Source organism: Ramlibacter sp. MAHUQ-53 (assembly GCF_052600055.1).
Window position 1 is genome coordinate 1 of sequence record NZ_JBQWTS010000001.1, and the last position, 56,790, is coordinate 56,790.

The 56,790-nt window shown below is 66.4% G+C and carries 48 protein-coding genes, 1 tRNA gene and 2 pseudogenes (1 of these 51 only partly in view); 13 read left to right on the forward strand and 38 right to left on the reverse strand.

Going from position 1 to position 56,790, the window contains the following annotated elements; all coding sequences use genetic code 11:
* Together ACT80S_RS00005 and ACT80S_RS00010 are read right to left on the reverse strand one after the other, a co-directional pair.
* Positions 1-1,101 (reverse strand): caspase family protein (locus ACT80S_RS00005; RefSeq protein ID WP_377411131.1); only part of this gene is annotated, 1,101 nt, incomplete at its 3' end.
* A 145-nt stretch (positions 1,102-1,246) separates the two neighbouring features.
* Positions 1,247-2,434 (reverse strand): acetyl-CoA C-acyltransferase family protein, encoded by a 1,188-nt coding sequence (locus ACT80S_RS00010; RefSeq protein WP_377411134.1) that lies wholly within the window; start codon positions 2,432-2,434, stop codon positions 1,247-1,249.
* A gap of 285 nt (positions 2,435-2,719) precedes the next feature.
* Between ACT80S_RS00010 and ACT80S_RS00015 the strand changes: the two genes are divergently transcribed.
* Genes ACT80S_RS00015 through ACT80S_RS00035 form a run of 5 tightly spaced genes read left to right on the forward strand, consistent with a single transcriptional unit; the run spans position 2,720 to position 7,952 of the window.
* Positions 2,720-3,592: a fumarylacetoacetate hydrolase family protein gene (locus ACT80S_RS00015; protein ID WP_377411137.1), complete on the forward strand. Its 873-nt coding sequence runs from the start codon at positions 2,720-2,722 to the stop codon at positions 3,590-3,592.
* A gap of 11 nt (positions 3,593-3,603) precedes the next feature.
* Positions 3,604-4,563 carry a tripartite tricarboxylate transporter substrate binding protein gene (locus ACT80S_RS00020; RefSeq protein WP_377411140.1) on the forward strand — a complete coding sequence of 320 codons (960 nt, stop codon included), beginning with the start codon at positions 3,604-3,606 and terminating at the stop codon, positions 4,561-4,563.
* Between the two features lie 10 nt (positions 4,564-4,573).
* Complete coding sequence (locus tag ACT80S_RS00025; protein ID WP_377411143.1) at positions 4,574-5,047, forward strand: (2Fe-2S)-binding protein; 474 nt, start codon at positions 4,574-4,576, stop codon at positions 5,045-5,047.
* Complete coding sequence (locus ACT80S_RS00030) at positions 5,044-7,215, forward strand: xanthine dehydrogenase family protein molybdopterin-binding subunit (RefSeq protein WP_377411146.1); 2,172 nt, start codon at positions 5,044-5,046, stop codon at positions 7,213-7,215. The genes ACT80S_RS00025 and ACT80S_RS00030 overlap by 4 nt, the downstream gene beginning before the upstream one ends.
* 38 nt (positions 7,216-7,253) lie before the next feature.
* Positions 7,254-7,952: a molybdate ABC transporter substrate-binding protein gene (locus tag ACT80S_RS00035; protein WP_377411150.1), complete on the forward strand. Its 699-nt coding sequence runs from the start codon at positions 7,254-7,256 to the stop codon at positions 7,950-7,952.
* A 21-nt stretch (positions 7,953-7,973) separates the two neighbouring features.
* Here the strand turns inward: ACT80S_RS00035 and ACT80S_RS00040 are convergent, their stop codons facing one another.
* The 6 genes from ACT80S_RS00040 to ACT80S_RS00065 all read right to left on the reverse strand — a co-directional run bounded on the left by ACT80S_RS00040 (position 7,974) and on the right by ACT80S_RS00065 (position 14,154).
* Positions 7,974-9,341, reverse strand: a complete 1,368-nt coding sequence (locus tag ACT80S_RS00040) for a hypothetical protein (RefSeq protein WP_377411153.1) — start codon at positions 9,339-9,341, stop codon at positions 7,974-7,976.
* A 281-nt stretch (positions 9,342-9,622) separates the two neighbouring features.
* A complete protein-coding gene (locus ACT80S_RS00045; RefSeq protein WP_377411155.1) occupies positions 9,623-10,090 on the reverse strand; it encodes a gamma-glutamylcyclotransferase family protein in 468 nt (155 codons plus the stop codon).
* A 30-nt stretch (positions 10,091-10,120) separates the two neighbouring features.
* Positions 10,121-11,002, reverse strand: coding sequence for an amidohydrolase family protein (locus tag ACT80S_RS00050; protein WP_377411158.1), 882 nt, complete (start codon positions 11,000-11,002; stop codon positions 10,121-10,123).
* Positions 11,003-11,022: 20 nt separating this feature from the next.
* The gene (locus tag ACT80S_RS00055) at positions 11,023-12,084 is read right to left on the reverse strand and encodes an isocitrate/isopropylmalate dehydrogenase family protein (RefSeq protein ID WP_377411161.1); all 1,062 of its coding nucleotides are present in this window, start codon (positions 12,082-12,084) and stop codon (positions 11,023-11,025) included.
* Positions 12,085-12,122: 38 nt separating this feature from the next.
* A complete protein-coding gene (locus tag ACT80S_RS00060; protein WP_377411164.1) occupies positions 12,123-13,121 on the reverse strand; it encodes a Bug family tripartite tricarboxylate transporter substrate binding protein in 999 nt (332 codons plus the stop codon).
* A 55-nt stretch (positions 13,122-13,176) separates the two neighbouring features.
* The gene (locus ACT80S_RS00065; protein WP_377411167.1) at positions 13,177-14,154 is read right to left on the reverse strand and encodes a tripartite tricarboxylate transporter substrate binding protein; all 978 of its coding nucleotides are present in this window, start codon (positions 14,152-14,154) and stop codon (positions 13,177-13,179) included.
* Between the two features lie 86 nt (positions 14,155-14,240).
* Between ACT80S_RS00065 and ACT80S_RS00070 the strand changes: the two are divergent.
* The 3 genes and pseudogenes from ACT80S_RS00070 to ACT80S_RS00080 all read left to right on the forward strand — a co-directional run bounded on the left by ACT80S_RS00070 (position 14,241) and on the right by ACT80S_RS00080 (position 15,810).
* Positions 14,241-15,140: pseudogene (locus ACT80S_RS00070) on the forward strand (LysR family transcriptional regulator).
* A gap of 124 nt (positions 15,141-15,264) precedes the next feature.
* Positions 15,265-15,417, forward strand: a pseudogene (locus tag ACT80S_RS00075) (DUF4124 domain-containing protein); the annotation flags it as partial.
* Between the two features lie 18 nt (positions 15,418-15,435).
* Positions 15,436-15,810 carry a hypothetical protein gene (locus ACT80S_RS00080; RefSeq protein ID WP_377412641.1) on the forward strand — a complete coding sequence of 125 codons (375 nt, stop codon included), beginning with the start codon at positions 15,436-15,438 and terminating at the stop codon, positions 15,808-15,810.
* Between the two features lie 346 nt (positions 15,811-16,156).
* Here ACT80S_RS00080 and ACT80S_RS00085 read toward each other — a convergent pair whose 3' ends face one another.
* Positions 16,157-16,885, reverse strand: a complete 729-nt coding sequence (locus ACT80S_RS00085; RefSeq protein ID WP_377411169.1) for a hypothetical protein — start codon at positions 16,883-16,885, stop codon at positions 16,157-16,159.
* Between the two features lie 347 nt (positions 16,886-17,232).
* Between ACT80S_RS00085 and ACT80S_RS00090 the strand changes: the two genes are divergently transcribed.
* Positions 17,233-18,372, forward strand: coding sequence for a DUF4145 domain-containing protein (locus ACT80S_RS00090; RefSeq protein ID WP_377411172.1), 1,140 nt, complete (start codon positions 17,233-17,235; stop codon positions 18,370-18,372).
* 127 nt (positions 18,373-18,499) lie between these two features.
* Here the strand turns inward: ACT80S_RS00090 and drmC are convergent, their stop codons facing one another.
* The 25 genes from drmC to uvrB all read right to left on the reverse strand — a co-directional run bounded on the left by drmC (position 18,500) and on the right by uvrB (position 49,964).
* Complete coding sequence (gene drmC / locus ACT80S_RS00095; protein WP_377411174.1) at positions 18,500-19,261, reverse strand: DISARM system phospholipase D-like protein DrmC; 762 nt, start codon at positions 19,259-19,261, stop codon at positions 18,500-18,502.
* A complete protein-coding gene (gene drmB, locus ACT80S_RS00100; RefSeq protein WP_445323085.1) occupies positions 19,258-21,162 on the reverse strand; it encodes a DrmB family protein in 1,905 nt (634 codons plus the stop codon). The genes drmC and drmB overlap by 4 nt, the downstream gene beginning before the upstream one ends.
* The gene (gene drmA, locus ACT80S_RS00105; protein ID WP_377411177.1) at positions 21,126-25,109 is read right to left on the reverse strand and encodes a DISARM system helicase DrmA; all 3,984 of its coding nucleotides are present in this window, start codon (positions 25,107-25,109) and stop codon (positions 21,126-21,128) included. The genes drmB and drmA overlap by 37 nt, the downstream gene beginning before the upstream one ends.
* 8 nt (positions 25,110-25,117) lie before the next feature.
* Complete coding sequence (locus ACT80S_RS00110; protein WP_377411180.1) at positions 25,118-26,308, reverse strand: restriction endonuclease; 1,191 nt, start codon at positions 26,306-26,308, stop codon at positions 25,118-25,120.
* 22 nt (positions 26,309-26,330) lie between these two features.
* Positions 26,331-26,609 carry an O-methyltransferase gene (locus ACT80S_RS00115; RefSeq protein ID WP_377411183.1) on the reverse strand — a complete coding sequence of 93 codons (279 nt, stop codon included), beginning with the start codon at positions 26,607-26,609 and terminating at the stop codon, positions 26,331-26,333.
* Positions 26,606-30,904 (reverse strand): Eco57I restriction-modification methylase domain-containing protein, encoded by a 4,299-nt coding sequence (locus tag ACT80S_RS00120; RefSeq protein WP_377411186.1) that lies wholly within the window; start codon positions 30,902-30,904, stop codon positions 26,606-26,608. Before ACT80S_RS00120 ends, ACT80S_RS00115 begins: the two co-directional genes overlap by 4 nt.
* Positions 30,901-34,047 carry a DISARM system SNF2-like helicase DrmD gene (gene drmD / locus ACT80S_RS00125; RefSeq protein ID WP_377411189.1) on the reverse strand — a complete coding sequence of 1,049 codons (3,147 nt, stop codon included), beginning with the start codon at positions 34,045-34,047 and terminating at the stop codon, positions 30,901-30,903. The genes ACT80S_RS00120 and drmD overlap by 4 nt, the downstream gene beginning before the upstream one ends.
* Positions 34,047-34,505 carry a very short patch repair endonuclease gene (locus tag ACT80S_RS00130; RefSeq protein ID WP_377411192.1) on the reverse strand — a complete coding sequence of 153 codons (459 nt, stop codon included), beginning with the start codon at positions 34,503-34,505 and terminating at the stop codon, positions 34,047-34,049. Before ACT80S_RS00130 ends, drmD begins: the two co-directional genes overlap by 1 nt.
* Complete coding sequence (locus ACT80S_RS00135; RefSeq protein ID WP_377412585.1) at positions 34,474-35,589, reverse strand: DNA cytosine methyltransferase; 1,116 nt, start codon at positions 35,587-35,589, stop codon at positions 34,474-34,476. Before ACT80S_RS00135 ends, ACT80S_RS00130 begins: the two co-directional genes overlap by 32 nt.
* Before the next feature lie 277 nt (positions 35,590-35,866).
* A complete protein-coding gene (locus ACT80S_RS00140) occupies positions 35,867-36,391 on the reverse strand; it encodes a hypothetical protein (RefSeq protein ID WP_377411195.1) in 525 nt (174 codons plus the stop codon).
* A gap of 165 nt (positions 36,392-36,556) precedes the next feature.
* Positions 36,557-36,970, reverse strand: a complete 414-nt coding sequence (locus ACT80S_RS00145; RefSeq protein WP_377411198.1) for a hypothetical protein — start codon at positions 36,968-36,970, stop codon at positions 36,557-36,559.
* A gap of 144 nt (positions 36,971-37,114) precedes the next feature.
* Positions 37,115-39,502: a phage/plasmid primase, P4 family gene (locus tag ACT80S_RS00150; RefSeq protein WP_377411200.1), complete on the reverse strand. Its 2,388-nt coding sequence runs from the start codon at positions 39,500-39,502 to the stop codon at positions 37,115-37,117.
* Positions 39,502-39,768 carry a hypothetical protein gene (locus tag ACT80S_RS00155; protein WP_377411203.1) on the reverse strand — a complete coding sequence of 89 codons (267 nt, stop codon included), beginning with the start codon at positions 39,766-39,768 and terminating at the stop codon, positions 39,502-39,504. Before ACT80S_RS00155 ends, ACT80S_RS00150 begins: the two co-directional genes overlap by 1 nt.
* Before the next feature lie 146 nt (positions 39,769-39,914).
* Positions 39,915-40,514 (reverse strand): hypothetical protein, encoded by a 600-nt coding sequence (locus ACT80S_RS00160; RefSeq protein WP_377411206.1) that lies wholly within the window; start codon positions 40,512-40,514, stop codon positions 39,915-39,917.
* Complete coding sequence (locus tag ACT80S_RS00165; RefSeq protein WP_377411209.1) at positions 40,490-41,401, reverse strand: tyrosine-type recombinase/integrase; 912 nt, start codon at positions 41,399-41,401, stop codon at positions 40,490-40,492. The genes ACT80S_RS00160 and ACT80S_RS00165 overlap by 25 nt, the downstream gene beginning before the upstream one ends.
* A gap of 96 nt (positions 41,402-41,497) precedes the next feature.
* Positions 41,498-41,572: transfer RNA gene (locus ACT80S_RS00170), tRNA-Val, on the reverse strand.
* Positions 41,573-41,640: 68 nt separating this feature from the next.
* Positions 41,641-42,369: a DNA polymerase III subunit epsilon gene (gene dnaQ / locus ACT80S_RS00175; RefSeq protein ID WP_377411212.1), complete on the reverse strand. Its 729-nt coding sequence runs from the start codon at positions 42,367-42,369 to the stop codon at positions 41,641-41,643.
* A 19-nt stretch (positions 42,370-42,388) separates the two neighbouring features.
* Positions 42,389-42,727, reverse strand: coding sequence for an ISC system 2Fe-2S type ferredoxin (gene fdx, locus ACT80S_RS00180; RefSeq protein ID WP_377411215.1), 339 nt, complete (start codon positions 42,725-42,727; stop codon positions 42,389-42,391).
* On the reverse strand, positions 42,727-44,586 hold the full coding sequence (gene hscA, locus ACT80S_RS00185; RefSeq protein WP_377411218.1) for a Fe-S protein assembly chaperone HscA: 1,860 nt from the start codon (positions 44,584-44,586) through the stop codon (positions 42,727-42,729). The genes fdx and hscA overlap by 1 nt, the downstream gene beginning before the upstream one ends.
* Positions 44,587-44,628: 42 nt before the next feature.
* Positions 44,629-45,147 (reverse strand): Fe-S protein assembly co-chaperone HscB, encoded by a 519-nt coding sequence (gene hscB, locus ACT80S_RS00190; protein ID WP_377411222.1) that lies wholly within the window; start codon positions 45,145-45,147, stop codon positions 44,629-44,631.
* On the reverse strand, positions 45,144-45,467 hold the full coding sequence (iscA, locus tag ACT80S_RS00195) for an iron-sulfur cluster assembly protein IscA (protein ID WP_377412587.1): 324 nt from the start codon (positions 45,465-45,467) through the stop codon (positions 45,144-45,146). The genes hscB and iscA overlap by 4 nt, the downstream gene beginning before the upstream one ends.
* Before the next feature lie 20 nt (positions 45,468-45,487).
* Positions 45,488-45,874 carry a Fe-S cluster assembly scaffold IscU gene (gene iscU, locus ACT80S_RS00200; RefSeq protein WP_377411224.1) on the reverse strand — a complete coding sequence of 129 codons (387 nt, stop codon included), beginning with the start codon at positions 45,872-45,874 and terminating at the stop codon, positions 45,488-45,490.
* Between the two features lie 36 nt (positions 45,875-45,910).
* The gene (locus ACT80S_RS00205) at positions 45,911-47,125 is read right to left on the reverse strand and encodes an IscS subfamily cysteine desulfurase (RefSeq protein WP_377411227.1); all 1,215 of its coding nucleotides are present in this window, start codon (positions 47,123-47,125) and stop codon (positions 45,911-45,913) included.
* 23 nt (positions 47,126-47,148) lie between these two features.
* Complete coding sequence (gene iscR / locus ACT80S_RS00210) at positions 47,149-47,685, reverse strand: Fe-S cluster assembly transcriptional regulator IscR (RefSeq protein ID WP_377411230.1); 537 nt, start codon at positions 47,683-47,685, stop codon at positions 47,149-47,151.
* 182 nt (positions 47,686-47,867) lie between these two features.
* On the reverse strand, positions 47,868-49,964 hold the full coding sequence (gene uvrB / locus ACT80S_RS00215) for an excinuclease ABC subunit UvrB (RefSeq protein WP_377411233.1): 2,097 nt from the start codon (positions 49,962-49,964) through the stop codon (positions 47,868-47,870).
* A gap of 121 nt (positions 49,965-50,085) precedes the next feature.
* On the opposite strand from uvrB, the gene ACT80S_RS00220 reads away from it, so the two are divergent.
* The 4 genes from ACT80S_RS00220 (at position 50,086) to ACT80S_RS00235 (ending at position 54,665) form a co-directional block, all read left to right on the forward strand.
* A complete protein-coding gene (locus tag ACT80S_RS00220; protein WP_377411235.1) occupies positions 50,086-51,282 on the forward strand; it encodes an amino acid aminotransferase in 1,197 nt (398 codons plus the stop codon).
* Positions 51,283-51,468: 186 nt separating this feature from the next.
* Positions 51,469-52,785: a polyhydroxyalkanoate depolymerase gene (locus ACT80S_RS00225; protein WP_377411238.1), complete on the forward strand. Its 1,317-nt coding sequence runs from the start codon at positions 51,469-51,471 to the stop codon at positions 52,783-52,785.
* Positions 52,782-53,435 carry an electron transport complex subunit RsxB gene (rsxB, locus tag ACT80S_RS00230; protein ID WP_377411241.1) on the forward strand — a complete coding sequence of 218 codons (654 nt, stop codon included), beginning with the start codon at positions 52,782-52,784 and terminating at the stop codon, positions 53,433-53,435. Before ACT80S_RS00225 ends, rsxB begins: the two co-directional genes overlap by 4 nt.
* 93 nt (positions 53,436-53,528) lie before the next feature.
* Positions 53,529-54,665, forward strand: a complete 1,137-nt coding sequence (locus ACT80S_RS00235) for a response regulator (RefSeq protein ID WP_377411244.1) — start codon at positions 53,529-53,531, stop codon at positions 54,663-54,665.
* Positions 54,666-54,707: 42 nt separating this feature from the next.
* Here ACT80S_RS00235 and ACT80S_RS00240 read toward each other — a convergent pair whose 3' ends face one another.
* The 4 genes in view from ACT80S_RS00240 to ACT80S_RS00255 are tightly spaced (at most 39 nt apart) and all read right to left on the reverse strand, a layout consistent with a single transcriptional unit that may run on beyond the window.
* The gene (locus ACT80S_RS00240) at positions 54,708-55,370 is read right to left on the reverse strand and encodes a molybdopterin-dependent oxidoreductase (protein WP_377411246.1); all 663 of its coding nucleotides are present in this window, start codon (positions 55,368-55,370) and stop codon (positions 54,708-54,710) included.
* Between the two features lie 39 nt (positions 55,371-55,409).
* Positions 55,410-55,895, reverse strand: coding sequence for a VOC family protein (locus tag ACT80S_RS00245; protein ID WP_377411249.1), 486 nt, complete (start codon positions 55,893-55,895; stop codon positions 55,410-55,412).
* Positions 55,892-56,173 (reverse strand): cupin domain-containing protein, encoded by a 282-nt coding sequence (locus ACT80S_RS00250; protein WP_377411251.1) that lies wholly within the window; start codon positions 56,171-56,173, stop codon positions 55,892-55,894. The genes ACT80S_RS00245 and ACT80S_RS00250 overlap by 4 nt, the downstream gene beginning before the upstream one ends.
* 7 nt (positions 56,174-56,180) lie before the next feature.
* Positions 56,181-56,790, reverse strand: partial view of an acetyl-CoA carboxylase biotin carboxylase subunit gene (locus tag ACT80S_RS00255; RefSeq protein ID WP_377411254.1) — the 3' end only. The gene runs 1,439 nt beyond the window's last position; the window shows 610 of its 2,049 coding nt (coding positions 1,440-2,049); its start codon lies off the right edge, out of view; it ends in the stop codon at positions 56,181-56,183.

Here is a 56,790-nt window from a genome sequence, read left to right on the forward strand (position 1 = left end):
CGGGGCCGGGGCCGGGGCCGGGGCCGGGGCCGCCGGCGCCTTCGCCGCCGCGGCCTGCGCGTCGGCGGCCGTGCGCCGGGCGCCCTCCTCCAGCGCGGCCAGCCGGGCGCCCGCCTCCTTCGCGAAGGCCCCCGACGGGAAGCGCGAGAGGAAGGCCTTGATTTCCAGCGCCTGCCGGCTCTCCTTCACCAGCGCCCACATGGCCTTTTCCAGGGCCGCGTCACCCGACTCGGGGGCGGCGGCCGGCTTGGGCGTGAGGAAGTAGAAGTCCCCCTCCAGCGAGGTCGACTCCCACGGCACCTGCTTGCCCTGCGAGTCGCGGCGCACATTGGCGCGCACCCGCTTGAAAACATCCTCCACCTTCGCGCCCGGCTCACGCATGGCCTGCAGCAGATGCTGGGTGTACAGGCCGTTGCCGCCCTGCCCGTCGCTGGCCACCGAGCCGGGCGAGGTGGCGAACGCCACCAGCGTGCCGACCGGCGCGTCCATCTGCGCCAGGCCCTGCTGCGCGCTGCGGAAGCTGCGCGCGAACGGGTTGTTGCGGCAGGCATCGAGGATCAGGAGGTTGGTGCCGTTGCCGGCCGCGTCCATCTTGTCGAGGACGGCCTGGGCATCGACCGCCGAATAGGCCACCTCGTCCTCGCGCTCGATCGAACCGCCCACCGGGATCAGGTAGTTGCGGCCCTTGATCTGCATGCCGTGCCCGGCGAAGTAGAAGACGCCGACGCCGCCCTTGCGCAGCTCGTCGCCGAAGCCGCGCACCGCGGCGAGCATCTCCTTCATGTCGGCGTTTTCGCGCAGCGTCACCGCGAAGCCGCTGTCACGCAGCGCCTGCGCGATGGCGCGCGCATCGTTCACCGGGTTGGTGAGCGGCGCATCCTTGTAGCTGGCGTTGCCGATCACCAGGGCGACGCGACGCGCGGCCGAGGGCGCGACCACGGGCGCCGGCGGCGCCGGCAGGGCGATCACCAGGTTGCGATCCGCCCCGGCCCCTGGCGCGTTCTGCGCGGGCACCGGGATGGCGAGGCCGGCGCCGGCCAGCAGGGCCAGCGCGGCGCGGGTGACGGGCCGCAGGCGGGCGGCCGGGACTCGGGCTTGCATGCCTCGGGATTCTAGGGCCGGCCGCCCTCTCCGTGGTCAATTTGACTTTTGTACAACGGAATCCAAAACAAGGCCGTTCCGCTCGGAAGCCGCCAACTTCCGGTGTATGGACGAGCCCGCTTCCCAGCGGATCGCCCCCGGGCCATCAGGCGCGCTCGAAGATCGCCGCGATGCCCTGGCCGCCGCCGATGCACATGGTGACCAGCGCGTAGCGGCCGCCGATGCGCTGCAGCTCGTACAGGGCCTTGGTGGTGATGATCGCGCCGGTCGCGCCCACCGGGTGGCCCAGCGAGATGCCCGAGCCGTTGGGGTTGACCTTGGCCGGGTCCAGGCCCAGCTGCTGCGTCACCGCGCAGGCCTGCGCGGCGAAGGCCTCGTTGGACTCGATCACGTCCAGGTCGTTGATCGACAGGCCGGCCTTCTCCAGCGCCTTGCGGGTCGCCGGGACCGGGCCGATGCCCATCACCTTGGGGTCGACACCGGCGTGCGCGTACGAGACGAGGCGACCCAGCGGCTTGAGGCCGTGCGTCCTGACGGCCTCGCCCGAGGCCAGCACCACGGCGGCGGCGCCGTCGTTGATGCCGGAGGCATTGCCGGCGGTGACCATGCCGCCCTCCTTCTTGAAGGCCGGCTTCATCTTGGCCAGCACCTCCATCGAGGTGTCGGCCTTCACATGCTCGTCGACCTCGAAGTTCACCTCGCCCTTGCGGGTCTTGAGGACCACCGGGACGATCTGCTCCTTGAAGCGGCCGGCGGCGATGGCGGCGGCGGCGCGGGTGTGGCTCACGACCGCGAGCTGGTCCATCTGCTCGCGGGTGATGCCGTAGGCCTCGGCGACGTTCTCCGCGGTCACGCCCATGTGGATGCGGTGGAACGGGTCGTGCAGGATGGTCAGCATGTAGTCCTGCAGCTGCATGTCGCCCATGCGGGCGCCCCAGCGGGCGGCGGAGGACACGTAGACGCCGCGCGACATGGCCTCGGCGCCGGCGCCCACCGCGACCTGGGTGTCGCCGAGCAGGATGGACTGGGCCGCGGACACGATGGCCTGCAGGCCCGAGCCGCACAGGCGGTTCACGTTGAAGGCGGGGACCTCCTGGGCCAGGCCGGCGTTCATCGCGGCCACGCGGGACAGGTAGGCGTCGCGCGGCTCGGTGGGGATCACGTTGCCCATGACCAGGTGGCCGACGGCATCCAGCGGGGCGCCGCTGCGCTCCAGCGCGGCGCGCACGGCGGTGGTGGCGAGGTCCGACAGCGGCGTGTCCTTGAGGGATCCGCCGAAGGTGCCGATGGCGGTGCGCGCGGCGGCGACGACGTAGACGTCGGTCTGGGGCATGGTGTCTCCTGGTGGGTTTGCGGGTGGCGGCGGCCCTGCCCGGACCGGCCGTGCGGACCATTGTGCGGCCAAACCTGACACGCATCCGACACGCCCGGCCGCTGCCTCCCGCTTAATCCAAAGGTCCTCACCAGGGTGGGCCGATGGCCACGCGTCCCGGGGCCTCCTAGGGCCGGCCCCGATGGTGATTACACCGATGGAGGCGGTGCCGCGGGCTTCCTAGGATCGGGCGCTCGGCCACCGGCCATGAATGCATCCACCAGTCCACCAGGGAGCACGTACCGCATGCGCATCGCCACCTTCCAACATGCAGGCCGCCGCCACGTCGGCCTGGTCTCGTCCGACGGCCGCCAGGTCTCGCCCCTCGCCCTCACGGCCGAGGCCGCCGCGCGCGGCGCCCTGCCCCTGGTCGAGGCCAGCGCGCGCGGCGAGCCGATGCCGGCCACCGTGGGGGCGGCCCTGGACATCGCCTCGGTCCGGCTCGAGGCCCCGCTGCCGGTGCCGCGCCGCAACGTCTGGTGCGTGGGCCGCAACTACCACGCCCATGCCAAGGAGCTGGCCACCTCGGTGTTCAAGGACAGCGCGGCCAACGTGATGGAGTGGCCCATCGTCTTCACCAAGGTGCCCGAGTGCGTGGTCGGCCCGCATGACGACGTCCACCTGCCGGGCGCCGCGATCTCCGACCAGATCGACTACGAGGCCGAACTCGCGGTGGTGATCGGGCGCGGCGGCAAGAACATCGCCAAGGCCGACGCCATGGCCCATGTCTGGGGCTACACCATCGTCAACGACGTCACCGCGCGCGACGTGCAGATGCGCCACCAGCAGTGGGACATGGGCAAGTCGTTCGACACCTTCTGCCCGATGGGCCCCTGGCTGGTCACCGCCGACGAGGTGGACGGCCTGAACACCCGGGTGCGCTGCTGGGTCAACGGCGAGCTGCGCCAGGACGGCCCCACGGCCAACATGATCTTCGACATCCCCACGCTGATCGAGACCATCTCGCGGGGCATCACGCTCTACCCCGGCGACGTGATCGCCACCGGCACACCGGCCGGCGTGGGCATGGGGCTCAAGCCGCCGAAGTACATCCAGCCCGGCGACCGCATCCGCGTCGAGATCGACGGGATCGGCGCCATCGAGAACCGCTTCGTCTGAAAGGAACCCGCATGCGCATCGTCCGCCAGGCCATCGTCCTCGCTGCAGCCCTCGCAGCCGCCACCGGCGCCTTCGCCCAGGCCGACTACCCGAACCGGCCGGTACGCATCATCGTCCCCTTCGCCGCCAGCGGGCCGGCGGACAACTACGCGCGCTTCATCGGGCAGCGGCTGTCCGCGGAGCTCAAGCAGTCCTTCGTCGTCGAGAACAAGCCCGGCGCCGGCTCCGTCATCGGCACCGCCGAGGCGGCGAAGGCGCCGGCCGACGGCTACACGCTGCTGATGATGTCCAACACGCACACGGTGAACGAGACGCTGATCCCCAGCAAGCCGTTCAAGCTGATGCAGGACTTCGTCGGCGTGGCGCCGGTGAACTACTCGGACCTGATGCTGGTGGTGCACCCCTCGGTGCCCGCGAAGACGCTGCCGGAGCTGATCGCGCTGGCCAAGTCGCGCCCCGGCAAGCTCAATTACGCCTCCTCGGGCAACGGAACGCCCTACCACATGGCCGGCGAGCTGTTCAAGCACCTGGCCGGGGTGCAGATCACCCACGTGCCGTACAAGGGCAGCTCCGGCGCGCGCACCGACGTGGTCGGCGGCCAGGTGGAGATGATGTTCGACGCGGTCACCACCATGACCCAGATGGCCAAGGACGGCCGCGTGCGCGGCCTGGCCACCACCGGCCTCACCCGCTCCGCGCCGGACATGCCCACCGTGGCCGAGACCGTGCCGAAGTACGAGGCGACGATCTGGCTCGGCCTGATGGCGCCCAAGGGCACGCCGCCGGCGGTGGTGAGCAAGCTGAACGAGGCCGTGCGGCGCATCGTCAACGCGCCCGACGTCAAGGCCGCCTGGGCGCAGCAGGGCGCGGTGCCGATGTCCATGACGGTGCCCGAGTTCGAGAAGTACCTGGGCGAGGACATCGCCAAATGGGGCGAGATCGTGCGCGTCTCCGGCGCCAAGCCGGACTGACGCGGCCCGCATGGACGCCCCGGTCTCCCTGACCGTCAACGGCCGGGCCTGCACCGTCGACGGCGACGCCGACCGTACCCTGCTGGACGCGCTGCGCCACGCGCTGGACCTGAAGGCCACGCGCCTGGGCTGCGGCCTGGGCCAGTGCGGCGCCTGCACCGTGCTCGTCGACGGCCGCGCCACCACCGCCTGCAACACCCCGCTGGGGTCGGTGGCGGGCCGCGCGGTGACCACGCTGGAGGGCCTGGGCACGCGCGAGTTACCGCACCCGCTGCAGGCCGCCTTCATCGAGGAACAGGCGCTGCAATGCGGCTGGTGCACCAGCGGCATGATCCTGCGCGCCGCGCAGCTGCTGCGCGAGGAGCCGCGGCCCGGCGAGGCCCGCATCCGCGAGGCGCTGGCCGGCCACCTGTGCCGCTGTGGCGCCCACCCGCGCATCGTGCGCGCCGTGCAGCGCGCGGCGGGCAGCCTCGCAGCGCCATGAGCCCGCTGCACCCCGAGAGCCTCACCCGGCACCCGCGCCTCGGCCAGTGGCTGCGCGTGGCGCCGGACGGGCGCGTGCTCGCCACCTCCGGCAAGGTCGACATCGGCCAGGGCATCTCGCACGCGCTCAGGCTGGTGGTGGCCGAGGAACTGCGCATCGACCCGGCGCAGGTGGCCATGGTGCCGCCCTCCACCGCGACCAGCCCGGACGAGGCGGTCACCTCCGGCAGCCTGTCCCTGCAGCACTCCGGCAGCGCCCTGCGGGCCGCCGCCGCCCACCTGCGCGAGGCCTGCCGCTTGCGCGCGGCGCAGCGCGCCGGCGTGGCCGCCGGCGCCGTGCAGCTGCAGGACGGCCTCTTCGTCGCCGGCGCGCAGCGCCTGCGCTACGCCGACCTGGCCGACCAGGCCCTGCTCGCCTCGGCCATCGACCCGGCCCATGTCGCGCCCCGGTCGGGCCAGCGCAGTGCCTTCGGCGGCAGCCCGCGCGAGGACATCGCGGCCAAGGTGTTCGGCGAGTTCCGCTTCCTCCATGACCTCACGCTGCCCGGCCTGCTGCACGGGCGCGTGCACCGCCCCGACACGCTGCGCGCCCGCGTCGACGAGGCGGCCTGGACCGCCCTCGCCCCGCGCCTGCCCGCCCTGCCTGGCGTGGTGGCCGTCGCGCGTGACGGCCTGTTGGTCGGCGTGCTCGCGGCCACGGCGCACGCGCTGGAGCGGCCGGCCCGGGCGATCGCCCAGGCCGCGCTCTGGCACGGCGAGGCCGAGGTGCCAGCCGGTCCCGGGACCGCCGCCTGGCTCCAGGCCCAGCCGCTGGAGACGACCCCGATCCTCGACCAGGGCGAGGCGCCAGCCGCCCCCGCCCGCCGCTTCCGGGCAGCCTACGGCCGCGGCTGGCTGCAGCATGCCTCGGTGGGCCTGTGCTGCGCCCTCGCCCGCTGGGAGAGCCCGCCGGAGGGCGCGCAAGGGGGCGCGCAAGGGGGCGAGCGCCTGGAGGTCTGGAGCCACACCCAGGGCATCTTCAACCTGCGGCGCGACCTGGCGCTGGCCTTCGGGCTGGCCGAATCGCAGGTGACCGTGCACCACGCGGAGGGCGCGGGCTGCTACGGCCACAACGGCGCGGACGACGTGGCCTTCGACGCGGCCTGGCTCGCGCGCCATGCCGGCGGCCGGCCGGTGCGCGTCGAGTGGACGCGCCACCAGGAGATGGCCCACGCGCCCTTGGGCCCGGCGATGGCCGTGGAGGTGGACGCCGCGGTCGATGCGCAGGGCCGGCTGGTGTCCTGGCGCCAGGAGGTCTGGAGCCAGGGCCATGGCACCCGCCCCGGCCGCGGCGCCACGCCCAGCCTGCTGGGCGCGTGGCAGGTGGAGCGGCCGTTCCCGGTGCCGATGGCGGTGAACGCCGCGCTCGCGGTGGGCGGCGGCTCCGAGCGCAACGCGGTGCCGCCCTACGCCATCGGCCGCATCGAGGCGGTGAACCACCGCGTCCTGGCGATGCCGCAGCGCGTCTCGGCGCTGCGGGCGCTGGGCGCGCATGTCAACGTGATGGCCGCCGAGTCCATGATGGACGAGGTCGCCCGCGCCCTCGGCCGCGACCCGCTCGCCTACCGCCTCGCGCACCTGGCCGACCCGCGGGCCCGCGAGGTGCTGCAGGAGGCCGCGCGCTTGGCCGGGTGGGACTGCGACGCGCCGCAGCGCGGCGAGCGCCCCGAGGGCTGGGGCCGCGGCCTGGGCTTCGCCCGCTACAAGGGCACCGGCGCTTACTGCGCGGTGGTGGCCGAGATCGAGGTGGACGACGCGGTGCGCCTGCGCCGCCTGCACATCGCCGCCGACCTGGGCCTGGTGGTCCACCCCGATGGCGCGCGCAACCAGCTCGAGGGCGGCGCGCTGCAGGCCGCGAGCTGGACGCTGTGCGAAGCCGCCGACCTCACCGCCCAGGGCATCGCCTCCAGCGACTGGGAGCGCTACCCGATCCTGGGCTTCGCCGACCTGCCGGCCCTGCACACGACGATCGCCGACCGGCCCGACAGCCCGTCGCTGGGCGCGGGCGAATGCAGCGCCGGCCCGACCGCCGCCGCCATCGCCAACGCCATCCATGACGCGCTGGGCCTGCGCCTGCGCGAGATGCCCTTCACCCCGCAGCGCCTGCTGGCCGCCGCGCACGGCGCCTGAGCGCCCATGAACCTCCAACGACAAGGAACCCCTTCCCCATGACCACCGTCCACGTCCTGAGCGGCGGCGCCGCAGCCGCCGTCGTCAAGGGAGTCCAGGCCCGCTTCGAGCAGGAGACCGGCGCGCGCATCGAGGCCACCTTCAGCGCCGTCGGCCAGATGCGCGACCAGCTGGTGGCCGGCGCGCCCTGCGACCTGGTGATCCTCACCCGCCCGCTGGTGGCCCAGCTCGTGGCCGATGGCCATGTGGTGGCGGGCACCGAGCGCTCGCTGGGGCTGGTGGCTACCGGCATCGCGGTGAGATCCGGCGCGCCGCGCCCGGCCATCGACGACCGCGAGGCGCTGGCCGCGGCTTTCCGGGGCGCCCGCGCGATCTACCACCCGGACCCGGACAAGGCCACCGCGGGCATCCACTTCATGAACGTACTCAAGGCGCTCGGGCTGGACGCCGAACTGCGCGAGCGCCTGCGGCCCTTCCCGAACGGCGCGACCGCGATGGCGGCCATGGCCCGGGCCGACACCGACGACGTGATCGGCTGCACCCAGGAGACCGAGATCAACTACACGCCCGGGGTCGACCTGGTCGGCTCGCTGCCCCGGGAGTTCGAGCTGTCCACCGACTACACGCTGGGCGTGTGCACGAAGGCGAACGCGCCGGACCTGGCGCAACGCCTCGCCGCGCTGGTGGCGGGCGAGGCGTCGGCCGGGATCCGGCGCGCGGGCGGCTTCGTCTTCTGAAGCCGCCGGGGCGGGCTGCGCTTACGCGGCGTACGGCGCCCAGTAGTAGGTGCTGATGGTGGGGTTGTAGCCCGGGTTGGCGTAGCGCGCCTTGTACAGCTTGCCGCCGTACGAGACCACGCTGCCCGCCGCGTAGTACTGGCCCATCACCCAGTTCGGGTAGGTCACGACCGGGGCCGGCGCCGGCGCAGGGGCCGAGCAGGTGGTCAGCGCCCAGTGGGTGGGCGTCCATTCCGGCGGCGAGTTCTGGTTGCCGGCGGTGGCCACGTAGGTGCGGCCCAGGCGGGCGACCTTGGTGCCGGCCACGTACCACTTCGCGGCGTCCCAGTTCGCACAGGTGGCGATCACCGGCGAGGCGATCGGCGCCGGGGCGGGCGACGGCGCAGGGGCCGGGGCGGGCGAGGCGCCCTGCGCGGTCTTGAAGATGTTCAGGAACTGGTAGTCCGACTGCACGACGCCGCTGTACTGGTCCAGCGGGGTGATGCCGGCGCGGTCCTGCGCCCGGTCACGCTGGAAGGCCCAGTAGGCGAGCAGCGCGGAGCCCTTGGACTTCACCAGGTCGGCCACCGTCTTCGCGTCGGCCAGGGTGAAGGTGGTCGGGTCGTCCTGCGTGCCGATCATGGGCGTGATGCCCATCATCGCGTTGATCTGCGCCGGGGTCTTGCCCGGGAACAGGCCGGCCATCTGCTTCTCGGTGGCGTTGTAGGTCATGACCACGGCCTGGCCCAGCGTCGAGGGCGAGACCATGGTGCGGATGTTCTCCGGGCCGAAGGTCATGGCCATCATGTTCACGATGTCGATGCGCACGCCCGCGGCGATGGTGCTTTTCAGCAGCGCCATGCCATTGGGCTGGATGCCGTTCAGCCAACCGGGCAGCGTGAACGAGGTCTTCACGTTCGGGTACTTGGCCTGCAGCCGCTTGAGGACGCGGTTGCGGCGCGCGGTGGCGTCGGTGTTATTGAGCTGGTGGCCCTCGATGTCCCAGTCGATGCGGTGGGCCTTGGAGTCGACCACGAGCTTGTCCAGGAGCGCGAAGAGCTGGTCGTCCGAGCAGGAGATTTCGGCATAGATGCCGTCGGCGCCGCCCAGCGAGACGGCGAGCGTGCCGCCGGCGGCCACGTAGGCGCGGGCGTCGGGCATGCGCTCGGTGAAGTAGGCGTCGAACGCGCAGGAGCCGCGGGTCACGCCGAAGGCCAGGGTGGCGGCGTTCATGCCGGCCTTGTTCTTCGCGTCGACCATGCTGCCGCTGGCATAGCCCTGGAAGTAGGGGCCGACCTCGGTGGCGGCGGCGGCCTGGCCGGCGCACACGGCGGCGGCGGCGAGGACGGTGGCGTGGATCGCGTTCTGGGCGGCAGTTCGGAAAGTCTTGGAGGCGAGGCGGAATGGCATTCGGTACAGGTCTCGAAAAAGTTCAGACAAAGCTCCGCCCGGCCGACCCACCGCGGCTGTTGCGGCGGTCGTGCTTGAAGGGGCGATGCGGTGAAACGCTGCTGGCTGTCGCGGCGGGGGCCGCGCTGTCATCGGGGACGCCAGTCAGCGATGGGAGGGACTGTAGTAGGACGCGTCCGACATCGTGTAGGCAGATGTTGATGGGCTGTAAGCGGATGGCTCAGCGCTTACACCTCATCCCTGGGCGTGCCCCTGCCGGGGCCGTGCAGCGGCGGATGAACTTACGGGCCGACACCCTGCTGATGAGCTTTCCAGTCGCCCGAGGGGATGGGGACGAGGCGCGCGGTGCCGACATAGAGGTAGGCCCAGGCCCGCACCGGCGCGCCCTCGCCGGTGTCGGCCTCGACCTCGCGGCGCTCGTAGAGGTTGTGCGGGTCGCCGGGGCCGAAGAACTCCTCGAGGGCGTCGAGGTCGCGCAGCGCCGCCGCGAGATCCGCCGGGACCATGAGCTCGCCGGCCACCACGCCGGCCCCTTGCGCGGGCGCGTCCCCGCCCTGCCCCGCCCGCGGCTCCAGCGGCGCCAGCATCGCGGGGTAGCCCTCGCCGGTGTCGAACAGGCGCCCGCGCACGCGCGCCGCCCGCACCCCGGCCAGGCCCAGGCGGGCGATCACGCGGTGGTTCGGCTCGCCCCGCAGGAGCGTGCCGTAGACGAAGAAGGCGCGGGGGTGGGCGGGCGGTGCGGTCGGCATGCGGCCGATGGTACGGCCGGGCCGGCGCCCTCAGAACCCGTAGAGGCGCGCCGGGTTGTCCACCAGCACCTGCTGGCGCAGCGCCGGCGTGGGCAGCCAGCGGGCGATGGTGTCGCGCAGGTCGGCGCTGGCGATGTCGCGGTAGCGGCTGGTCTCCAGCGGCCCCTTGCCCGGCTCGCGGTTGGTGTGGGGCCAGTCGCTGCCCCAGAGCACCCGCGCGGGGTTGACCTCGAGGAAGGCCCGGGCCACCGCGCTGACGTCGGCCCGGGGCCAGGCCGGCGCGATGCGGTAGGCCGCGGACAGCTTCACGTAGGCCTGGCCGCCGCGCACCAGCGCCAGCAGCGGCGCGGCCATCGGGTCGTCCAGCGAGGCCACCAGGGCGAAGTGGTCCAGGACCACCGGCACCGGCAGGTCGGCCAGCAGCCCGGCGAGCGGGCCGGTGGTGGCCGGCGTGGCGAACACCTGCAGGTGCCACCCCAGCGGCGCGAGCCGGCCGGCCCAGGCGCGCAGGCCGGCCTCCACCGCGCGCGGGTCGCGGATGCCGCCGCTCTCCATGTTGAGCCGCAGGCCGCGCACGCCGCGGGCATGCAGGCCGGCCAGGGTGGCGTCGTCCACGCCCGGGTCGAGCACCGCCACGCCGCGGCCCGCGCCCTGGAGTTCGTCCAGGGCCTCGAGCAGGCAGCCGTTGTCGGTGCCATAGAAGCTGGGCTGCACGATGACGGCGCGTTGCAGCCCGCAGGCGCGCAGGTGCGCCGCGAGCGCGGCGGCCGGCGCCGGGCCGGCGGTGTAGTGCCGGTCGGCCACCATGGGCCAGGCCTGCGGGTCGCCCACCACGTGGGTGTGGCAGTCGCAGGCACCGGCGGGCCAGGCGGCGGAGGCCGCGTGAGCGGGAGCGGGAACGGGAGAGGCCATGGCGTCGGGCGGGCCCGGGATCATGCCGCCAGCAGGCGCTGCACGAACGCGCGGCCGGTGGCGGCGGTGCCGAGCTGGCCGCCGACGTCACGGGTGCACTCGCGCGCGGCGATGGCGCCGGCCACCCCGTCCTCGATCGCCTGGGCCGCCTGGGCGAAGGCCGGCAGGCCCTTGCGCTGGCCGTGCCACCCGAGCAGCTGGGCGGCCGAGAGCACCAGGGAGAAGGGGTTGGCGATGTCCTGACCCGCGATGTCGGGCGCGGAGCCGTGGGCGGCCTGGCCCATGGCATGGTCACGGCCGGCGTTGAGCGAGCCGCCCAGGCCCAGGCTGCCGGAGAGCTCGGCGGTGAGGTCCGAGAGGATGTCGCCGAACATGTTGGTGGTGACGATCACGTCGAAGCGCTCGGGCGCGCGCACCACGTGGGCCATCATGGCGTCGACGATGAAGTCGTCCACCCGCACCTCGGGGAATTCGCGCGCCACCTGCTGGCACATTTCGATGAACATGCCGTCGCCCAGGCGCAGCACGTTGGCCTTGTGGACGATGCTCACGTGCCTGCCGCGGGTCATGGCCAGCTCGAAGGCGCTGCGGGCGATGCGCTCGCAGCACTCGCGGGTGATGCGGCGCAGGGACACCACCACGTCAGGCGTGATCAGCATCTCGCTGCCGCCGGAGGCGATGTTGCGGTCGGCGTAGAAGCCCTCGGTGTTCTCGCGCACCACCACCATGTCGAACGCGCCGACCTTGTTCGGCAGGCCGGGGTAGGTGCGCGCGGGGCGGATGTTGGCGTACAGGTCCAGTTCCTTGCGGAAGAACTTGGACGGGTTGATCTCGCCCTTGGATTCGTCCTTGAACTCGTAGGTCGCGGTGGGGCCGAGCATCAGCCCGTCGGCGGCCCTGACCTTGGCCAGGAGCGCCGGCGTCACCGTGGCGCCGTGCTGCCTGAGGCTGGCATGGCCGGTGATGTCGTGGTCCAGCTCGAGGCCGAGGTGGAAGCGGCGCGAGGCGGCCTCGAGCACGTCGACGGTGACCGCCATGGTTTCGGGGCCGATGCCGTCGCCGGGAAGAACAACGATTTTCATGGTGTGCGTGGGGATGGGGGTGGGGTGCGTGGGGATTGTCAGTCGACCTGGGCGCCGGTTTCCTTGACCAGGCGCGCGTACTTGTCCATCTCGGCGCGCACGAAGGCGGCGAAGGCCTGCGCGGACATCGGCGCGACGGCGCTGCCGTCGGCCTCGAGGCGGGCATGCAGGTCGGCCTCGGCGATGGCCTTGTTCACCTCGGCGTTCAGGCGGTTCACGACCGCGTCGGGCGTGTCCTTCGGCGCGAAGTAGCCGCCCCACAGGCTGAACTCGAAGCCCGGCACCGCGGCCTCGGCCACCGTGGGCACGTTCGGCAGCGCGGCGAGCCGGCGCGAGGAGGACACCGCCAGCGCCTTGACCTTGCCGCCCTTGACGTGGGGCATGATGGCCGAGGCGCTGGAGAAGAAGAACTGCACCTGGCCCGCGATCAGGTCGGTGATCGCCTGGCCCGCGCCCTTGTACGGGATGTGGACCATCTCGGTGCGGGTGCCCAGGGCCAGCGCCGCCGCCGCCAGGTGGCCCGGCGTGGCCGTGCCGGAGGAGGCGTACGACACCGAGCCCGGCTTGCTGCGCGCCAGCTGCAGCAGCTCGGCGAGCGTGTTGTACGGGGCCGCGGCGGGCGCGGCCAGCACCAGCGGCGCGTTGCCCACCAGGGCGACGGGGCGGAAATCCGCCAGGCTGTCATAGCCCGGGTTCTTCATGGCCGAGCGGTTCACCGCGACCTCGCCGGTCTGCCCCAGCATCAGCGTGTAGCCGTCGCCGCGGGCCTTGGCCAGCAGGCGGGCGCCGAGCGCACCGCTGGCGCCGGGCTTGTTGTCCACCACCATCGGCTGGCCGAGCGAGCGGGCCAGGCGCTCGCCGACGATGCGCGCGAACACGTCGCCCTGGCCGCCGGGGGCGTAGGGAACGATCACGGTGATGGGGCGCGACGGGTAGTCGGCCTGCGCGTGGGCGGCGCCGGGCAGGCCGGCGGCGGCCCAGGCCGCGCCGGCGGCGAGCAGCTGGCGGCGGTTCAGGAAGTTCGGAGCAGGGGTCATCTCGGGGGCTCTCAGGCTCAGGGTGATCTCAGGGTGATCTCAGGGGACTGGGGAATCAGCGCAGTTGCATGCCGGGGTGGCGGGCGACGGCGGTCCAGGCGGCCAGCTCGCGGGCCAGCTCCTGGCCGAAGGCGGCGGGGGCCATGCGCAGCGGGTCGGCGCCCTCGCCCACCAGCCGGCCGCGCACCGGCTCGGCGGCGGCCGCCTCGTTGACCACGCGATTGAGCGCCTCGACCACGGCCGGCGGCGTCTGCGCGGGGGCGAGCACGCCCCACCAGGTCGTGACCTCGAAGCCCGGCACGCCGGCCTCGGCCATCGTCGGCACCTGCGGGAACAGCGGCGAGCGGCGCGCGCCGGTCACGGCCAGCACCGGCAGCTTGCCGTCCTTCACATGCGGCAGGATGGTGGGCACCGTGGCGAAGAACAGGTCGATGCGCCCCGCCAGCAGTTCCACCGTCGCCGGGCCGCTGCCCTTGAACGGGACATGGGTCATGGCCAGGCCGGTCTTCTGGCGGAACATCTCGCCGGCCAGGTGGTTGATGCTGCCCTCCCCGGCCGAACAGAAGTTCAGGCCCTGGGGGCGCGCCTTTGCCGCGGCCATCAGCTGCGCCAGCGTGCCCACGCCGCTCTGGCGCGAGGCCACCACCAGCAGCGGGCCGCGCCCGATCATGGCCACCGGCGCGAAATCCTTCAGCGGGTCGTAGGGCAGCTTGCCCGCGGTGGCGGCATGGGTGGCGAAGGTGGAGGTCGCCAGCAGCAGGGTGTGGCCGTCCGGCTTCGCCTTGGCCACCGCGTCGGCGCCCAGCGCGCCGCCGGCGCCGCCGCGGTTCTCCACGATCACCGGCTGCCCGAGCTGGTCGGCCATCGTCTTGGCCAGGTCACGGGCGATGCTGTCGGTGCCGCCGCCGGGCGCGAAGGGCACGACCAGGGTCACCGGGCGGGCCGGGAAGGCCTGCGCGCCGGCGCCGGCGTGGGCACCCAGCAGGGCGATGGCCGCGAGCGCGCCGGCCAGGCTGCGTCGGAACAGGGGCATGGTTGAAGTCTCCTTGGGCACGCATCATCGGCCGCCCCGCTTTCGCTGTAAATTGCAAAGATCCTGTGGATTGATACGAAACGCACATGAATATCGACCTCGACGGCCTGCGCGCCTTCGTCGCCGTCGCCGACCTCGGCAGCTTCCGCGCCGCTTCCGAATCGCTGCACCTGTCGCAGCCTGCCCTGTCGCGGCGGGTGGAGAAGCTGGAATCCGGCCTGGGCTTCCGGCTGTTCGACCGGACCACGCGCAAGGTCGAACTCAACGCGATGGGTCGGCACTTCATGCCGCGCGCGCGGCATGTCCTGCACGAGCTGGAGGGCGCGCTGCTGGGGATGACCGACCTGTCCGACCGCCTGCGCGGCCAGGTCACCGTGGCCTGCGTGCCCTCGGCGGTGGGCAGCTTCATCGCGCAGGCGCTGAAGGACTTCCATGCGAAGTTCCCCCGCATCCGGGTGCGGCTGGTGGACGACGCGGCGACCGACATCCTGCCGGCGGTGGCGCGCGGCGAGGCGGACTTCGGCGTGACCTACCTGGGCACGCAGGAGCCGGACCTGGAGTTCGAGCCGCTGCTGGAGGAGGACTTCGTGGTGGCCTGTCCCCGGGGCCACGCCCTGGCCAGACGCCGCCACCTGCGCTAGTCGGAGCTGGCGCAGCACGAATGCATCCTGCTCGCGCCGGGCACCGGCAACCGCCTGCTGATCGACCAGGCCCTGGCCGGGCGCGACCTGGCCCTGCCCTGGGCCTGCGAGGTGCGGCATGTGCCGGCGGTGCTGGACCTGGTCGAGGCGGGCCTGGGCGTCGGGCCGGTGCCGCGCTTCGCGGTGCCGGCGGGCAGCGGGTCGGCGCTGGCCGCGATCGCGCTGGTGGAGCCGCGCGTGGTGCGCACGATCGGCGTGATCCGCCGCCGCGGCAAGCCGCTGCTGCCGGCGGCGCAGGCCTTCCGGGAGCTGCTGGCGAAGCGCGCGCGCGCCCGGGGGAGGTGAGGCGCACGCCGACGGAAACATCGCGCCACCACGGATCAAACTCTATAGGTTTACAGCGGATCCAAAAACCAGCTATTAAATATAATGTTTTCTAATCGATAACGATAAAGGTCGAGCGATGGCGATGCGAACGCTGCGGTGCACCCTTTCACTGCTCCTCCTGTCTGTTGCGAGCAGTTCCGCATGGGCGATCTACAAGTGCGCAGGTCCAGGCGGCCGGTTGACCTTTCAGGAGGTCCCGTGCCAGCAGGGTGGCGAAAGGCTGGACATCCGGCCCGCAAGTGGCTCAAGCCCCTTGGTACAGGCAGACGGCCCTGACAGCGCGGCAAGTTCTTCTGGCCGCCCGCGCCAGACCGAGGCCCAGAGAATCAATGCTGCGACCGAGCTGAGCCAACGTCAGCGGCGCGGGCGAGAGATCGAGGAAATACTGATTCCGGACGTCGAGCAGCGCTCATCAAGCCTACGTGCCCAGTGCGATAGAGAAATGGCGGCTTTGCGCAATCGCAAGCAGTCTGCCGCGAACAACCTCGCCGGCGCCACCTGGGAACTGTCGCTATCCAGCGAGATGTCTGCCGTCGCGACGCGCTGCGATACCAAGCAGCGGGAGATGGCCCTGGAGCGCGAGAACCTGCTGAAGGAATGCTCAAGCACCGGCAGTTGCCGGAGGTGACCGGCAGGAGCCTTCGTTCGGGGGAGCGAACCGACGCCCTCGCGATGCCTCGCTGAGCCCCATGCCGGCGCACCTCGGCACCCGCCACATCGGTTCGTGGGAAACGCGAACAACAAAAAAGCGCCCGCTGGAACCAGGGGGCGCTTTCGCTGCGTGCCTTGCGGCGCTTGGAGATGCTCCGAAATGCTTTCAAGTGATGGTGGGTGGTGAGGGTTTCGAACCCCCGACCCCCGCCGTGTGAAGGTCGCGCGCGCAGCGAACAAGCCACAACTTTAGCGCAACGCGGCAACAAAGCATACCTCCGCACTATGCGCCGAGGCAATGTGGTCCAGTAGTGGCCTCCGAGTCAGTAGGCGCGCATCGTCAACGCCATCGGGCCGTATCGGGTTGCGATGTGGGTCGCGAACGCCTGACCCCACTCTGTAATGTATACCCGTCCACCTTCAAAACGGATGAAGTTGTCCCTCGTGAGAAAGCTGAAGAAATCGGCTTCAGGTGCCGGATTCACACCCATCGATCGGGCGACGCCTCTGTGCTCGTCGTAGAACACATGAATGTTTTCCTTGGTATCACCGGTAGCAGGCACTTGAGACAGAGCGTGAATCAAACGGACCTGAGTCCCAAAAATCAAATTGAAAACTGATTCGTACTTTGCCAAGGTCCACCAACGAAGAATCTCGGCCTTCGCACGAGTCGGGTCGCTGCTGTAGTGAGCCAACCAATCGACCCGACCCCCCTGATGCGACGGGCCAGCATCAGCCTGGGGAGGCAAATCGCTCGTACTCAGCACCGTGGTCGAAGCGATCGCCGCAACGGAGGTTGGCTCATCACCCGGACCGTGTGGTTCATTTGGGGTAGGAAGCGAGCCACGCTGAGCTTGACGCTCTGCGGGAGTAGTGTCTAACCTTCCTCCCCACCCTTCGATTGACTTGATCCGCCCGATCAGCAAATGCAAACTCCCGCGGAAAACAAGAAGGAACACGATCACCGTCACCATCGAGAGGAACGGCCACGCAAGAAACAATCTAAGGTACTCAAGGAGTACCGCCCAATCTACATAACAGTGCTGAGTCATTTGGCCTCCAACGCCTGGATAGCACTAAGTCGTCGCCTTCTTCATGCAACGCGTAGGCAATTGAGAAGACGCCATTGATGGTTCAGCGGCGTCTAAATTTTGTGCGACGGGAGCGTAGCACCTGGTGAGTTTGAATGTTCGCTATCTGAGCGAGAAAGTGGCTGACTGGATATAGCGCTACACAGCGCGCATAGGACCCAGCAGAGCCTTACCCCACAATAGAGGTCGCCAAGTTTAAGGCGAGCGACCGCGATCAGCGAGATTCAGGTAAGTGCAAATCAACATGGTCTTGCGAAGCCGAGTCCATCGCGACAGACTACAACCGAATAGCCGCCTCCGGAGCGAATATGAGCCCATCAGAAAATGCATGGCTGATCAAACAAATACGCCACGCCCGAGCGATAGACAAGGATCTTCTTGATTTACTTAAGAAGAGAGATCATCTGGACGCCGAAGTTTTAGATGCCCTCGCAGAGAGGATCCACAACGGCGCAAATATCGTCCCTTGGGAGCTTCCTCCGTTCATAACAAAATTCCGCGCTACTTCTGTTTTTGATGCCGTAAAGTCCCAACTGAAGACCGGCTACGGTACCGAACTGGCAGATTTGTATGGCAATGGATTCGGGTCTAGCGAGGAGGAATCCTTCATCGCAACGACACTCGACCGTATCGGCCTTGAGTTAAGGGCAGAGCGAACGAATCTTGTAGAAGCACTCAAACTTCGAGGCAGTTCATCATCCCTCCCCTACTTGCTCGCGCTAGAGCATGACCTGGCTGCCGCTGCGGGCGTGAAGTCGTTAGTGGCCGGATCAACACCTGAAGTATTCGGCTTCGACCAGGCGACTGTCAGGCTAGGAGCGAACGCTCATAAGGAGTTGCTTGGCTTAGTTCGCGAGGCCATACGCGCGATTGAGAATAGAGTTTCGTTTGAGCCGGAGTCCAGGGCGCAACAATCAAGGCATCAAGACGAAACTGTCATACCCGAGCAGCAAGATGCGTCAGCGGTTTCAATCACCCCGGTCACGCCAGGGTTGAGAAATGCAGGTCGTATCGCGCACCACTTAATTGCCGCGCGTCAACTCCAGAGTGTGGATGCGGGAAGCGTTCTAACGAAGTGCCGAATGATCGCTGAAGCAATCTGCAAAGACTTGCTGCATATCACCACGGGAATCCGCTCGGGAAAAGAGGCCAATCGTCCAAGCGACTCCTTCTCGGACTCAACGCTGGAAGATATGATTTCGACAATCAACCGAAGGCGCCGGCTTCCGCCGCACGTTGAACCATGGCTGCGGTCACTTCAATACGCTGGCAACATTGGCGCTCACGATCAGACCACCAATCCTGACCAGCCGAATCTCAAATATTCGGCTCCATTTTTGGACATGGCCAATCACCTAATTGAGTGGTACTGCTCAGATTTGGATACAGGCTGGATAAACACCCCTCCAAACTTACCGCCAGGAAATCCGTGTGAAGAGGCCACCTAGAAACGACTGTAGTTGCGAACAGGTCGAATCGAATCCGGCTCTTTGATTCATATCGGTCGACGACATTTTCTCAACTCTGACCGCTGCCCTCCTCCGGCAACGCTTCTGCCCTCCACTCTCGCTCGGGTCAGACGGGAGTGATCACCCGGGTCTGCACCAAAGCTTGGAGATGGTCGTTCAACTGTGCCGGAATGCGGCCACCAGACAACAACACGCCGACCTCGATGTTCCGCTCCATTGCGTAGCCGGTGAGGTTCGCGCTGGTGATGAAGCACTTACGGCCATCGGCCACTGCGACCTTCGCGTGGACCCGCCCTTCGACGAATTCCGGGCCTTTGTCCCGCCAGGCATAGAGCTTCGCGAACGGGAGTGCGGCCTGCATTTTTCCCAGCGAATCGAACGACAAAACTCCGCCATGACCCTGCGCGAGCTCCAGCAACACCGACACCTCGACTCTTCGGTGAGCTGCAGCGGTGAGAGCAGCCACGATGCTCTGGACGTCATACGCGACGAAACTGGTGATGAATAGCGTTTCCTGAGCCGCGTTGATGACCTCCAACAGAGCTTGCTCAGTACGACGCGCGGAGACGAAGGGCGTCGTCGGTCCCGTCCACACCAACTCGTTCGACTCTCGGTTCGCCATCGTCGCCAGTGCATGACTGGCGCCCAAGAGCATCGACGCCAGTTCCTCACTGCCCACTGCAGACGCCTGCCAGGCCGCCAGCATCTGATCCACGAGGGCGGTGGCCGTCGGAGTCCCAACCAAACCAGCCAAGGCGACATCCGCTTTGCCAGGTTGGGTGCTGCGGATACGCGACGCGAGAGCCTGGGCCTTCTCGGGCGAGATCAAGGAAGCCACCGAAACGACAGCGTCCAAGAGCTCCTTCATGAAAGTGAGCTCGCAAAAAATGCCGCGTCGCTGCGCTCGAGGGTTGCTACCAGCAAAGACCTGTCGAGGTATCGATTGCCCGCTTCACAGGAGGTCTCGGCGACCAGGCTACAGGCGTGGCACGCAGCTGCATGGAGCGAGCGATCCTTTTCCGGATGATGCTCCGAGCACAGTGGATCCGAGGAGCAAATCGTGGCTCGGTTCAGTGCCTGCGTGAGCAGGCGCCCCAAGTTCTCGGGTCTACCCAGATCGACCAAGCCACCCAGCGTTCCGTCGGAGTCTGCCGCCGCCGTGTAAATCAAGAGGCCCGCTTGCCGCACTTCACCAGAAGTATCAGCATAAATACGTTCGCGAATGCTCGCGGCGTTGTAGCCGCACTCGAGGGCCAGCTCGCGTATGAGCAAATGCGAGAGGGTGTGGAGCATGGCGTATCGAATGCCCGGGTACCCCTGGTCGGGATCGAGTTTGCGCGCACTGCGCCAGCCGCGATGGCCACCAAGAAGCATCTGGTCCACCTGCTTGACCGCAGGGAGCTTCGCCCAAACCTCGAGGGCCTTCTCGTCGAACTGAATGAAGATCCCCTCCCCGTGCACTTGGCTGACCGGGACCCAGTCCGACTTGCCCCGTGACAAGTCAGCCATTTGAGGACGCTCGTTCGGATCGCTCGACTGCTCAGGCGCTTCGACACGGGTGAAACCGAGCAAGGCGTTGACCTCACGCAATCGCTCCAATAAAAGCACCCTTGCGATCTGCTTTCCAAAGGCTGGCGGCGTCCCGACCTTCTTGCTCATGAAGTACGGGTAGTCGGTTGGCGGATTCGCGTCCGTCAGTGCAGACCACTCTGGCCCTTTGATATCGGATTGGCCGACCGGCTCCTTCCCGCCGCCATTTCGCCGCGCTTCGATCGCCGACCAAATCGACGACGCCGAATGCTTGTCGATCCCGGGTAAAGCGCCCGTCTTCTTGAGTGTCTTGACCGTGAGGGCAACTTCAGCTTCCGAGTCCAAGTCGGCAAAGAAGTCCCAACCGTCCTGAACCATCTGGATCACCGGGTCCTGGGCCTGAGGAATCGCCAGAGCGGAAAGTGTGATCGGGAACCAACTGTTCGTCGCGCCCAGCAAGACCGCGCGAGGCTCCTCTTTGCACTCTGCGTCGAAATGATCGAGATGCGGATGGCGGCCGCGGCAACCCGGTAAATTGTCTTTGCCGGCCTTTCCAAACGCCTGAGCCAAGCTCCTCGATGCGCCACATTGATCGCACTTGACCCACAGGTTCTCGGTTTGGAGGGATGCACCACTTTCGAAAAATCGCAGCATCCCCTTGCATGCACTGCTTCCTCCATGGACGAAGTAATGCCAGGGAAAGTCGTCCAGGTGCCCGTCACGGCAAGCGAGCAAAAAACGCGCTGGCACTGCATCGGCGTCCTTGGCAGGCTGATCGCCTTTGGATCCTCTGCACCCCTTGTGAACGAATCGAGTTCGCTCGGGCCGAAACCGGTGCTCCTTGATCTCGAACAGCCCAGCATCGAAAGGCGACAGCAACCCACATTTCACACACCGCATCCACCGCGGGAACGGCCGGACGGGCACACCGATGTTGGCCTCTGCGGACCAAGGATCGACTGAGTCGCTCTTTTGGAAAGGCGGCATCCGAAGGCTATCGACCTGCGGTCCGAGCACTTTGCGCACGGCCGCCAGCAGACGCGCCTCCTGGACCGGCTGGCATCGATCTTTCTCCCATCGATCGATGCCGAGCGTGACCACCGACAGACTCGGTAGGTCGATCAACGCACCGGGCCCGTACGTCCACAGAAGCTGGCTGGGCCTGACCTCCCCCACCGGGGTCCTGTTACTCTGCATCATGCTCAATCCTCGTCTTTCGGCATTGGACGAGGCTTCCATTCTTGTTCGTCCTTGAGTTGCCCGACATTCATGATCAAGCGCACACCGGGTTCGACCTCACGCATGGACATCGGAACGGTCCAGTTGTCCCAGGGATGAATTCCGGGCGACTTGATGAGGGGCTTGATCGTCGGGGCTTGTTGACCGCGCTTTTCGTAAGCCAAGGTTCGGCCCGCGACGGCCGCTTCTTTTGCCCACTCGTCGGCACGCTCCTTGAGCTCTTGTTCTGCCAGGGCTTTGACGACCGGCGACTCGCTCACATTCCATGCGCGCTTGACGAGCATGCCGATCGCCTCGGCGACTTCGGCCTGATCAGACTTCTCGAGTTCCTTGGCGCCCTCGTTCGGACTGAAAACATCGTTTTCGAGTCGCATCAAACTCAGGAGTGATCCGGTCAACCCCCGATCCAGGGCCCTCGGAGAGAACGGCGTGACCGACTGGGCCTCGACGTGCTTGTAGAACGTCGCGTGGTAATGCTCGAATGTCTCGTAGTGCGACAGATCACGGGGGCGAGCCCAAGTGAGCACGGTGCAAACCAGTCCAGGCGAAGCGCGGCCCACTCGGCTGGTGGCCTGGATGTATTCCGCCGTACCTTTGGGCTGCCCATTGACCGCCATCAGTCCGAGTCTGTTGACGTCGACGCCGACCGAAAGCATGTTGGTGGCCAACACGATGTCGATGGCGCGAACTTCTTCTTTGCCCCATTGGGTGACGAATTTCCCCGCAGCTGGATCGAACTGAGCCTTGAATTTAACTTCGAGGTTGTCGAGGTACTTCGGAATGTCTTGACTGGACACGCGCGACGTGAGTTCGCGGATGGAGTTCACGTTTCGCTGTGCCAAGGCCGGCCGCTCCACCATACTCATCTGCACACGATACGACCGTGTCTGGACGTCATCTTCGGCTAGGCGCTTCATCCCACCCAACTCTCGCAGGGAGTTGAAGTAACCCACCATCGTCATGTAGGGGTCGGCTGCCTGGCCAAATCGATCGAACAGTGCCTGAGAGGCGGTGAGGAAAGCCGTGTAGACACGAATCAGCATCGCTGGTCGCGAGCTTCCGGGAGAGCACACCCCGATGTAGCGACGACCAGCGCGGGCTTGAATCGACCGCTGAACCGAAAAATAGTTGTCCTCGACGTCCAACCCATGAGGCGGGAACACCGACATCTGCCGCATGAAAACGTTGTTCACCTGCTCCTTGGCCTTGCGTACCGTCGCCGTGGAAGCAATGACCTTCGGCTTGATGGTCTTGCCATTCAGCGTCCAGCCACACAGCTCGTCTACCGCAGACTCGTATAACCCGACCATCGTTCCGAGCGGGCCGCTGATGAGGTGAAACTCGTCCTGAATGATGAGGTCAGGCGGTCGGATCGGGCTGATCGTCTTGGCCCTGACAAGTGGCAAGCCTTTGCCCGCGGGGTGATTGCCCGTGCAGTCACCATCGCGCCATAACAGCCCGTGACGCTCGCACTCTTGACCGACTCGACCAAACAAGGTCCGAACCTGGCCGCGCCAGGCCATCATGGCGAACTTGTCCACCGTGGCGATCATCATGGTCGGAGGCCGGTGATAGATCTCCTCGTCCACCGTGAGCACCGGTATTCCTGGATGGGGCTGCTTGCTGGACCTGCCTCGCGAGAAGTCGCATCGCCCCTTCTTGTCGCCGCAATACACCAAGGTACGCCCTCGGTTTCGGTCGACCTCGATGTCACGCCCCGGTGCGATTTCCGAGCCGCACCAAGGGCAACTGGTCAGTTGAGCCGGTGAGGCCGAACCTGCATGGTTCTTTCCGGGATTCCTGATGTCTTCGATGGCTCGATGGCTTTCCTCGGTCGATCCCGGTGTGACCTTGTTTCCAACCCACAGCCCGATGGAAAACGGCTCCTGGCCGAGCGAATGGTCGCCGCCAGCCAGCGCCTCGCGACGGAGCACCTCCATCGCGCAAATCAGCGCCGTGGCGCGCTGGAACTGTTGTAAGGTCAAAAGACGCAGCGTGTACCGCATGATCACGCTCAGTCCGCGCGATGCATCGTAGCCGCCCAACTTTCCCTGCAGACGGCGAATCGCCATGGTGAATGCGGCCACCCCCAGATACGCCTCGGTCTTTCCACCGCCCGTCGGAAACCACAACAAATCGGCATGTGCCTCCACAGGCTGCGAGCGATCTGGATGCGATGGATCGGAGATGGAAGGTATTGACAGCAACAGGAACGCGAGCTGGAACGGACGCCAACTCCGGTTCGTGGGGACATCAAACTCTTCAACAGTGACCTCACGACCGCGGCGCACCTCCAGCGCGTATTGGCTTCGTACCCGCTGAATCGCCATGGCGCGGTTGGCAAATCGGAAAGCCGCCAGGGCGTTGCGGTCATTCCGAAGAGTGTCTATGCCCTGCTGTAAGCGCGACTGAATCTCCTCACATCGAGCCATCGCTTTAAGAGCCTGCGCGTCATAACCGACCACATCCTTACCGATTCGGCTACGCTGCTCCGCAATCCACTCGGCATAGTCCTTGGTCAAAAGGCTCAGACCATCGACCAACTCGACGATGTCGAGACTGGCGAGGCGCTGCATGTCGAGCAGTCCGCTAGACACCATGTCCTTCATCGCCGGACGGTCGTCGGCATTCAGGCCGGGCGTCTCAGTAGCCTGGACCTCGTATTGCGGCAGCACCGTGGTACGCACCTCTGTGGCGAGGGTCACGTCATCGGACGTCACTGCATGCACGGCGACGCCATGACCCACCGCGAACTCCACACGGTTCCGATAGATCATTTCCAGCGACAACCGCTCTTCGTCCATCCCGTTCGCATCCAAAACGGGTCGCCGGCGAAAGATGGCGCGTTCGCGAGCCCCAGCCTCGGCTCTCACGATCAGTTCAGGCTGAAATAGCCATGCAGCATCCTTATTTGTTGGCGGCTCATCCTGCGCATTGACGAGGAACAGCGTCACCAAACGATCGCCGTTGGCGTTCTTTGCCCGAATCGATCCTTGAATTCGTATGGCTGGACGACTGACGTCAGGCGCTTGGTGAGGAATCACCCCTTCGGTCAGCGGCAAAACTAACTTTCCGCCGCACGGAATACGCTGCCAGACCTTGGCCTTCTGGCCGTTGGGACGCTGCACCTCATGCTCATCGCTCGGCACACGCTCATAGCAACCCCAGCTTGCTTCGACCTCGATCTGCTCCGCGTCACCGTCCACGCAGAAGGTGATACCAAAGCTGCTCGGCACTAGCGATTGATTACTGGCAGCGTCGATCTCGTCGCTAGAGTCGGACTCGGGCTCCACGCGCCCTGTGACTTTTCCGAATTCAGCACCGGGTTCATGCTGGCCAGCGAGCACCGGGTCGGCCGGCTCTTCGGTCTCTTCGCCGGCCATCGGCCCTTCCAGCCCCTCAATGCCTCCTAGAACGTCTTCACGTGGAGCGAGCTTTCCAACCAAATAGCGGTCTCGCACGCTCATATCCAGGATGCGCTCGTGTGGGCCGCCCGCAGGACCTAAGAGGTCGTCCATCACGGCCAGTTGGAGGAGCTCCCGGATGTAGGTTGGATCCTTGACTAGCGACACGCCATCGACGGTTTGGTGCATGGCCTTGGTTAACGCCAAGACAAACTCCTCCCACTGGAGGCGACCGACACTTCCCGACGAAGGTGGGAACAACGAGACGTTGGCGACTGGCACTGGGGCTTCGACAACGGACACCCGGTCGAAGTAGAGCGTCGTGTTTTCGAGATCGGAACGCACCTGCAGCACCCGTCCGACACGGCCGATCGCCCCGGCGGCGTTCAGCACCAGGACCCAATCATCCTCGGCGATGCCTGCGTACAGGGCGCGATCACCTTTCAGAACCAGGGTGTACGGTGCAAGCCTGAGATCGGTTCCGAGACCGTGGTCAAAGGCGATCCATGCGGTGGGGCTTCTACTTTGTATCTGTTTTGGCATGACGATCCTCAAACCGGAAATTCACTGGCCAAAAGCGCAGCGACACGCTCCGCAGTATTAAACCCGTTGGAGATCAGTATCTCGGCAACATCTCGACCGGAAATAAACAGAATTGGGTGGCGATCGGAACGAACCTCTTCATACGCCTGCCGGGCAACCAAAGAAGTAGTGACCAACACGCCGAACTGCCGGTGACGGATTCGAGAGATGAGGCGCGAAACCTCTTTCACACCGACTGTATTGGGTGAAAAACCATTTACGGGTGGTCTGTAACACTTCGCCTCTAGAGAAAACTCTGCATATACCGGATCATCCGGCAGCCCCAGCAAGTACCGACCGATCGCATCGCGGCCGCCGTCAACTGATCCGCGAGTGATTTCATCAATGATGACTCGCGCATCGGTCATCTGATAGACACGAGCGGCGAAGGCTTCAAATGCAATCGGTGCATCGCGGAAATGCATCCAAACACACATCAAAATTGATGCTTTCAACACCGTGTCGGGCGTCTGCTGCTCTACCGATCGAATGACCGTGGTTGGCTCGGCAACCAGGGGACGATAAGCGCCAGTCGCCACCCAGTCCTGCCATGCGCTCGGGGCATTGCTAGTGTTTGCATTTCCTGTCGCCAAGTCAGCAACCCAAGCTCTCGAAACAACTTGGGCGTCCAAAATTGTGAACGTGGAACGGTAGTTCTGGAACCGCTGCCCGTCGGTGGACTTCCAGACTGCGACTAGATCCTCTGTTGCGGACAGACCCGGGAACCCAGGAACAGCCAATCCTTTGAATTGAACTGAGCGACTTCCGCTTTTGGTTGGATACTTCTTGAAAATAAAAAATGGCGAGACATCTATGCGTGGTGACTCATCATCATGCAGCCTCGAAAACGTGTGACGCAGCACCTTGTTACCACCAGCTCGGGTGTCATGCAGCTCGTGACCAGGCGTCTTGTTGTCGCCGAAATAAATGAACTTTCCAGTGTTCAAATCAAGCGAATCTGGCCAGTCTCGGTCTTCGCCCGTTGTGAATAGGACAATCCAATTCTTGCGCTCACTTCTCCCGGAAACACGAAACCCACCCATATTTCCCGACCCGGGCAATAACTTTGAAATTGGCTCGCCAGAGAGTTGGCCGCCGGCGCCGCTCTCATAAACGCAATCAACGATAAGGTCACTCTCTGACAGCTGGTCGTATGGCACAACTTTCACGGCAACCTGCCCCTTACAGCTCGACCCGCGAGAAGTGCGGAAAAATGCGATAAAACTTGTCGAATATCTCGAATGCGTTCTCGACCATGTCCGACCTCGGCAACTCAAGGCCCATCATGGTCTTGGCATTGATGTTCGATTCCATCGTCAGCCGATCCAGAGTTGAAAGCGCGGGCAGATCGAGGCGATGCGGGGCATCAGTCGTCGCATAGAACTCCCAGCCCTTCACCAACTCTTCTACCGCCTTGTCGTCGCTCTTACAGACGATCGGTGCGGCTTGGATTCGAGTCATGGGGCACCTTCGTGAAAGTCGTCCCGGTGGCCGAGCCGGATGCGATAGCGTGCACCACGCCTCTCGCCTTGGCGCTCGACTCTGTTATCCGAGATCAGGTCAGCGATCGCGGCGTTCCACTGGCCGTCCGTGATGCCGGTGGCAGCAAGGACGTCGGCCTTTGCGTGCCAGCCATCATGTGCGCCCAAGAAATCGAGGATTGCTGTCGCGGACGTGGCTCCGTTGGTGCTGGTCGCGACCGATGTAGCGAAGTCGAGCGATGATTGAACGGTCGCGGCATCGGTAGAGAGACGAGTGCGGGACGATGTGCGTCCGCCTCGAAGGGCTGTGGACGACGACGCCTCGAAGCGTTCTCGGTTGAGCGCGACGAGTTTGTTCAGCAGTGTCGATGTGGCATCGGCTGAAAGCGCCCAACGCCATTTGTCGTTCGCAGAGCCGCCGTCAAATTCACGGAAGTCATAGGTCACTTCCACTTCGCCCCAGCCGTAGGCGGCAGCGACTTCGGAGTCGATGACGGACAGAAGTTGCCGAAGTTCTGCAATCGTCTCATCTGAATCGTCGGGCGAATGGACAGCGTTCATCACATCAGTTAGACCACAGTCATGTGTCGAACTGAACTCAACCACGAGGCGGTTGAATTGCATTGCCGCTACGGCACCCTTTTGCGATACGTTGTCCGCTGGAAGGGGATACGTTGATACGGCCTCCCCAATAGAGATGGTGAGCGTATTTGTATCGGCTCCCAAGCTGCGAACAGAGTATTTATATATCCAGCTCCGAAACAGAGAACTCAAACAGATCGGATACAGGTCTGGTCTTTCCAATCCGATCAAAAGCACCTTGTTTGTGTAGATCCAATCAGATGGTGCGAGAACACTGAACGGGTATTTCGTAACCTTCGAGAATGCAATGAACCGATCTTGACGCCGTAGCCTACGCATCAAGTCGGCCCGGTGATTCCAGAACTGCCACCAGCGGTGGATCAGCCCCTTGTAGCCCTTGAGTGCCGCGACCGTGCGGGTCGGCTGCACTTCCTCGACGATGAAGCGATGCGCCAGGGGCCAGCGGCGGTGAACTTCGTCCAGGCTCAGATCGGCGATGTCGAGCGCCCAGCGTTCGATGCGGTTCAACGCCGAGCTGGTAATATCGTCACCGGTGATGTAGGGCCTCAACAGGCTGCCTGGTTCGTTCTTGAGCCGGTCGAACCACGGGTTGTCTGATGTGATGACGAAGGCCAAGCCTTTGCTGTTGTCCACGCCTGCGAACGTGAACGGAGCATCAGGCAGCGCCTGCGGCATCCAGATGTCTGCCGCCTCCGGCTCCAGCCTCGGCCCGATGCGCGGGCAGCCTCGGCCATCGGCATCGCAGTCGGCCTGCCATCTACCCTTGAAGAAGCTGACGATGGCGATCACGACCGCAGCTGAACCCGGCCACGCCATTCCTTTTCGAGCGAAGTAGATGCTTCCGTTCTGCACGATAACACCGAGGCCGACCTCAATCGCACTGCCTTCGGCGATGTTGCTGGTCGCCAACATCCCGTAGCAGCCATCGGGTCTGAGAAGATCGACCGCCCGCCGATGGAACACAACGCACAAGTCGATCTTGCCGGGTGATGCGCCAAGCACCATCTGGCACTGCCATTGCAGTTTTTCGCCCAGCGCACCCTTCCACAAGCGATTTCCGAGAAATGGCGGATTGCCAATCAGGGCATCGAACCCGGACGACGTTTTGGCGAAAACTTCCGGGAATTCCAGCGGCCAATGGAACGGGTTGCGGATGGACTTGCCCGGTGGCACATCGACGCTCAAAGTTTCCCGTGATCGGTTCACGATGGCATTGACGGCATTGCGGTCGCCCGCAACTGCTTGACCAGCTTGGATGGTCAGCATCGTAGTCGCGCCTTCGATTGCCGTCGCGTTGCCATCCGAAGCCAAGACCTCACCGATGAATGCATCGGCGATGCTCTCTGCAACTTCGAGTTTGCGACGCGCGTCGGCGTCCAGATGTGCCATGGCTTCCACGTCACGGATGTCGCGGATCGGCATCCCGCGCAATCGTTGCCGCAGTTCGATGGCTTCGAGCACGGCCCGTTCGATGTTCTGGCCGAACAGGCGCAGTTGGCCTTGACCCATAGGATTCATCGAAAGCTGGGTGAGTTGATCGAGCCGATGGATGCCGAGCAGGCTGTCGCCACTCCGAAGGTTGTGATCGAGGAAGCCGAAGGGGCGACCCTTGGCCAACGTCACCAACCAGATGGAGAGCTTGGCCAGTTCGACCGCCAGTGGGTTTAGGTCGACGCCATAGAGGCAGCGTTCGGCGATGAGACGGCGGGCGACGACGATGCGAGCCTCGGTGTCTCGCGGCAGCGGCTCGATGCTGGCGTCGGCATCCACCACCCGCCCATCGGCCCCAACGGTGCTACCCCTAGCCTCGGCCTGGGCCCATGCCTCCACTAGCCGGTCGGCCAGCCATCGGCAGGCTTGCACGAGGAACGCGCCCGAACCCATCGCCGGGTCGCAGATCTTCAGGTCGAGCAGTTCGGCGGGTGATTTCAACGCCCATGCCGCACGCGGCATGCCTTGTGGTGGGCCGACGTAAGCGATGGGCGTGAGCGTCTCGGCAACGATGGCCTCGGTGAGCGATTTCGGCGTGTAATGAGTGCCGGTCTCGCGCCGGTCGGAGCCAGTGGTAACGATGAAGGCTCCGGCAGGATAGACCAGCGGATAGCCCCAAGGGTCGGTGCGCACCAAATGACTGAAAGGTTTGATGCGGTCGCGTAGCGCGGTGTCGCCGTGGCAGGCCGTCAAAACGCGGTCGGCGAGCGAGTCGTCCACCGGACGCGCCAGATCGTTGCGCACACGGCTAGCGGAACTGCCGGAACGCTGCTGAAGCAGTTCGGCGAGTCGTTCGGCACCTTCCAACCGCGCTGATTCGAGTTCGGCCAAGGTGACCCAGGGGGACTGGGCACTCTTGGTAGCGTCGAGGTCCAGCGTGACCTCGACGGTGCGTTTGACCATGCGTTCCAGCAGGCCCTCATAGACGTAGCCGATCTGTTCCACATCCAGCGCCCGATACGACAGCGTGCGCCCCTGGAATTGCTGGATGGCTTCGAGCAGCAGCAAGACGGTGCGATTGTCGATGGGCAGCGGCTTGGCGACGTCGATGCGCCAGTCGGAGCCTTTGGCCCGACCTTCGAGGAAGGGGAAACGATCCGGATCGAACAGCGAGCCGCCCAGCGCAGGCAGGCGCAGGTTTTCGTGCTCGATGCCTCCATACACGGCGCGGAACACGGCCAGCAGGCGCGACCATGCGTCCCAGCGGCGCTCCAGAATCTCGCCCGATTCGGCGCGCAATTGCATCCGCAAGGTCGAGAGCGCGTAGTTGGCTTCGTAGCGTTCGTCACCCAAGAGCAGCAGGCCACGCTCCTCGGCAGATAGCAGGAAGACCAGCCGCATCATCACCGTCAGTGCGGCTTCGTAGAGTTCGGCTTCCTTCACGCCGCGCAGTAACTCGCGGCTGCGGTCTTGATCTGCCTTGTCGAGCGCCTGGATCAGCACTTCGACGGCGCGTCGCACTTGCTCGCCCAAAGCGTCGGTCACTTCATCCTGGAACTTCAGCGAGCGGTCGAACAGCGCGGGGAGTCGTTCGGACTCGTCCACGAAGAAACGCCGGATGCCCAAGAGATGGACGAAGGCTTGAAGGGTGACGGGTTCCTGGCCCCAGATGCGTGCATACCAGCTGGCGAAGGTGGTGACCGCACCCACGGGCGCATCGACCAGCATCCAGCGTTCGCCGTTGGTGATAAGGCCGAGACGGCAACTCTTGGCGCGACACAGCGTCACCATCCGCTCTGCAGGGGTACTGACCCAACCTTCCAATCTTGAGGCGACCTCGAGGTCGAGCTCAGATCCATAGACCTGGACCAGCATCAGTGGTCGATCGGCATTACCCACGACGGCTAGATCCGGCGCCAGACTCACAGCGTGCTGGGGCAACTCGACAGCGAAGTGTTCTGCGCACCAATCCCTTCGTTTGAGCACTTCGCCGCGACCGTCTTCGTCGAGTTCCAGTCCGCGGGACAAGACTTCGTCTATCCAAGCGCCATGTAGCTCGTCGAAGCGCGGGTCGTCGCCGTCCAGTGCCTCACGCCATTCCTCGTAGGCTTGACGCAGGCGCTTCCGCTTACCTGCGTCAAGTTCATCCAGCCCTTGGGGAAAAGCATCCCGCAAGACTGGAACGGCCAGGAATGGGCCTGAGATCTCAATGAGCGAGAGCCACTCGTGGTTCACGCTCATGCGGCGCCTCCGGCAGACTCGGGAACGAGCAAAATCACAGCAACGGGGAACGTACGTTCGTTGAGATTGGCATAGCGCGATTCGATGGACTGAATTTCCATCTGACGCTCTTCTGGAATGCGTTGCAGCCGCGCCTGCAGTGCAGTGATGTCGCTCCGCAACTGCAAACGCTCGTCCTCATTGAAAAGGGCCAACTGCTCAGGCCGTTGCGCCTTATCCAACTCATCCTTGATGGTCCTTGCCAACTCATCGAGGACGCTCGTGATGTCGTCGATTTCTCGCTGTTTGCGGGTCTGCAATGTATTGGCCAGGGACTTCAGGCGATCCTCGGATCGAGCATCGACAGTTTTCAGGATGGCGTCTCGCGCACGATCGAAACGCGCTCTTAGGGCCTCCAGAATGGACTCGCTCGCTCTGACCGGCTGGCCCTGCTCTAGCCATTGCTCTACCCGTGCAACGCTGTCCTCTCGGCGGAAAGTCTGATCCCGCAGATATCCTCCGGAGATGGTCAGTTCCTCATGCAATCGGTGGTGATTTCCGCCTGTGATGACCAATCTGGAAACGACCACGATCGCGGGGCCATCGAGGCTTGAGTCCTGCACCGAGCGAACCGTGACGCGATGAAGCTTCTTCACGTCTTCGCGCGCCCATACCTCTGCCCTCAAGAGCCGCAGACACCTCTGTACGAGGCGATGGTTCAGGTGGATCAAGACGACGTCGTCTCGCCCCTTGGCCACGGCGTGGTCGAAGGTGATCGGACGAATGACCTGGGTGTGGGGATGCCGCAGTCCTTCCGTACAACGCGCCCATGAGCCCGAGAGCGCCGGCATTTCGAAAACGCTGCCCTCAGGGGCTCCCGTCAAAACAGCGGGTGACAACGGAGGGCGACCCGCCAGCGCAAGGCTCGTCTTGACCGCCTTCTGTATGTGCGCCGGAGTGAGATGAAACTCCTGCTGCATGGCGAGCCGGCCCGCTTGAATCTTCTCGAGCCGCTGCTTCAGCTCTCGATCCGCACGCATGAAGCGCCTGGCTTTGGCGATCTTCGCCTCCGCAATGCGCGTATCCAGATCGCGTAGAGATCCTTCGATCAGCCCCGACATTTGCGGTGCGATCACCGGATTGACACTGCCCATGTCGGCGCGCATGGACTCGAGCTTTTTGAGCGCCCGAAGGATGTCCTCGCCGTGTCCGCCCACGGTCGGTTGACCATCCGGAGCAACATCGACGGGATGCCAGATCCGCACCTCCTTTTCCCGCTGTCCGTGACGGTCGATACGGCCGTTGCGCTGCTCCATCACGTTGGGGTTGTAGGGGATCTCCAGGTGGATGAGGCAGTTGCAGTGATTCTGCAGATCGATACCCTCGGCCGCGGCGTCCGTGGCCAGGAGGATCCGAATCGCCGAGTCTTTCGGAGATGCTTGAAAGGCAGCTTTCACGGGCTCTCGCTCGTCCTGTGACAGCCCACCGTGCAGGACGCCAAGGCGTTCACCTCCAAATCCATGGCTCACGAGAATCTCGTGCAGCCACTGGTGCGTCGTTCGGTACTCGGTGAACAGGATCACTCGCCGCTCGTTCCACTGGCCCGTGGGCTTGAGGTTCTCAGTCAGCCACTGGATGATGGACCTGGCTTTCGAATCGGCTTGGTTCTTGGCGCGTTGCGCCCAGCGACGCAAATCATTGAGGAGGACCTGCTGATCGGCGGTCAGCGGCTGGGCCCGCCGCGAGACCTCTTCGACGGCTTCGGACTGAGCACTTTCGAATTCCCGGTCGTCGGCGTAGTCCTCGTCCGCCTTCAGGATGGCCTTGCGCAAGAGCCGATCCGCCATGGGATCGCTCGTAGTGGGCCTCGCCCCGCCCGCAAGGGAAGCAAGGTGCTTTTCCAAAGTCGATGCAAACGCAGCGGGCGAAGAGAACAATCGCTTCTTCAGTAGCTGGTTGACGAAGGACGTACCAACTGCCGAGCCTCCCTGCTTCGAGGCACGCTCCCGGCTGGCGCAAAAAGCGTCGAGCTTGCGATGGATCTCACGCTCTTCGTCCGTATAGGGGATCGCCAGGGCCTGCAATCTGCGCTGGGCATAGATCGGGTGGCCATCTTCATCGACCAGGTCGCTCTTGAGGCGCCGGATCATCACCCGGCTCAACTGCTTTTCGTCGGGCAGGACGTTGCGAGCAAAGCGTTGATCGTCCAAAAGTTCCAGCAGCGAGGTGAAGGACTCCGTATACCCGTTGTGCGGCGTCGCAGTGAGGAAAAGACGGTGCTGGAAATGCGGACTGATCGTCCGCACGAATCGAGTTCGTTGACTGTCGATCGCGTAATGCGCCCCCGCCGCCGGTGCGATGTTGTGCGCCTCATCCACGATCAAGAGGTCGAATTTGCGGGGATAGCCGGGGTATGCCGGGAGCACATCCCGCATCGCGCGAAGCCCCTCCCCCGCCTTGGCCCAATCCATCGAGGTGATGAGCCTCGGGTGCGAGGTCCAGGGGTTGGCATGGATGCCCCGCTGACGCCGCAATTGCCGGATGTATTCGGTGTCGACGATGTGGAAATCTAGGCCGAACTTCTCGAGCATCTCGACGCGCCATTTTTCCTGCAGCGATGCCGGACAGAGGATGAGGACAGTTCGCACGCGATGCCGCAACAGCATCTCTTGGACGATCAGGCCGGCCTCGATGGTCTTTCCCAGGCCGACGTCGTCGGCGATCAGCAGATTGACGCGCGCCATGTCGATGGCGCGCACCAGTGGATCGAGTTGGAAGTTCTCGATGCTCACCCCGCTGCGAAACGGGGCCTGAACGAACCCGCGGTCGGCATTGGTAGCAGCGCCCCACCTCACGGCGTCGAGAAACGCATCGAGAGTCTGTGCGTCATCCTGTCCCGTGATGGCGGGCAAGCCGGCGCGCTCGATCACATGCGCGCCCGGCTCGATCTCCCAGATCACCTCCAACTCCTCGCCGTGAGCGTCTTCATCGATCGACGACAGGGTGACTAGGTGCTGCGCGGCCTTGCTCGCGTCCAATCTCGAGGCGAGCACCTCGGCGACGATCCATTGCCGTCGCCGAACCTCGACCAACTGTCCCGGCTCAGGTCGCGTTCGGGTAACGAGGGCGCCATCGTCGAGGTCGGTCTCCGGGCTCATGTTCATCAAGTTCTTCCTGTCGTTCTTGTACGGTGCCGATCGTCGGATTTGAGCATGGCCACACGCCGTTGGATCGCAGGTGCCACCACTTGCGGATCCTCGTGTTCCCAGACACGCATGACCTCCCACCCGAGCGCCTCCAAGCGGCGATCCGTATCTGCATCCCGGGCCCGGTTGGCTTCGATCTTTTCAAGCCAAAACTGCGCATTGCTCTTGGGCCGAGTCCCGTGAATGGGGCACCCATGCCAAAAGCACCCGTCGACGAAGACCGCCAACCGAATCTTGGGAAAACAAATGTCTGCCACCCGGCGGGGTTTGGTCAGTACCGGCACCTGAAGCCGATACCGTAAACCCATCCCGTGCAGGATGGAACGCAATCGCAGTTCTATGTCCGTGTCGCGCTGGCGGACCCTGGCTAGGCGCCGGCTCGCCTCAGGCGACGAGGGGGAGACGCTCGAGACCATGATCCCCGCCCCCAGTCCCAACCATGCCCAGGGGCGCGATTTGCGTGGAGCCTACCGTCTCCCCGAGGTGACGCCGGATGCTGCGGCCGATGATCTCGCCCAGTGTCACGGGTACCGCATTGCCGATCATCCGCCCCAAGGTCTTGAGATGGATGGGTTCGTCATCTTGGACGAAGGCATAGTCACCCGGGAAGCCCTGCAAAATCGCCCCCTCGCGCAGGGAGATCGCCCGATCCTGAGCCGGATGGCCAAAACGTCCGCTGCCGAACCCGTAATACTGGGTGGTCAGCGTCGGAGAAGGCTCGTCCCAAGCCATACGACCGTACACGCCGGGGTAGGTCTGCCCGCTGTCTCGCTGATGGCATTCGGCCACCAGGTGCGCCGGCCAGTCGCGCCAGCTGCCGCCCGGCTTGGAGGCCCGAATGCGATCCAGGTTGATCGGCGACAGGCCCGCTGCCATGTGCAGCGGATCCGAGCGCGATGAGGCCCCAGCGGCGATGCGGGGCAGATGGCCGATGGCTTGACGCACAGTCGCCGGGGCTGCATGCGTCGGCTCGATCAGGCTGACGGGACCCAGGCGGGAGGCCAACAAGACCATGCGCTTGCGCCGCTGGGGGAGCCCGTAGCGCGAGCAGTCCACGACGTCCTGCCAGACGTGGTATCCAGACTTTTTCAGAGACTCCACGAAGTCGTGGTAGACCTGGTGCTTGCTGACCGTCGGCACGTTCTCCATAGTGACGAGTTCGGGATCGACACCCTTGATCAGCCGCCTGAACTCGTACAGCAGCGCCCACTTGGGCGTTCCGACGGTGTCGTACCGTTGCGCGTAGGTGGAAAAGGGCTGGCACGGCGCGCAGCCCGCGAGCATGCGAATGTCCACCTGGCCGAACAGCTCGCGCAGCTCGCCGGGTTTGACCCGAACCACGTCCTTGTGCAGGAAGAACGCTCCGTTGTTGTTCTCGTAGGCGAATTGGCAGCTGTCCTCGATGTCCACGCCCGCGACGACCGGCACCCCTTCACGGACCAGACCGTGGGTCAGGCCGCCCGCGCCACAGAATAAGTCGATAGTTGCCAGATTTACCATGATCCCGACGGATACCCTCGATGCAGCGTTCAATCACCCCAGAACTCGATCCTGACAGCTCGCCGAATGTCAGCCCCCGAACGGAGCGTGAATCGTTTTGATTTTGCCAGCCGTTCGGCTGGAATTTCACCAGGAAACGCGACCCGGCCCTCCGTGAACCGCTTCGGGTTCGCGCAACCTGACTCGGAAAGGTTGAAAGAGGCCCCGAGGCAAGCCATCGGAAGCATCCGTCAGCCGGCACTCGCGTCGCCGTGCCCCCCGTATCCCTTTGAGCGACTCACGAGCTCTCCCACAGCAGCAGCTGCTCGAGGCGGGACTCCGCCCACTTCGCCCCACCGCGGGCCATCAATGCAGCCTCCAGCCGCTTCGGCATTTGGATGAGGAGCGCAAAAGTGCCCCCGCCATCACTCCGCCCAGCATGGTTCACCGACCGGCGGGGCATGGCCGACTCACCAGCCTCCTCACCAGCAGAAATCGTCTGCGCACGAGGCTTCGAGCCCGCAGCTGCAGGTCGCTTAAGGTTCCGCGGCGGCTCGGACCTCAGGTTCGTACGTGAACCCAGGACCTCGTGCATGTTCAATTGCGCCAGATGGCTGTCCGGTCCCAAAAAGTCCAGCAGCGGCTGAACGCGATATCGCGGTGCGTAGCCTTTATGGCGCCACTTGCTTATCGTTTGTTGGGTGACGCCCAGCTCCGCCGCGAGAATTCGTTCATTGATTCTCTTGGAGCGTAGATCACGATCGAGCGCAGTCTTGAAATCCAGCGGATCCACTTGAGGCTGGCCAGCGTGCAAGTCTTTCATCGCAGATCAAATTGGTTACGATAAATAATATTTTATGACTATATATGGGGGCACTGCCGGGCGTGTCACGACAGCCGGACACCAAGCAGAAAGCTAACGGCGGCAATCAAAGTAGCCAGGCCCAAAAACTCTCGAGCAGCATGCCTCGTCGCGCCCCCGCGGCGTTCAACGTGCCAGGGGCCCCCTACGGGAATTCACCCCATGGCGCCGCAGCACCTGCCTGGCGGCTTCCCGGACATGCATCGGCCGGTACAGCGCATCAAAGATTTCCCGGCCGGCCGCCGCGGCCGCGTCCTCGGCCAAATCCACACTGCGGGCCGAAACGACGTTGTCGCCCAACAGGGCCTGGAACTCCCTCGTGCCAGTGAAGCCATGGGCCTCCGCGATGTCCAAGATCGTCTCCACCATGGCGGCAGCGCGCGCGCGACGGTCGGCTTCTTTACACCAGTGAGGGTCGTTGGCGAGGCGGCCCAGGAGCAACAGCATTCCCGCGGGGGAGACCGAGTCGCCCTCGATCAGGCCGGTGAACTGGGAATATTCGAGCAGCTCGTTCAACATGATGATTACTTTCAAATGCATGGGTTTTTTCAACCCCAGGGGTCTGCCGATCGACCACTCATGCAGGGTATGTAGGAGAAATTCCAAGACCTCCCCCACCTGTGCGGTCGAAGCGATTCAATGAGCCGAAGGTGCAGAAGCTGCACGGCTGGGTTTTGGGCGAGTTCACGGGTCTTCGCCGCGCTCGACCGACAGGTCGTCAGTGGGCGTGCGCAGACGCAGCCCCACGAAGTAGTACCCGTTGCTGTCGCGCGCCTTGTCGAAGCGACGAACCAGACGCTGGGAGAAGGCTTTCTGGGACGGTGGCACCTCCCCGCTGCGCTGCTTGAACATCTGGAAGGACGCATAGCAGGCACCGGCGCGTACCGTGGCGTCTTTTTCTGCGACGCAACACTCGGCCAACCACAACGCCAAATCGTCGTTCTCGGCCAGGTACTCCTGGGACGCGCGCAGCACCCTGGGCGGCAGGACCAACCCGCTCTGGGCCCATTTGCGGGCGCCCTCGATCGCCCAGGCCAAGATTCCCGAGCCCTCGGCCATGAGCTTTTCAAGCAGGCGATCGTCACGGCGCGCTCCCTCGAACCGCTGCTCGAAGGGGATCAGGACCAACCGGCGCGCCATCGCGGTGTCGTCGCCCTTGAGGCGCGGCTTGAAATTGCCCGCGATCACATGCTTGTGGGTGATCGCAAAGGTGAAGAAGTCCTGCCGCATAAACCGCGCCGTGAGGGTCTGATCACCCGTCAAAGACTTGATGCGCGATTCGTTCCAATGGGCCGACTCCTCGATCTCGGAGGAGATCGCGACCCGCCGCCCGTGCAGGGAGGCCAGCATCGTGGGATGCCCCTCGACACTCTGGCGCATCAGGGCCTCGGACGGCAGGTTGTGCGCATAGGTGCCCGCAACATGACGCAGGACGTCGAGCAGCACCGACTTGCCGTTGGCGCCCGCGCCATACAGAAAAAACAACTTCTGTTCACGAACACTACCGGTCAGGCAATAGCCGAACAGACGCTGGACGAACTCCACCATGGCCGCATCCCCACCGAAGACCTCGTCCAGGAAGCGATCCCACAGGGGTGTCGGGGTCGCAGCCGGGGCGACCGCCGTCACCTGGGTGAACAGCCAGTCAGCTCGATCGATGGCGCGCCCCGTCTCCAGGTCGATGACCTCGCCAGGGGTGTTGAGCAGCATCGGTGAGGCATCCCAGGCTTTGGTGGGCGTGACGACCCCCGAGGCGTGGCGAGCCAGCCGAAGCACGGCCGACGCGGTGGAGGCCGAACACGCCGTCTTCCGCAACTTGGCGCTCATCTCCAATGACGACGTTGCGCACACCGCTGCGGCCAGGCGGGCCGCCTGCAAGAGCTCGTCGCGCACCCAGTGACTGCCCAGGTTGATCATCCAATCCAGCCCTGGCGTCCAACGCAGACGCCCGCTTGCAGCCGCCACGAACCGGCGGGCGAAGTCCTGGTCGCTGCCGCGCACCGCATCGCGCTCAGTCGTATCGATCAATTCCCCGGTGCTCGGGTCCACCCGCGGATCCATCGTGTGGCCCCTACGCCCAGCACCGCCTTCCGGCTCGAATTCGGCCAGGTCGTCGAAGTCGGTCTCGCTCAGACCGCTGCCCTCCAGGCGCGCTTGAGCCTTGACCACGTGCTGGCGCCACAGGTAGTCGATGGCGGCGTCTTCACTGTTCCGGTGATCCAGGGCGATGGTCCAGGCATGCTCGTTGTGGACGAGCACGGACAGACAAACCGGTGGCGCCAGGTGCTTGCACAACTCGACGCCGCTGGCGAACAAAGCACGGGAACGGTCGGTGCCTTCGGGGCCCTCGCTCAAGAACGAGAGCGCGTGTTGCGACACCCCCAGATCGGAAAGCTCTTGGAGCGAAGGGATCTCACGTTCATCCAACAGGGGCGGTGCCGCCTGGACCCGGACGTTCGACTGGGCGATGCGTGCACCGCGGTAGCGCCTTTTCAAGTACTCCAGCAGATCCGAACGCTCGGCGACGCCACCATCGATCGGCTGCGCCAAAGCGTGTCCCGTGACCGTGACGAAGCGGGCGCTGCTGCCCCGATAGACTTCCAGGCCCACCTCGTGGTGGGTCCAGTCCGGATCGGCCTCGCGAGCCCGCAGAAAGATGCGAAACCCACGGCCACTGGGGCTGCGCTCGATGTAGCCCCCTTCGCTGCGCGCACGCTCCAAGATGTCCGAGGCGAAGTCGTCGGGGGCGCCGGCCTCGTCACTGCAGTGGTCCAGATCGATGGCCACGAGGTCCTCGATGTCGGTCAGCAAGAAGCCCAGGCCGGCGACGCTGCGCGGGTGACGCAGGCAGCTGGCCAATGCGGCGTCGAAAGTCGTCCACCCCTCCAGGGACTGGGGCGACAGGCCCACCGCGGGCGCCTCGGCGCGCCGGGGAATCTTCTTCCACTTGCCACGCTCCTCCTGCCAGACAGCTGCCCAAGGGGCCCAACGCGGCTGGATGCGCAAGTAATGCGGGATGCCTTCGGGCCGCAGCGGCAGCAAGAGGGTCGGTGTCGACACGATCGCCTCCATCACCGCACCTCCGGATGCGACGGCACGGAATCCGTGTCGAATGCCTGTGCGAGCGGTTGCCCACCGGTGGCCAGTTCGAAGGCCACCGCACTGAAGCGCGGCACATGAGCGATCCAATGGCGCCCACGCGCGCGGCGGATCGCGTCGGCCTGGATCAACCGCTCGCGCGTCATGCGCAGGAAATTGTGGAAATTCATCCGGCCGGGCCGGTAGCCCAACTCGGGGTGTTGCTGGATGAACGCGGACCAGGCGTCTGGTCCAGTCATCCAATGGTGCTGTGCAGGGTTCACTGAGGTTCCTTTCGATCACACGCTTGCGGCGAGTGATAGGCAGTTTGCTCAGTACCTGCTGCGACCGCACCGCAGTTGCGGTGGCCGATCCTCCAATTGCGGTGCGGGCGGCGTCGGCCGCTTCAGAGATCGCGCGTGTCGTCCAGTGCGCGTCGCGCCTGCGCGAAGGTCGCTTCGAGCTTGCGCTTGCTGAAGCCGGGATAGCCCGCCATCTTCGTGGTCAGCAGCTCGATCAGCTGCGCCTGGTTCGCGTAGTGCGGATGTGGCTGAGGCGTGTAGTCGCCGCGAATGAAGTCCATCAGCGCGCCGATCAGCCGCAGATCGTTGGCGGCGCGCTTGGCATCGGCCGCCCGTTGGACATGGGCAGGCCGTGGCGCTGGCCCTTGGCCGGCGGCGATGGCGACGAAGTCTGGTTCCTTGCCCTGGGGCCACCCGAAGCGGCAATAGACCTCGGTGCCCCAGAGGTTCTCGACGGGCACGAGCTCATCGTGCTCGAGGGATGCCGCGTAGTTGGCTGCCAGCGCATCGAACACCTCCCCGAGCTCCTGGGCCTGCTTTTGCGGATCTTTCGCCGGCGCGAAGTGCTTGAAGCGACCGAACCGGTCGAACCCCCAGATCCCGTGCTGCTCGATGGCGCTGGCCAAGGTGGCCTCGGTGACCCGCCCCACCGTGAGCCAGTGGGCCAGGTCATACCACGTCAATTCGCTGTCGTTTGACTCCATGCCTGCTCCTGCGCGCGCCGCAGCGAGGCCGTCTCCAGATGGCCGTAGCGACGCGCCAACACAGCCGGATCATGCCCCAGGACCTGGGCGGCCACCCCGAGCGTCACGCCCGAGCGCAGGAGATTGGCCGCTGCGGCGTGGCGGATGTCGTGCATGCGCAACTGCGGCAGCCCCACGTCGCGCGTCACGATAGACCACGCCTTGCGAAACGAGATCGGCTGGCCCGGCACGCGACCCTCGAACAGCAGATCTGCCGCCTTGGGGTTGGGCCACAGGCGTTGCAGCAGCTGGCGGGTCGCATCGCTGAAAAACAGCACGCGCGGTGTCCCGTTCTTGGTCATGGGCGCCAGGATTTCGCCCTTCGCCAGGTCCACGTCGGTCCAGCGGCGCTCGAGTAACTCGGACTTGCGCGCGCCGGTCTCGATCAGCAGGCTCACGAAGGCGCCAAAGCGCCGGTCGGGATAGGCCAGCGCGCGGACCTTGAGGCGTTCGAGGTCCTCGGCCTTGATGTGCACGCGGCGCACCGGCTCTTCGAAGCGACGCACGCCCAGGGTGGGACTCTTGAAGCCGCGCGGTGTCAGGCGCTTGGTGCGCGCCCACCGGTAGGCCGAGCCCAGGGCGGACAGGTCCCGGTTGGCGGTGGCCGGGGCGTAGCCGTGCTCGATCATGGCTTGGGCGGCGGCCTCGAGCTCCTCTGCGGTGATGGACCAGGCCGAGCGAGTGCCGAAGGCGTCGATCCACTTGCGCAGGCGCAGCAGATCCTCACCGCCACGGGCGACGTTGTAGGCGTTCAGGAGTTCGGCCAGAGAAAGTTGCGCGGCAGGCGCAACGCAGACTGCCTGCAAGGCAGCGGCCAGGTCGATGGACTTCTTGGGGGCTTGGTGCACTTTCGATTCTCCTCGAGGTCACTGCCGTGACCGTTGATGAAAATCGCCGCAAGCGTGCGACCAAGTGCTTGAATACTAACGCATTTCCAAGACTGATGGTGGGTGGTGAGGGTTTCGAACCCCCGACCCCCGCCGTGTGAAGGCGATGCTCTACCACTGAGCTAACCACCCCATCGGCTTGGAAGCGACTTCTAAGCTTCCGAACAACTCAATTATTTGTGTTCCTCGGAAGCCCTCAATTATGCCACAGTTTCCGGCGGCTTCTCAACTTCGAAGCTTCGCCACAACGTTTTTCCGCCGCTGGCCTTGTCCAGCTGCTTGAGGACCTCGGCATGGGCCGCGACCTCCTGCTCGTTGGCGGCGATCACGGGCAGCACGAAGCCGCTCAGGTCGATGGCCACCGCCGCATGCGCGGAGGATTCGGCCGGGCCGGCGTCGATCAGGAGCGCGTCCTGGCCGCGGGTCAGGTTGATGTAGACGTCCGCGAGCAGCTCGGCGTCCAGCAGCGCGCCGTGCAGCGTGCGGCCCGAGTTGTCCACGCCGAGCCGGTCACACAGCGCGTCGAGGCTGTTGCGCTTGCCGGGGAACTGCTCCTTCGCCAGGGCCAGCGAGTCCACCACGCTGGCGACGAAGGTCTTGAAGCCGGGGCGCCCCACCAGCTCCAGCTCCTTGTTCATGAAGCCGACGTCGAAGGGCGCGTTGTGGATGATGATCTCGGCGCCGGCGAGGTAGTCCATCAGCTCGTCGACGATCTCGGCGAACTTGGGCTTGTCCCGCAGGAACTCGTTGCTGATGCCGTGGACCTTGAGCGCGTCCTCGTGGCTGTCACGCTCCGGGTTGATGTAGAAGTGCTTGTTGTTGCCGGTGAGCTTGCGCGCCACCAGCTCCACGCAGCCGATCTCGATGATGCGGTCGCCGTTCTCGGCGGACAGGCCGGTGGTTTCGGTGTCGAGGATGATCTGGCGCATGCCGGGATCCTATCCAGTCTCAGTGGTTCTCTTTGGCGTGGTTGATGGAGTACTTGGGAATCTCCACCACCAGGTCCTTGTGGTCGACGATGGCCTGGCAGGACAGGCGCGAGTTCGGCTCCAGGCCCCAGGCGCGGTCGAGCAGGTCTTCCTCGGCCTCCTCCAGCTCGTTGAGGCTGCTGAAGCCCTCGCGCACCACCACGTGGCAGGTGGTGCAGGCGCAGCTCATGTCGCAGGCGTGCTCGATGCGGATGTCGTTGTCCAGGAGCGCCTCGCAGATGCTGGTGCCGGCGGGCGCAGTGATCTGGGCGCCCTGGGGGCAGTACTCGGGGTGCGGCAGGATCTTGATCGTGGGCATCAGAGGGTCTCCACGTTCCGGCCGGCCAGGGCCTGCTGGATGCTGTGGTTCATGCGTTCGGCGGCGAAGCCCTCGGTGGCCTTGGCCAGCGCCTCGCTGGCGGCCTCGACCGGGGCGGCCTCGGTGGCTTCGCGCGCGGCCTTCTCGAGGGCGGTGATGGCGTCTTCGATGCGCGCGCGCTCCTCCGTGGAGAGCAGCGCGCCGTCGGCGGCCAGAGCGCTGCGCGTGGCCAGCACCAGGCGGTCGGCATCGACCCGGGCCTCGACCAGCGCGCGGGCGCGGATGTCCTGTTCGGCGGTGGAGAAGCTCTCCTGCAGCATCTTCGCGATCTGCTCGTCGGACAGGCCGTAGGACGGCTTGACGTCGATCTTCGCCTCGACGCCGCTGCCCTGCTCCTTCGCGGAGACGGACAGCAGGCCGTCGGCGTCGACGGTGAAGGTCACGCGGATGCGCGCGGCGCCGGCCGCCATCGGCGGGATGCCGCGCAACACGAAGCGCGCGAGGCTGCGGCAGTCCTGTACCAGGTCGCGCTCGCCCTGCACCACGTGCAGCGCCATCGCGGTCTGGCCGTCCTGGTAGGTGGTGAAGTCCTGCGCCTTGGCGGTGGGGATGGTCTCGTTGCGGTGGACGATGCGCTCCACCAGCCCGCCCATGGTCTCGATGCCCAGGGACAGCGGGATCACGTCCAGCAGCAGCAGGTCGCCCGTGGCGTCGTTGCCGGCGAGCTGGTTGGCCTGCAGGGCCGCGCCCAGGGCCACGACCTCGTCGGGGTTCAGGTTGGTCAGGGGCTCGCGGCCGAAGAACTCGCCCACCGCGCGCTGCACCTGCGGCATGCGGGTGGAGCCGCCCACCATGACCACGCCCTGGACCTCGTCCTTCGACAGCCTGGCATCACGCAGCGCCTTGCGCACCGCCGACAGCGTGCGGCCGGTGAGGTCGTGCGTGGCGGCCTCGAACTGGTCGCGCGTCACGGTGAAGGCCACCTCGCGCCCGCCCAGGGTGGCGGTGACGGTGGCCGTGGCGGCGTCGGACAGGGCCTCCTTGGCGGCGCGGGCGGCGACCTTGATGGCGGCCTTGTCCTCGGCGGAGGCGGCCTGCGCGCCGGCGCCGGCGAGCATGACCTCGGCCAGGGCGCGGTCGTAGTCGTCGCCGCCCAGGGCGGAGTCGCCGCCGGTGGCGATGACCTCGAACACGCCGCGCGCCAGGCGCAGGATGGAGATGTCGAAGGTGCCGCCGCCCAGGTCGTAGACGGCGTAAACGCCCTCGCTGCCGTTGTCCAGGCCATAGGCGATGGCGGCGGCGGTGGGCTCGTTGATCAGGCGCAGCACGTTCAGGCCGGCCAGCTGCGCGGCGTCCTTGGTGGCCTGGCGCTGGGCGTCATCGAAGTAGGCGGGGACGGTGATGACCGCGCCGTACAGGTCGTCGTTGAAGGTGTCCTCGGCGCGGTAACGCAGCGTGGCCAGGATCTCGGCGCTGACCTCCACCGGGCTCTTGGCGCCGGCGCGGGTCTCCAGCGACACCATGCCGGGCTGGTCGACGAATCGGTACGGCAGCTTCTCGCGGCCGGCGATGTCCTTCAGCCCGCGGCCCATGAAGCGCTTGACCGAGGCGATGGTGTTCTCGGGGTCCAGGGCCTGGGCGGCCTGGGCGTCGAAACCGATCTGGCGGCCGCCGCCCTCGAGGTAGCGCACCACCGAGGGCAGGATCACGCGGCCCTCGCCATCGGGCAGGCACTCGGCCACGCCATGGCGCACGGAAGCCACCAGCGAATGGGTGGTGCCCAGGTCGATGCCCACGGCGATGCGGCGGGCGTGCGGGTCGGGCGCCTGGCCCGGTTCGGAAATCTGCAGCAGGGCCATCAGGCAGCCCTCCCCTGCGCGGGATTGGAAAACGGCATCCCGCTATTGTCCCAGTTGATCGAAGCGCGCCTCGACGTCATGGGCAAATCGCTCGATGAACATCAGCGCCCTGACCTGCTGCGCCGCGCCGGCGGCATCGCCGGCTTCGTCGAGCAGGCGCTCGATGTCGCGCAGCACCTCGCTGCGCGAGCCGGCGAGCTGGTCGGACAGCGTGTCCAGGTCGGCCTCGGTCTCGGCCTCCTCCAGCGCCTCGCGCCAGGCCATCTGCTCCATGAGGAAGCGGGCCGGCATGGCGGTGTTGCTCTCGGCGTTGATCGGCGCGCCGCGCTGCTCGCACAGGTAGGCGGCGCGATGCAGCGGGTTCTTCAGGCGCTGGTAGGCCTCGTTGATGCGCACCGACCACTGCATGGCCACGCGCTGGGCCGCCGCACCCTGGGCCGCGAAACGGTCGGGATGGGCCTCGCGCTGGAGCTCCTTCCAGCGCGCGTCGATCGCCGCGCGGTCCTGGTGGAATCGCGGCGGCAGGCCGAACAGGGTGAAGTCGTCGTCGGCGAGGTTCACACGCGGAAGGATTCGCCGCAGCCGCAGCGGTCCCGCTCATTGGGGTTGTTGAACTTGAACCCCTCGTTCAGGCCTTCGCGCACGAAGTCCAGCTGCGTGCCGTCGATGTAGGCCAGGCTCTTGGGGTCCACCATCAGCTTGACGCCGTTGCTCTCGAAGACGATGTCCTCGGGGGCGACCTCGTCCACGTACTCGAGCTTGTAGGCCAGGCCCGAGCAGCCCGTGGTCTTGACGCCCAGGCGCACGCCCACGCCCTTGCCCCGCTTGCTCAGGTAGCGGTTGATGTGGCGCGCGGCGGCGTCCGTCAGCGTGACGGCCATCGGAGTGGCGGCGGCGGTGTTCAATTCGCGTGCTTCTTCTTGTAGTCGTCGACGGCCGCCTTGATCGCGTCCTCGGCGAGGATGGAGCAGTGGATCTTCACCGGCGGCAGGGCCAGTTCCTCGGCGATCTGGCTGTTCTTCAGCGCGGCGGCCTCGTCCAGCGTCTTGCCCTTGACCCACTCGGTCACGAGCGAGCTGGAGGCGATGGCGGAGCCGCAGCCGTAGGTCTTGAAGCGCGCGTCCTCGATGACGCCGGTGGCCGGGTTCACCTTGATCTGCAGCTTCATCACGTCGCCGCAGGCGGGCGCACCGACCATGCCGGTGCCCACCGACTCGTCGCCCTTGTCGAAGGAGCCGACGTTGCGGGGGTTCTCGTAGTGGTCAACGACCTTTTCAGAGTAAGCCATGGTGTGTTCCTCTCTCGCGTTCTTCTCGGGTCAGGGTCAGTGGGCCGACCACTGGATGGTGCTCAGGTCCACGCCGTCCTGGTACATCTCCCAGAGGGGGCTGAGCTCACGCAGCTTGGCCACGTTCTTCTTGATGGTGTCGATCGCGTAGTCCACCTCTTCCTCGGTGGTGAAGCGGCCGATCGTCATGCGCAGGCTGCTGTGGGCCAGCTCGTCGCTGCGGCCCAGGGCACGCAGCACGTAGCTCGGCTCCAGCGAAGCCGAGGTGCAGGCCGAGCCGGACGACACCGCCAGGCCCTTGATGCCCATGATCAGCGACTCGCCCTCGACGAAGTTGAAGCTCATGTTCAGGTTCTGCGGGACGCGGTGCTCCAGGTGGCCGTTGACGAACACCTGCTCGATGTCCTTCAGGCCGTCGAGCATGCGCTGGTGCAGGGCGCGGGCCTTGGCGTTGTCCTGGGCCATCTCCAGCTTGGCCAGGCGGAAGGCCTCGCCCATGCCCACGCACTGGTGCGTGGGCAGCGTGCCCGAGCGCATGCCGCGCTCGTGGCCGCCGCCGTGCATCTGGGCTTCCAGGCGCACGCGCGGCTTGCGGCGCACGTACAGCGCGCCGATGCCCTTGGGGCCGTAGGTCTTGTGCGAGGCCAGGCTCATGAGGTCCACCGGCAGCGTGGCCAGGTCGATCGCCACCTTGCCGGTGGCCTGGGCGGCGTCCACGTGGAAAAGGATGCCCTTCTCGCGGCAGATCGCGCCCAGCGCGGGGATGTCCTGGATGACGCCGATCTCGTTGTTCACGAACATCACGCTGGCCAGGATGGTGTCGGGGCGCAGGGCGGCCTTGAACTTCTCCAGGTCCAGCATGCCGTCTTCCTGCACGTCGAGGTAGGTCACCTCGAAGCCCTGGCGCTCCAGCTCGCGCATGCAGTCCAGGACCGCCTTGTGCTCGGTCTTGACGGTGATCAGGTGCTTGCCGCGCGACTGGTAGAAGTGCGCCGCGCCCTTGATGGCGAGGTTGTTCGACTCGGTGGCGCCGGAGGTCCAGACGATCTCGCGCGGGTCCGCGCCGATCAGGTCGGCCACGTGGCCGCGCGCCTTCTCGACCGCCTCTTCCGCCTCCCAGCCCCAGGCGTGGCTGCGGGACGCCGGGTTGCCGAAGTGCTCGCGCAGCCAGGGGATCATCGCGTCCACCACGCGGGGGTCGACCGGCGTCGTCGCGCCGTAGTCCATGTAGATCGGGAAATGCGGGGTCATGCTCGAATGGAATGCAAAAAGGATCAGCTCTTGGCCAGGGCGCTGCCCAGGGCGAACACGGAATTGGGGGCGTTGACGCGGATCGGCTTGACCACCGGCGTGCTGGAGATCGCACGCTTGACGGCCGGCTTGTCCTCGATCTGGATGCCCTTGGCGAGCTGCTCGTCGACCAGCTTCTGCAGGGTCACCGAGTCGAGGAACTCGACCATGCGCTGGTTCAGCGCGGCCCACAGCTCATGGGTCATGCAGCGCCCGCCGTCGCCGGTGCAGTTCTCCTTGCCGCCGCACTGGGTGGCGTCCAGCGGCTCGTCGACGGAGACGATGATGTCGGCCACGGTGATCTCGGCCGCCTTGCGGCCGAGCGTGTAGCCGCCGCCCGGGCCCCGGGTGGACTCGACCAGCTCATGGCGGCGAAGCTTGCCGAACAGCTGCTCCAGGTACGACAGCGAGATCTGCTGGCGCTGGCTGATGGCCGCCAGGGTGACGGGACCATTGTTCTGGCGCAGCGCCAGGTCGATCATCGCGGTGACCGCAAAGCGGCCTTTGGTGGTGAGACGCATCGCAAGCTCCTTGCTGAGGTGCCAAGCCGGTTCCAGCCGCCGGGCGGCGGCTGCCGCCCGCCTGGGGGGATTCAAATCCCCTTTTCCTGACTAGGCCGGTCAAGTATACCCTAAAACCGACATAGCTTGTCGGGTACTCCCGCCCCGCCCCGCCCCGCCCCCGCCCCGCCGCGGGCCGCAGGTCAGCGCTGGCCGGCCTGGATCGGCACCACGTTGTCGTGGCCGGGGCCGCCGAAGGCCTGCTCGCGCAGCAGGGCCAGCTGGTCGCGCACCCGGGCCGCCTTCTCGAACTCCAGGTTCTTGGCGTGCTCGAGCATGAGCTTCTCCAGCCGCTTGATTTCCTTGGCGATGTCCTTCTCGGACAGGTCCTGCGCCTGGGCCCGCGCCAGCTCCTGGGCCTGGGCCTCCTTGCCGGACTTCTCGCTGTAGACCCCGTCGATGAGGTCGCGCACCTGCTTGACGATGCTGCGCGGCGTGATGCCGTGGGCCTCGTTGAAGGCGACCTGCTTGGCGCGCCGGCGCTCGGTCTCGCCGATGGCCTTGCGCATGGACTCGGTGATGCGGTCGGCGTAGAGGATGGCCTTGCCGTTGAGGTTGCGCGCCGCCCGGCCGATGGTCTGGATCAGCGAACGCTCGGCCCGCAGGAAGCCTTCCTTGTCCGCGTCCAGGATGGCCACCAGCGAGACCTCGGGGATGTCCAGGCCCTCGCGCAGCAGGTTGATGCCCACCAGCACGTCGAAGGCGCCCAGGCGCAGGTCGCGAAGGATCTCGACCCGCTCCACCGTGTCGATGTCGCTGTGCATGTAGCGGACCTTGACGCCGTTGTCGCTGAGGTAGTCGGTGAGCTGCTCGGCCATCCGCTTGGTCAGGGTGGTGATCAGGACGCGCTCGCCCAGGTCGGTGCGGATGCGGATCTCCTGCAGCACGTCGTCGACCTGGTGGGTGGCCGGGCGCACCTCGACCAGCGGGTCCACCAGGCCGGTGGGCCGCACCACCTGCTCGACCACCTTGCTGGCGTGCTGCTTCTCGTAGTCGGCCGGCGTGGCCGAGACGAAGACCACCTGGCGCATGCGGGCCTCGAACTCCTCGAACTTCAGCGGCCGGTTGTCCAGCGCCGAGGGCAGGCGGAAGCCGTACTCCACCAGGGTGGTCTTGCGGGCGCGGTCGCCGTTGTACATGGCCGAGAGCTGGCCGATCATCTGGTGGCTCTCGTCCAGGAACATCACGCTGTCCTTGGGCATGTAGTCCACCATGGTAGGCGGCGGCGAGCCCGGGGGCGAACCCGAGAGGTGGCGGGTGTAGTTCTCGATGCCCTTGCAGTGGCCCAGCTCGGAGAGCATCTCCAGGTCGAAGCGGGTGCGCTGCTCCAGCCGCTGCGCCTCCACCAGCTTGCCCATGCCCACCAGCTCCTTCAGGCGCTGGTCCAGCTCCAGCTTGATCGACTCCACCGCCGCCAGCACCTTCTCGCGCGGCGTCACGTAGTGGCTGGAGGGGTAGATGGTGAAGCGCGGCACCTTCTGCCGGATCCGGCCGGTGAGCGGGTCAAACAGCTGCAGCGACTCCAGCTCGTCGTCGAACAGCTCCAGGCGCACCGCCAGTTCGCTGTGTTCGGCGGGGAACACGTCGATCGTGTCGCCGCGCACGCGGAAGGTGCCGCGGCCGAACTCGTGGTCGTTGCGCTTGTACTGCATGCGAATCAGCTTGGCGATCGCGTCGCGCTGGCCGAGCTTGTCGCCGGCGCGCAGGATGAAGCGCATCTTCGTGTAGTCCTCCGGCGCGCCGATGCCGTAGATGGCGCTCACCGTGGCCACGATCACCGTGTCGCGCCGCTCCAGCACGCTCTTGGTGGCGGACAGCCGCATCTGCTCGATGTGCTCGTTGATCGAGCTGTCCTTCTCGATGAACAGGTCCCGCTGCGGCACGTAGGCCTCGGGCTGGTAGTAGTCGTAGTAGGAGACGAAGTACTCGACCGCGTTCTTCGGGAAGAACTCGCGGAATTCGCTGTACAGCTGCGCCGCCAGGGTCTTGTTCGGCGCGAACACGATGGCCGGCCGCCCCAGGCGGGCGATGACGTTGGCCATGGTGTAGGTCTTGCCGGAGCCGGTCACCCCCAGCAGGGTCTGGAACACCTCGCCGTCCTCCACCCCCTCGACCAGCTGGGCGATGGCGGCGGGCTGGTCGCCCGCGGGCGGGTACGGCTGGAACAGCTCGAAGGGCGAGCCGGGGAAGGTGACGAATTCCCCCTTGGGGGACGGGACGGCTTCAGGGGCGTCGGACATGAGGCAGGCAGTGACCACGGATGCGACCGCTTAAAATCGCGGCCAGCCGGACAGGGTACCTCAAGCCCGAAGACCCTGGCTCCCCTCCCCTCACGTACGACACACCACACGAAGGACGTCCATGTCTCTGTTTACCGCCGTCGAAATGGCGCCGCGCGACCCCATCCTGGGCCTCAACGAGCAGTTCAACGCCGACACCAACCCCAACAAGGTCAACCTGGGCGTGGGCGTCTACTACGACGACAACGGCAAGCTGCCGCTGCTGGAGTGCGTGCTGAAGGCCGAGAAGCAGATGATGGACGCGCCCAAGCCGCGCGGCTACCTGCCCATCGACGGCATCGCCGCCTATGACCAGGCGGTGAAGAACCTGGTGTTCGGCGCGACCAGCGAGCCGGTCACCGCCGCCCGCGTGGCCACCGTGCAGGCCCTGGGCGGCACCGGCGGCCTGAAGATCGGCGCCGACTTCCTCAAGCGCCTGAACCCCTCGGCCAAGGTGCTGATCTCCGACCCGAGCTGGGAGAACCACCGCGCCCTGTTCACCCAGGCCGGCTTCACCGTCGAGACCTACCCCTACTACGACGCCGCCAAGCGCGGCATCAACTTCGAGGGCATGCTGGCCGCGCTGAAGGCCGCCCCGAAGGGCACCGTGGTCGTGCTGCACGCCTGCTGCCACAACCCCACCGGCTACGACATCTCCGCCGCCCAGTGGGACCAGGTGGTCGCCGCCTGCCAGGAAGCCGGCCTGGTGCCCTTCCTGGACATGGCCTACCAGGGCTTCGGCTACGGCATCGCCGAGGACGGCGCCGTGATCGGCAAGTTCGTCGCCTCCGGCCTGGACTTCCTGGTCTCCACCTCGTTCTCCAAGAGCTTCAGCCTGTACGGCGAGCGCGTGGGCGGCCTGTCCGTGCTGTGCTCGACGAAGGAAGAAGCCGACCGCGTGCTGTCGCAGCTGAAGATCATGATCCGCACCAACTACTCCAACCCGCCGATCCACGGCGGCACGGTGGTGGCCACGGTCCTCAACACCCCCGAGCTGCGCGCCCTGTGGGAGAAGGAACTGGGCGACATGCGGGCCCGCATCAAGCAGATGCGCGTGGCCCTGGTCGAGAAGCTCAAGGCCGCCGGCGTGAAGCAGGACATGAGCTTCATCACCGACCAGATCGGCATGTTCAGCTACTCCGGCCTGAGCAAGGACCAGATGGTGCGCCTGCGCAACGAGTTCAGCGTCTACGGCACCGACACCGGCCGCATGTGCGTGGCCGCCCTGAACAGCAAGAACATCGACTACGTCTGCCAGTCGATTGCCAAGGTTCTCTGAGGCCCCCACTACTTCCGTAGTACATGCCGCGAAAAGGCCGCCCCCGGGCGGCCTTTTTCATGGGCCGCACGGGCTGTGACGAAGTACCGTTCGGGTGATTCCTCACTGGCCAATGCGGCTCAGTAAGCTGGAAACAATCGGTTGCGACCGATAATCCTCCGAGCTCCAGAAACGGGACCCAGACTCATGCTCTACCAGATCTTCGAAGCCCAGCGCTCGCTGATGGAACCCTTCGCGGACTTCGCCCAGGCCGCTGCCAAGCTGTACAGCAACCCCCTGCTGCCGATGGCGCAGAGCCCGATCTCCCAGCGCGTGTCGGCCGGCTACGAGCTGATGTACCGCCTGTGCAAGGACTACGAGAAGCCCGAGTTCGGCATCAAGACGGTCAAGGTCGAGGGCGCCGACGTGGTGATCCACGAGGCCGTGGTGGTGGACAAGCCCTTCTGCGAGCTGCGCCGCTTCAAGCGCTTTACCGACGACCCCAAGCGCCTGGCCCTGATGAAGCAGCAGCCCGCCGTGCTGATCGTCGCGCCGCTGTCGGGCCACTACGCCACGCTGCTGCGCGACACGGTCAAGACCATGCTGCGCGACCACAAGGTCTTCATCACCGACTGGAAGAACGCCCGCATGGTGCCGCTCGAAGACGGCGCCTTCCACCTGGACGACTACGTCAACTACGTGCAGGAGTTCATCCGCTACGTGCAGGGCCAGTACGGCAACTGCCATGTGGTCTCGGTCTGCCAGCCCACCGTGCCGGTGCTGGCCGCGATCTCGCTGATGGCCTCGCGCGGCGAAACCACGCCGCTGTCGATGACCATGATGGGCGGCCCCATCGACGCCCGCAAGTCGCCGACCGCGGTGAACAACCTGGCGATGAACAAGAGCTACGAGTGGTTCGAGAACAACGTGATCTACCGCGTGCCGCAGAGCTTCCCCGGCGCCGGCCGCCGCGTCTACCCGGGCTTCCTGCAGCACACCGGCTTCGTGGCGATGAACCCCGACCGCCACCTCTCCAGCCACTACGACTACTTCAAGCACCTGATCGTCGGTGACGAGGCCAGCGCCGAGGCGCACCGCAAGTTCTACGACGAGTACAACGCCGTGCTCGACATGGACGCCGACTACTACCTGGAGACCATCCGCACGGTGTTCCAGGAGTTCAAGCTGGTCAACGGCACCTGGGACGTGCTCAGCCCCGAGGGCAAGCTCGAGCGCGTGCGCCCCGAGGACATCACCACCACCGCCCACCTCACCGTCGAGGGTGAGCTGGACGACATCTCCGGCTCCGGCCAGACCGAGGCGGCCCACGGCCTGTGCTTCAACGTGCCCAAGGCGCGCCAGAAGCACATCGAGGTGCCGGGCGCGGGCCACTACGGCATCTTCAGCGGCCGCCGCTGGCGCGAGACGGTGTACCCGGAGGTGCGTGACTTCATCCTCCGGCACAACGAGCCGGTGAAGGCCTCGCGAGGCGGCCGCCGGGCGGCATCCGTCGCCGTCGCGTGACGCCGCTCGCCCAGCGCATCCACGACGCCTTGCCGCAGACGCAGTGCACGCGCTGCGGCTACCCCGACTGCGCCCGCTACGCCCAGGCCGTGGCCGATGGCGAGGCCGGCATCAACCAGTGCCCGCCGGGCGGCCTGCAGGGCGTCGAGCGGCTGGCGGCCCTCACCGGCCGCCCCGCCCTGCCCCTGGACCCGGCCTGCGGCATCGAGGGCCCGCGCACCCTGGCGGTGATCGACGAGGCCTGGTGCATCGGCTGCACGCTGTGCCTGAAGGCCTGCCCCACCGACGCCATCCTGGGCAGCAACAAGCACATGCACACGGTGATCGAGCCCTGGTGCACCGGCTGCGAGCTGTGCATCCCGGTCTGCCCGGTGGACTGCATCTCGCTGGAGAACCTGACGGGCGAGCGCACTGGCTGGGACGCCTGGACCCCCGCCGAGGCCGCCACCGCCCGCGAGCGCTACAGCCTGCGCCAGGCGCGGCTGGCCCGCGAGGCGCAGGAACACGCCCAGCGCCTGGAGGACAAGGCCCGCGCCAAGCTGGCCGACCTGCCGGCCCTCACCCACGGCGCCGAGGGCGAGGAAGCGGCCCGCAAGCGGGCGGTGATCGAGGCCGCCCTGGCCCGGGCCCGCGCGCGGCGCGGCGCCTGAGGCGCGGGCCGGCGGGGCCGGCTCATCCGCAACTGGTATCCTGGGTCATCCGAGACAGGCCCGCCCCAAGCGGGTGGCAGGACGCCCAGAACGATGGAATCGCAACTCCCGACGCCCGACGCACGGCCGACCCTCCTGGTCGTGGACGACGACCCCACCAACCTGTCCCTCCTCACGCGGCTGCTCGAACCCCACTATGACGTGCGGTGCGCGGACAACGGGCCGCTCGCCCTGGACCTGGCCCTGCAGGCGCCGCTGCCCGACCTGATCCTGCTCGACATCATGATGCCCGGCATGGACGGCCACGAGCTCATGGCCGCCCTCAAGTCGGACCCGCGCACCCACGGCATCCCGGTCATCTTCCTCACCGCGATGGGCTCCCGGCATGAGGAGGAGGCCGGCCTGCTGCGCGGCGCGGTCGACTACGTGACCAAGCCCTCCCACCCCTCGGTGCTGCTGGCGCGCGTGCGCACGCATGTGGAGCTGAAGCAGGCCCGCGACCAGCTGGCCCGGCACAACGCCAGCCTCGAGGCCGAGGTCGCGAGGCGCATGGAGGAGAACGAGCGGATCCAGGACCTCGGCATCCACGCCCTGGCGCGGCTGGCCGAGATCCGCGACCCCGAGACCGGCCGGCACCTGCAGCGCACCGCCCTGTACGTGAGGACCCTGGCGACGCTGCTGCGGGAGCATCCGCGGTACGCGCACCGGCTGACGGGGCGGATGGTGGGCCTGCTGGCCCGCTCCGCGCCGCTGCACGACATCGGCAAGGTCGGCATCCCCGACAGCATCCTGCGCAAGCCCGGCCGCTTCGACGAGGAGGAGTGGGCCGTGATGAAGACCCACGCCGAGCTGGGCGCGCAGGCGATCGAGCGGGCCGAGCAGGATACCGAGCACCCGGTCGAGTTCCTCGCCATCGCCAAGTCGATCGCGCGCTGGCACCACGAGAACTGGGACGGCACCGGCTACCCCGACGGGCTGTCCGGCGACGACATCCCGCTGGCCGCACAGCTGATGCGGATTGCGGACGCCTTCGACGCCCTGGTCACGCGGCGGGTCTACAAGGAGGCGCGCGACCCCCAGGCGGTGCGCGCCCAGATGGCCGTGGGCCGCGGCACGCAGTTCTCGCCCGACCTGTTCGACGTCTTCGACGCGAATTTCGAGAAGTTCGAAGCCATCGCCCGCCGGCACCAGGACCGGCCGCCGAGCCAGCCGGTGCCCGAGGCCGCCTGAGCCCGGGCCGCCGAGGACACCGCCTGGGCGGCGCGGCGCCGCTCAGGCCACCACGTCGATGAAGTACAGGCCCCAGGGGCAGGCGGCGTAGCGCTCGTTGAGCGGCTTGTCACGCAGGTCGGGCTGCGAGTCGGCCTCGTACACCGCCCACAGCGGGCCCAGCCCGCCCAGGGCCAGCGGCTTGCCGTCGAGGTGGGTGGCCAGGATCATGCCGCGCGCCCGCGCCTCGGCCACCGGCAGGCTCGGCGAGTAGCCGTCCACCGCGCGCATCACCAGCCGCAGGCCGGCGTTCACGTCCACCTTGGCCATGCCCAGGGCGAGCGCCAGCTGCGGGCCGCTCAGTTCGTGGACGCGGCCGTCGTACTCGAGGGTGGTGCGGATCGTGGTGGCGGGCAGGCGCAGCAGGTCGGCGAGCGACAGGGTCCAGGCCTTGTCGAAGCGCACGCCGTGCTTGTGCATCAGCTGGTCCAGCGCGTCGTCGGAGGGGCCGCGGTTGCTGCGCCCGACCTGGCCGGCGAGGGTGAGGATGGCGGGCTGGCCCGCCGACTTCGGGGCCGCCGCGGGCTCGGCGGCCTGGCCGGAGGCAGCGGCCCGGGCGCCCTTGCGGTCGCCGGGCTTGGCCGCGGCGCGGCGCTTGTTGGCCGCGAGGGCGGGCAGGGAGGCGGCGGCCGCGCCGGCCGCCAGGAGGAACTTGCGCTTGTCCATCCGCGCAAGTATCGCTCAGGCCCTGCAGCCGCCCGGGCCTCAGGCGGGCCGGGCCGCCAGCGCCGCGAAGGCCTTGACCACCTCGGGCGGGGCCTGCACCAGCTCGATCAGCACGCCCTCGCCGCCGATGGGGAACTCCTCGTTGCCCTTGGGGTGCAGGAAGGTGATGTCGTAGCCCGCCGCGCCGGGGCGGATGCCGCCGGGGGCGAAGCGCACGCCCTGCGCGGTGAGCCACTCCACGGCCCTGGGCAGGTCGTCGATCCACAGGCCCACGTGGTTCAGGGGCGTGGCGTGGACCGCGGGCTTCTTCTCCGGGTCCAGCGGCTGCATCAGGTCGACCTCGACCTTGAACGGGCCGCTGCCGATGGCGCAGATGTCCTCGTCGACGTTCTCGCGCTCGCTGCGGAAGGTGCCGGTGACCTCCAGGCCGAACATGTCGACCCAGAGTCTGGACAGGCGCTCCTTGCTGGGGCCGCCGATGGCGATCTGCTGGATGCCCAGCACCTGGAAGGGACGTTGGCTCATGGTGTCGTTGCCTGCTTGCGTGCGGAGAGGTAGCGGGCGCCCTGCGGCCCGGCCCACTCGCGGTGGACCGTGCCCGTCGCCAGGCGGAAGGTGTCGCCCGGGGCGTAGCGGGTGGCCCGGCCGGCCACCTCGATGGTGAACTCGCCCTCGAGCACGAGGGCGAAGGCCCCGAAGGGATGACTGTGGTCACCCAGCGAATGGGTGCTGCCGTACTCGACGAGCACCGGCTCGGCCAGGCCTTCCGCGCGGGCGGCGGCCAGGAAGTCGTCGCGGGTCACGCGGGCCTCACTGGAACTCGAGGATCGGCTGGTCGACGGCCAGCGACTCGCCCTTGGCGGCGAGCAGCTTGCCGACCACGCCGTCGGCGGCGGCGAACAGCACGTTCTCCATCTTCATGGCCTCGATCACCGCCAGGCGCTCGCCGGCCTGCACCTTCTGCCCCGGCTGCACCGCGATGTCGACCAGCAGGCCCGGCATCGGCGAGAGCAGGAAGCGGCTCATGTCCGGCGGCGCCTTGTAGGGCATCAGGGCATGCAGCTCGGCGGTGCGCGGCGTGAACACCATGGCCTCGACACGGGTGCCGTTGTGGCTGATGGCGATGGCCAGCGGGTTGCGTGCCGGGTTGCGCTCCACCTGGGCGGTGAAGGCCTTGCCGTTGACGGTGCCGCGGATGCGGGCGCCGCCGAGGTGCCAGTTGCTGGCGATCTCGTAGCGGTGGCCGCCGACCTCGACGGTGCAGGCGCCGGACGCCAGGTCGAAGCCCGACACCGAGGCCGCATGGCGCTGGTGGTTGCCCTCGGCGCCGATCTGGACGACGACGAACTCGCTGCCCACCTTGAACTCGTGCCCCTGCAGCTGGCCGGTGATGCCGGACGAGCGCTCCAGCGAGCGGCGG

What these genes read in the sequence shown, in the direction of transcription:
- ACT80S_RS00010 (WP_377411134.1), bottom strand. Translation starts at nt 2,434, where the DNA reads ATGCCCCAGACCGACGTCTACGTCGTCGCCGCCGCGCGCACCGCCATC.
- ACT80S_RS00015 (WP_377411137.1), top strand. Translation starts at nt 2,720, where the DNA reads ATGCGCATCGCCACCTTCCAACATGCAGGCCGCCGCCACGTCGGCCTG.
- ACT80S_RS00020 (WP_377411140.1), top strand. Translation starts at nt 3,604, where the DNA reads ATGCGCATCGTCCGCCAGGCCATCGTCCTCGCTGCAGCCCTCGCAGCC.
- ACT80S_RS00025 (WP_377411143.1), top strand. Translation starts at nt 4,574, where the DNA reads ATGGACGCCCCGGTCTCCCTGACCGTCAACGGCCGGGCCTGCACCGTC.
- ACT80S_RS00030 (WP_377411146.1), top strand. Translation starts at nt 5,044, where the DNA reads ATGAGCCCGCTGCACCCCGAGAGCCTCACCCGGCACCCGCGCCTCGGC.
- ACT80S_RS00035 (WP_377411150.1), top strand. Translation starts at nt 7,254, where the DNA reads ATGACCACCGTCCACGTCCTGAGCGGCGGCGCCGCAGCCGCCGTCGTC.
- ACT80S_RS00040 (WP_377411153.1), bottom strand. Translation starts at nt 9,341, where the DNA reads ATGCCATTCCGCCTCGCCTCCAAGACTTTCCGAACTGCCGCCCAGAAC.
- ACT80S_RS00045 (WP_377411155.1), bottom strand. Translation starts at nt 10,090, where the DNA reads ATGCCGACCGCACCGCCCGCCCACCCCCGCGCCTTCTTCGTCTACGGC.
- ACT80S_RS00050 (WP_377411158.1), bottom strand. Translation starts at nt 11,002, where the DNA reads ATGGCCTCTCCCGTTCCCGCTCCCGCTCACGCGGCCTCCGCCGCCTGG.
- ACT80S_RS00055 (WP_377411161.1), bottom strand. Translation starts at nt 12,084, where the DNA reads ATGAAAATCGTTGTTCTTCCCGGCGACGGCATCGGCCCCGAAACCATG.
- ACT80S_RS00060 (WP_377411164.1), bottom strand. Translation starts at nt 13,121, where the DNA reads ATGACCCCTGCTCCGAACTTCCTGAACCGCCGCCAGCTGCTCGCCGCC.
- ACT80S_RS00065 (WP_377411167.1), bottom strand. Translation starts at nt 14,154, where the DNA reads ATGCCCCTGTTCCGACGCAGCCTGGCCGGCGCGCTCGCGGCCATCGCC.
- ACT80S_RS00085 (WP_377411169.1), bottom strand. Translation starts at nt 16,885, where the DNA reads ATGACTCAGCACTGTTATGTAGATTGGGCGGTACTCCTTGAGTACCTT.
- ACT80S_RS00090 (WP_377411172.1), top strand. Translation starts at nt 17,233, where the DNA reads ATGAGCCCATCAGAAAATGCATGGCTGATCAAACAAATACGCCACGCC.
- drmC (WP_377411174.1), bottom strand. Translation starts at nt 19,261, where the DNA reads ATGAAGGAGCTCTTGGACGCTGTCGTTTCGGTGGCTTCCTTGATCTCG.
- drmB (WP_445323085.1), bottom strand. Translation starts at nt 21,162, where the DNA reads ATGGAAGCCTCGTCCAATGCCGAAAGACGAGGATTGAGCATGATGCAG.
- drmA (WP_377411177.1), bottom strand. Translation starts at nt 25,109, where the DNA reads ATGCCAAAACAGATACAAAGTAGAAGCCCCACCGCATGGATCGCCTTT.
- ACT80S_RS00115 (WP_377411183.1), bottom strand. Translation starts at nt 26,609, where the DNA reads ATGACTCGAATCCAAGCCGCACCGATCGTCTGTAAGAGCGACGACAAG.
- ACT80S_RS00120 (WP_377411186.1), bottom strand. Translation starts at nt 30,904, where the DNA reads ATGAGCGTGAACCACGAGTGGCTCTCGCTCATTGAGATCTCAGGCCCA.
- drmD (WP_377411189.1), bottom strand. Translation starts at nt 34,047, where the DNA reads ATGAACATGAGCCCGGAGACCGACCTCGACGATGGCGCCCTCGTTACC.
- ACT80S_RS00130 (WP_377411192.1), bottom strand. Translation starts at nt 34,505, where the DNA reads ATGGTCTCGAGCGTCTCCCCCTCGTCGCCTGAGGCGAGCCGGCGCCTA.
- ACT80S_RS00135 (WP_377412585.1), bottom strand. Translation starts at nt 35,589, where the DNA reads ATGGTAAATCTGGCAACTATCGACTTATTCTGTGGCGCGGGCGGCCTG.
- ACT80S_RS00140 (WP_377411195.1), bottom strand. Translation starts at nt 36,391, where the DNA reads ATGAAAGACTTGCACGCTGGCCAGCCTCAAGTGGATCCGCTGGATTTC.
- ACT80S_RS00145 (WP_377411198.1), bottom strand. Translation starts at nt 36,970, where the DNA reads ATGCATTTGAAAGTAATCATCATGTTGAACGAGCTGCTCGAATATTCC.
- ACT80S_RS00150 (WP_377411200.1), bottom strand. Translation starts at nt 39,502, where the DNA reads ATGGAGGCGATCGTGTCGACACCGACCCTCTTGCTGCCGCTGCGGCCC.
- ACT80S_RS00155 (WP_377411203.1), bottom strand. Translation starts at nt 39,768, where the DNA reads ATGACTGGACCAGACGCCTGGTCCGCGTTCATCCAGCAACACCCCGAG.
- ACT80S_RS00160 (WP_377411206.1), bottom strand. Translation starts at nt 40,514, where the DNA reads ATGGAGTCAAACGACAGCGAATTGACGTGGTATGACCTGGCCCACTGG.
- dnaQ (WP_377411212.1), bottom strand. Translation starts at nt 42,369, where the DNA reads ATGCGCCAGATCATCCTCGACACCGAAACCACCGGCCTGTCCGCCGAG.
- fdx (WP_377411215.1), bottom strand. Translation starts at nt 42,727, where the DNA reads ATGCCCACGATCAAGATCCTGCCGCACCCCGAGTACTGCCCCCAGGGC.
- hscA (WP_377411218.1), bottom strand. Translation starts at nt 44,586, where the DNA reads ATGGCCCTGCTGCAGATTTCCGAACCGGGCCAGGCGCCCGACCCGCAC.
- iscA (WP_377412587.1), bottom strand. Translation starts at nt 45,467, where the DNA reads ATGGCCGTCACGCTGACGGACGCCGCCGCGCGCCACATCAACCGCTAC.
- iscU (WP_377411224.1), bottom strand. Translation starts at nt 45,874, where the DNA reads ATGGCTTACTCTGAAAAGGTCGTTGACCACTACGAGAACCCCCGCAAC.
- ACT80S_RS00205 (WP_377411227.1), bottom strand. Translation starts at nt 47,125, where the DNA reads ATGACCCCGCATTTCCCGATCTACATGGACTACGGCGCGACGACGCCG.
- iscR (WP_377411230.1), bottom strand. Translation starts at nt 47,685, where the DNA reads ATGCGTCTCACCACCAAAGGCCGCTTTGCGGTCACCGCGATGATCGAC.
- uvrB (WP_377411233.1), bottom strand. Translation starts at nt 49,964, where the DNA reads ATGTCCGACGCCCCTGAAGCCGTCCCGTCCCCCAAGGGGGAATTCGTC.
- ACT80S_RS00220 (WP_377411235.1), top strand. Translation starts at nt 50,086, where the DNA reads ATGTCTCTGTTTACCGCCGTCGAAATGGCGCCGCGCGACCCCATCCTG.
- ACT80S_RS00225 (WP_377411238.1), top strand. Translation starts at nt 51,469, where the DNA reads ATGCTCTACCAGATCTTCGAAGCCCAGCGCTCGCTGATGGAACCCTTC.
- ACT80S_RS00235 (WP_377411244.1), top strand. Translation starts at nt 53,529, where the DNA reads ATGGAATCGCAACTCCCGACGCCCGACGCACGGCCGACCCTCCTGGTC.
- ACT80S_RS00240 (WP_377411246.1), bottom strand. Translation starts at nt 55,370, where the DNA reads ATGGACAAGCGCAAGTTCCTCCTGGCGGCCGGCGCGGCCGCCGCCTCC.
- ACT80S_RS00245 (WP_377411249.1), bottom strand. Translation starts at nt 55,895, where the DNA reads ATGAGCCAACGTCCCTTCCAGGTGCTGGGCATCCAGCAGATCGCCATC.